The following is a 56,379-nucleotide window of genomic DNA, read 5'->3' on the forward strand; positions in this document are numbered from 1 at the left end:
AACCCCCCTGCCACAATCCCCGACGCCGGCTCGTTCCCACCCGTAGCGTCCCTCCCAACGTTGTCAATCCGGTTCCCCCGAATCTCCGTCCCCTCCTCATACCCTACCACTATCCCCGCTCCCCGCACGTTCGTGATCAAGTTCCCCACAATCCGGTTCCCAACGTTGTAGTACCGCCGCACCTTCGCCGGTCCTGCCTCCTTCAACGGACCTAACCCCAGCGACACAACCCCATACCCAAACCCCTCGATCTCGTTGCCCTCAACCACGTTCCCCGAACACAACACCGTGTCCAATACATCCACCCCCTGAAATGCCGACAACCGCCAGTTCCGGATCACTACCCCAGCCGAGTACGTCACCGGCTGCCCCCCAACAATCCGCACATCCGGCTCCCACTCAAACTGCCCCAACGCCGCATTGTACCTCACCCGCGGCAACGACGTCGCATAACTGGCCGACGTCGTCGGTGCATTCCCTATCAGACAGTTCTTCACCTGCACATTGTGCACCCCTCGCCCTAAGTAGAACACCGCCCGCCGCGGCTGCGTCACCGGCGCCTCTAACTCAAACTTCAACGACTTCTGCGAACCACCGTCAAAAATGATGTACCCAGAAAAGTTGGCGTACCGCGGCTCAGGGAAGTCACGGACTACTGCAAACGGATTGCCTGTCTGCAGGCTCTGCTCCATCATGATCCCCACCCCCATACCGGACTTCAGCCGGATGGTAACACTGCCGCGCTGCAGCGCCCGCTGCCCGTACGCACGGAAGGTCACCGTGTTCTGGGCATTCACCCCTAGGATCGCCGAACGTAGCTCAATTGCAGGTGCACTCACGTTGACATCTCCGACCTCATAGTAGGCATCGGTCAACTCAAAGATTACTGGACCACCAACACCCCGCTGGTAGAGCGCGTTGATAGCATCTTGTATCGTGTTGAAATTCCGTGGACTACCCGCAAAAAGCGTCCCAATCGTGTACGTCCCAGATAGAGGCCCCTGTACACTGAAGATCGCATGCGCCGTGTCGTTCAGCCGCACTGGGTCCTGTGGATGGTAGATGATGATCGTTGCCCGATAATCGCCTGTTGGAAGTGTCACAGCGTTGAAGGTATAGGGTACCTGGTTTGGAAACGTTGCTGGGATATCGGGCACATACGCTGACTGGCTGGCAACAACCTGCCCATCGGAGAGCCGTGTGATGATGAGTTGGACCGGCACGTTGCTCATGTCGGTCAACCCATTGTTCTGGAAGACCCCGATCGGGCGAAACGGACGCCCACCGTAGATGACACTCCCACTCGTCGGATAGGCTACGGCCACTGATGCCAGCTCAATGTCGTACTGAATCCGGAAGATCCACTCCGGAGCTCCTGCCCGCGGTACACAGTCATTGTACGCCTGTTGATCTTGAGCGTTCAGCAAGGTACCACAGAGTCGAAGCTTGTAGTCGCCGACTTCCATTGTGTTGAATGGCTTGAAGCGAATCGTAGCCGTCTGTCCTGTCTGCAGCCCCGGTGTCTGCTGCCAAATGACAGTATCGCGGTAGACTACACTATTATCCGAAGCACGCCGTATCTCAGCGATCGCTCGGAAGGCAGTGATCTCGTCTAAGCCAACGTTCTTGTAAATTCCTTCTACTGGAGTGTTGACTCCTTGCGGGTACTGCGTATACGACGGTGGACGGTACGGAACCGGCATAGTGATAGCCTCTGCTGCCAGGTCATTGTTGTAAGCGACGACGAACTCCTTCTCCCAAATCGGCTCCTGGACATAGCCAGTTGTGAGATTTCGGTACGATGCCTGGAGGCGATAGGTCCCTCCGAGCGCGTTGTTAGAGGCCAACGCTAGAGAACCGTTCGGCCCAGCGTACGGTCCTTTCGCGCTCGTGATGGGCAGCGTCACTAGTCCTGTAGTGCCAGCGGTGACGTCCAAGATCGTATCGTTCGGATTCCCCCCATCGGTAGCGATGTAGACCGGATTGGTGCTCGGGAGTGGACCAATGATCCGATATGTCAATCGCAGCTGATGTCCGGTTGCCTGGCGGAAGGTGAGCGAAGGACGAGGGCGCTCTGGCGCTGAACCATCGTAGTTCCAGGTTGCCCGTAGGATATCCCCCTGGTTCGGGAACGAGGCCTCGATCCCTAACAGCAATGTCATGCGCATATTCGGGCAACCGTAGTAGTCGTAAGGCCAGGCACTGGAGGTCGTGTAGTCGTACTCTGTCCCAGAGTAGCAGTATGAATACCAGTAAAACAAGCCCAGCACCGTGTTGCGAGTGTTCCGCTCCGACGGTGTTGCTTCATAGATATACGTGCTTCGCCACAGCCCATACCCCCTGAGGTAGTCAGGGTACGAGGTAGGACAATTCTGGCTACAAGGATTCACAAACTCTATGATCACCACCAGGTTGCCTCCGGTGTAGACGTAACCAGGGTTGAGCGTGAACCCATCCCACTGTCCTGCAGGGATGGTCTGAGTGAATGCTTTCCCCTCAAAAACGAGCTGGATGTTCTGCAAGCTCGTTGGAGCTGAACCGCTGATGAGCTGCTGGTAGGTTATCGCCGTGTATGGGAAGTTGGGTTGTGGAGAGATCGCCATGTAGACCCTGAACTGCTGGCCCCTATCGGTGAACTGACACAAAGTACCCTGTCCATACCACGGGTCTCCGTGAGCCTGGAATTCTATCCGGCTGATGAGCCCTGGGACCCCACCTGCCTGCTGAATGAACCACCCAGAATAGAGTAACGCCACATACTGTTTGCGCGGGTAGACGTAGTAGTCACCATAGCAATACTGGCTGTAGGGTGTATAGGGAATGTAACTACTGCTATTCGGATTCCCGATGACGACCTGGAGCTGCGCCTGCGTGGACGTGACTGTCACACCGAGGACGGCAAGGGAGGCGAGAAGTAGAGGGAAGCGTGCCATGGTATGACCTCCATGTAAGATGCTATGGAACATGCTAATTGTTCTCTTTGTTCTCTCTCTTTCAAACACCTTATCGCGCCCACAAGTTCTGGGCTTTGCGATAAGGCCACCCTCTGCTGCACAAATATACAAACATACTCCCAAACCACTACGATGCCATAGAGGGGCGATTCCCCCGCTCTGCTCCGCTGTGTAACTTTGTGTTGCCGAGGCTAACCTTAGGCTGCTAGCATGAGCGGAGAGCACTTCCCCACAGCGTATACCCCAAACCAGGCGGAGCGTCGTTGGTATGCAGAATGGCTCCGCTACGACCTCTTCCGAGCAGACCCAAACTCCAGACGCCCCCCGTACAGCATCCTAATGCCACCACCGAACGTGACCGGGATGCTCCACTTCGGGCATGTGCTCAACATCACTCTGCAGGATATCTACATCCGCTGGCATCGGATGTTAGGCTACGAGGTCTGCTGGTTCCCGGGGCTGGACCATGCTGGGATTGCTACTCAGGTCAAGGTCGAGCAGCAATTGGCTGCCGAAGGCTTGACTCGGCAGCAGCTCGGGCGCGAGCGCTTCGTCGAACGTGTCTGGCAGTGGAAGGAACGCTATGGCGGGATCATCCTAGAGCAGATGCGGGCTTTGGGAATTTCGTGCGATTGGAGCCGAACCCTGTTCACGATGGATGAAAGTGCCTCCAACGCCGTCCGCGAGGTCTTCATCCGGCTCTACGATGAGGGCCTCATCTACCGTGGGAAGCGCATCATCAATTGGTCTCCGCGACTGCAATCGGCGCTCTCGGACGAGGAGGTTGTCTACCGCCCCGTGACGGAGGAGCTGTTGGTGCTCCGCTACGAGCTGGAGGACGGGAGTGGCTCCATCCCCGTAGCTACCGTGCGCCCAGAGACCATCTTCGCCGACGTTGCCGTAGCGATTCACCCAGAAGATGAACGGTACAAGGCATACGTCGGACGGCGCGTGCGTGTGCCGCTCACCGATCGCTTGGTACCCGTCATCGAAGACGAAGCCGTGGATCCGACCTTTGGGACTGGCGCCTTGAAGGTCACCCCGGCTCATGACCCACTGGACTTCGAGATTGGACAGCGCCACGGGCTCCCGCTGTTAGTGTGTCTAACCCCAGAGGGTGTGCTCAACGAGCTGGCTGGCCCCTTTGCAGGGCTAGAGCGCTTCGAAGCCCGTCGCCGCGTCACCGAACGCCTGCGAGAGCTGGGTCTACTGGAGCGCAGTGAGCCCTACACACACAACGTTGGCTTCTCCGAGCGGAGCGGCGAACCCGTGGAGCCGTACATCAGCGACCAGTGGTTTGTACGGATGAAGCCCTTGGCAGAGCCAGCTCTACAAGCCGTGCTAGATGGGCACATCCGGTTTCACCCCGAACACTGGGTTAAGACCTACGAGCACTGGATGCGCAATGTGCGGGATTGGTGCATCTCGCGCCAGCTCTGGTGGGGGCACCGAATCCCCGTGTACTACGCTCCAGATGGCCGCTACACGGCCGCCCGGTCACCCGAAGAGGCCCGCCAACGACTGGGACTTCCCCCAGACGTCCCCCTTGAGCAAGACCCAGACGTTCTGGACACCTGGTTCTCCTCGTGGCTCTGGCCGCTGACCACGATGCGCTGGCTTGCCGACGGAAAGACTGAAGAGACCACTGACCTTAAGGTCTTCCTGCCCACCAACCTCCTGGTCACTGCCCCGGAGATCATCTTCTTCTGGGTCGCCCGAATGATCATGGCGACGCTGAAGTTCCGCGGCACTATCCCCTTCCGCGATGTCTACTTCACGAGCGTCATCCGGGACAGCTACGGGCGCAAGCTCTCGAAATCGCTTGGGAACTCCCCTGACCCGCTGCCAATCATCGCCAAGTACGGCGCCGACGCAGTGCGGTTCACCATGATCTACCTTGCCCCACTGGGGCAGGATGTGCGCATGAAGATCGACGAGCGCGCTCAGGACATCCCCTCGATGGAAATTGGGCGGAACTTCGCCAACAAGCTGTGGAACGCTGGCCGCTTCCTATGGCTCAAGCGCCAGCAGTACGGGTTCTCGGACACCGCGCTGCTAGAATCTGAGCTCACCCTCCCAGAGCGCTGGATTCGTTCCCGATTTGCCGCAACGGTCCAAGCAACCGATTCAGCGCTCCGAGAGTACCGCGTCCACGAATACGCCCGCCTGCTGTACGACTTCGTCTGGAGCGACTTCTGCGACTGGTACATAGAGGCCCTCAAGCTGCTACTCCAGCGCTCAACTCCGCAAGAAGCAGCACGTAGGTGCCGTTTTGCGCTAAACCTCTACGAAGGTATCCTCCGGCTGCTGCACCCAGTTATGCCCTTCGTCACGGAGGAGCTCTGGCACCTCCTCTGGGAGCGCAGAGAAGGGGAGTTCCTCTGCACCGCGGCAGCCGCATCGGCACCACTGGAATGGTACTCGGCCGAAACTGAGGAAGCCTTCTCGCTCCTCCAGGCACTCATTGAAGAGGCACGGCGGCTGCGGGCCATCTTGGGTCTGCCACCGCAGGAGCGTCCACCCCTCCTCATTCGTCCCGCCGATGACGGAACTTTGGCGATCGTCCGAGAGCACCTCTGGCTACTAGATGCTTTGGTACCCTGCCAAGCTCGGGTGGGAACTGACCACAGCACCGTAGACAAGGCGATCAGCGGTGTTGTACGCGGGACGGAAGTCGTGCTGCCCATCAGCGCCGATCACGATCTCTCGGCGGAACTGGAGCGTCTCCACCGAGAGATAGCCCGTCTGGAGCGCTTGCTGGAGGAGAACCAGGCTAAGCTCCGCAACGAGGCCTTCCTCCAGCGAGCGCCTCAGCACATTATTGAACGGGAGCGTGAAAAGGAACAGAGCTTTTCGCAGTCGCTCAGTAGGCTGCGGGAGCGGCTGCAGCTTCTTGAGAGCCTGACCTCGGGAGGTGGAGATGCGTGACGCTTTGATTGTCGACTACGTACGCACCCCCATTGGCAAGTACGGTGGGGCACTCAGCAGCGTGCGCCCCGACGACATGGCGGCTTTGGTGATTGCTGAGCTGGTACGCCGCACAGGAGTCCCGCCAGAGGCAATCGATGATGTCATCTTCGGCTGTGCGAACCAGGCGGGCGAAGACAACCGCAACGTAGCCCGCATGGCACTCCTCCTGGCAGGTCTCCCCCACACGGTGCCGGGTGTGACGGTCAACCGGCTTTGTGCTTCCGGGCTGGAGGCAGTTATCCAAGGCCTGCGCGCAATTCGGCTCGGAGAAGCAGAGCTCATCATTGCCGGGGGAGTGGAGTCCATGTCCCGTGCGCCGTACGTGTTGGCCAAGAACGTCTCGGGCAAAGCCCAGTACGGGAACCTCATTGCCTACGACACTGCCCTCGGTTGGCGCTTCCCCAACCCGCGTATGGAACGGATGTTTCCGCTGGAGTCGATGGGCGAAACGGCAGAGAATCTGGCCGAGCGGTACCACATCAGCCGTGAAGAGCAGGACCTCTACGCCTTGCAGTCCCACCGACGCGCCGTCGCTGCTCAAGAGGCCTGCATCTTCGCGGAAGAGATTGTGCCAGTGCCCGTCGAACGGGGCAAAGGGGAGACGGTCCTCGTCGATCGCGACGAGGGCCCGCGGCCTGACACGTCGTTGGAGAAGCTGTCAGCACTCCCGCCCGTCTTCCGCACTGGTGGGACGGTTACGGCTGGCAACTCTTCTTCTCTCAACGACGGCGCTGCCGCTCTCCTCCTAGCAAGCGAAGCGGCGCTCCAGCGCTATGGCCTCCGCCCTCTGGCTCGCTACGTCAGCTCTGGTGCTGCCGGGGTAGACCCGCGGTACATGGGCATTGGGCCCGTGCCGGCGACGAAGAAAGCTTTGCAGCGTGCTGGGCTCTCGCTGGAGGACATAGACCTGGTGGAGCTCAACGAAGCCTTCGCTGCCCAGGTCCTAGCGTGCCTCCGGGAGATGCCGATAGACCCAGAACGGCTCAACATCTACGGCGGAGCTATCGCGTTGGGGCATCCCCTAGGGATGAGCGGTGCCCGGCTGGCTGGGACGCTGGTACGCTCGCTGCACCGACGGAACGCTCGCTACGGATTGGCGACCCTCTGCGTCGGAGTCGGCCAAGGATTGGCCTTGATCGTTGAACGGGTCTGAGCCCGTGATGGTCTCCCAGCGTAGCTCCTCCGCCAGTTCAGTGTTTGGAAAGATGGCGCATGCCTCCTGGAGCAAGGGCTCTGCTGAAGAGTAGCGTCCGCTGATGTGCACCAGGAGCAGTCGACCAACCCCCGCAGCGGCAGCGACAGAAGCTGCCTCAGTAGCCGTGGAGTGGCAGGTCTCCTCTGCCAACTCAGCGTGGGCACCACTGAAGGTAGCCTCGTGAAGCAGGACATCGGCAGCTCGCGCCAGTTCAATGGCCTCTGGACAAGGGCGCGTATCCCCGCAGTAGACTAAGGTCGGCTGCGAACGCGGCCGAGTTACTTGGTCTAACGTCACCCGCTTGCCCGTCGGGAGTTCAATCCACCCCTGGCGCTTGAGCTCGCCGAGGAGGGGACCCGACGCAAGCCCAAATTCAGCCAAACGTTGGGGATCAAAGGCCGGTGGACGCCGCTCCTGAAGCCGGAAGCCGAAGGAAGGGATCGAGTGGCGTAATGGCACACAGTGCAGACTCCACCTAGATGCGACGGCTATCTCCCCTCGGAAGTCCGGCGGGAGTTCTTGCACGTGGAGCTCAAACGGCAGCGTCACGTCCGTCCAACGTAGCGTGCTCTCCACAAGCTCCCGCAGGCCCTGTGGACCGATGAGATGGAGCGGGGCCTCCCGACGGTCAGAAGCCATACTCGCCAACAGCGGGACGAGCCCCAAAACGTGGTCACCATGCAAGTGCGTGATGGCAATGTACTGGATCTTGCCGCGGCTGACCCCCGCACGGATGAGCTGCCGCTGTGTCCCTTCACCACAGTCGAACAGGAAGACCGCCTCTTCAATCCGCGCGACCACAGCCGTGGGCATCCGCCGGAGTGTTGGAGCCCCACCGGCCCCTGTTCCCAAGACGCAGAAGCGTATCATCGAGCAACGGCGGTCTTTCGGACCTCACGAATGACAGTGACCTTGACCTGTCCGGGGTACTGCATCTCCGTCTCGATACGTGCAGCCAGTTGCCGGGCAAGTTCCTCAGCGCTCTGGTCGTCGATGCGCTCCGGCTCCACGATGACCCGAATCTCACGGCCTGCTTGGATGGCGTAGCTCTTCACCACCCCGGCGAAGCTATTTGCAAGCGACTCCAACTGCTCCAAGCGGCGGACGTACTCTTCCAGCGTCTCCCGACGTGCACCCGGACGGGCACCGCTGACGGCATCGGCGGCTTGGACGAGTGCCGCAATTGGGCTCTCCATCGGGATATCCTCGTGATGAGCCCCCACAGCGTTACAGACGACAGGATGTTCATTGTAACGCTTCAGCAGTTCGTAGCCTACCAGGGCGTGGGGAGCATCAGCATTCTCCACGCACTTACCGACGTCGTGGAGCAAACCAGCACGCTTTGCTAGATGCGGATCCAGTCGGAGTTCGGCAGCCATGATACCGGCCAGGCGCGCGACCTCGAGGGAGTGAGCCAACAGGTTCTGCCCATAGCTGGACCGGAAGCGCATCTTACCGATGTAGTAGAGCAGCTTCGGATGCAGATTGTGCAACCCTAGCTCAGCAGCGGCTTCTTGTCCAATCCGGGGCAGACTCTCTTCCAGCTCGCGCCGGACCTTCTCCACGACCTCTTCGATCCGGGCAGGATGGATGCGTCCATCTGCAATGAGTCGCTCCAATGCTATTCGAGCTACCTCGCGCCGGAAGGGATCGAAGCAGGACAGTACCACCGCCTCCGGAGTGTCGTCGATGATAAGATCCACGCCTGTAGCAGCCTCGAAAGCACGGATATTCCGTCCTTCACGGCCGATGATGCGTCCTTTCATCTCCTCGTTTGGCAGCTGCACCACCGTCACGGTCGTCTCCATACTATGGTCAGCAGCCGTGCGCTGGATAGCCTGGACGATGATGCTCTTCGCCTCGCGCTCGGCCGTCAAGCGGGCTTCCTCGCGGATCTGGCGGATATACTGAGCGGCTTCATTCCGGGCCTCGTTGAGGAGGTTCTCCATGAGGAGCTGCTTAGCCTGCTCCCGACTGATGCCGGCAATCTGCTCCAGTCGGGTTATCTGCTCCTGTACGAGCTGATGGGCTTCGTTGAGCTTCTGCTCCAACTGCTGCTGCCGCTGCGCTAGCTCCTGTTCCAACGTCTGGAAATGTCGCTCTTTGCGCTGGATGAGCTCCAGACGCTCTTGGAGTGCCTCTTCACGAGACTTCAGCTGCCGCTCGAGGGCTTGGAGCTTGTTTCGCTTGGCTGTAACTTCAGCCTCAAACTCCTGCCGTTGGCGCTGCCACTCCTCCTTGAGTTCCAGCAACTTCTCCTTCTTGAGAGCCTTCGCTTCCCGCTCAGCTTCCTCCAAGACACGGCGAGCCTGCCGCTCTGCCTCAGCTAATTTCGATGCCGCCAACCGTGAACCAATCAAGTACGCGACGACAAATCCGCCGATGAGTCCCAAGAGACTGGTGGCGAGAATCCAAAGTTCCGTCATCGTTCCGCTGCTGCCTGTACGACATGTCCAAACAAAAGCGCCGCACCCAACTCGTAAGGTCACCGGGAGCTGAAGCGGTCCTGCATCGTACGGTGGGAGATAGCCTACCTACGTTTGGCTTCCTCCGAGCCACCAACGGCTCCTACCGCTAACGGTAGGCGAGGCCTGCCATTCGCAGGCAGAGTCCGTCTCCCTTCTGCTCTTCAGTCTGCCGTTCGCTCACCGGACACGGCTGAGCACGAGCGGGTGCGGCGCCGTCTGCTTGTAAGAGTATGCTGTCAAAGAGCGATATCCGGATGCTCCGGGCTGACTCCAAGGGACGCCAAAACGTTGTCGGCGTAAGCAATCATACGTTCGACATTCTCCAGCGTATAGCGGAGGTCAGCCTCATGGCGAGAACGGACCTCATGGTACCGTTCCGCCAAGTTGAGCGCCACGAGTATCGCCATTGTCGTCGTTGATTGCTCCGGCACCTGTGCTTGGAGTTGCTGCCACTGCCCGTCAACTTCGCGGGCAGACTGTAGCAGCTTTCGCTCGTCCTCCCCACGGAGGACATACTCGCGCCCGGCAATGGTGACGCGAACGGTGTGTTCCATACTGCTCCCGGTCTCGCTCTCACCGAACAAAATTATGCCTTTTCCGGTGGCTGAGGGGAGGGTTCCTTCAGGAGACGCTCCAGGAGCTCAACGAGCTGTCGGAGCCGGGTAAGGAGCTCCTGCCGGTCCGGCTCTGGGAAGGGGAGAATGCTCTGGAGTTGTTCAGCCAGTTGTTGGAGCTCTGAGCGCAGAAGGGTTTGGAGCTGCTCTACCTGCACACTGAGCCGCTCTAAACGATCCACTGGGGCTGAGTACGACTCCAACAGCCGTAGCAGGTGGCGTTGGAGTAACTCCAACTCTTGCTCACTCTGGCGAGCTCGCTCCTGCGCCTTGGCCAGCTCCTGCCGAAGCTGCTCCCATTCCTCTGGAGAGGCCCCCAGCTCTAGCCGACGCTTCAGCTCCGCGTTCTCCTCCTGAAGGGCCAGAAGCTGCTCCGAATAGGAAGCAAGCCGCTGCTCACGCTCCTGGAGCTGAATCCGCAACGCTGCAAGCTCCGCCACCACGTCCGAGGAGCGTGCCTGCTGGAGCTGATCGCGGCACTCCTCCAGCTCCTTCTGCCGTGCATAGAGCTCGTGGTTGCGGCGGACAAGCTCCTGCTGGGCTAATCGCAACTCCTCCTGAACTCGTCGCAGCTCAGCCTGGCAGCTCTCCAACTGAGGCTGCAGGGAGGAGAGCTCCTCGCGGAGTTGCTTGCACGTCTCCTCGGCCTCTCGAAGCTGCTGCCGTAAAAGCTCGCGTTCTTGCTCTAACTGCTCAACCGTAGCTTGCCGCTCGTGAAGTTGGGCCACTTCGCGGCGAAGTTGCTGGAGCTGGTTACGCAGACGGAGATTCTCCGCCGCCACCTCCTGATAGCGCCCACCGAAGAGACGTAGCCGCTCCCAGAGCCGCAACAGAGCAGCCTGGACCTCCGGACTGGGCTGTGGAGGATGAAGGTCCATCAGCGGCGCAGCTGCGCTCCGAGTTGCTGCTCCACCTCAGAGATGATCCGCTCCAGAACTGGAGTGATCTCCTCTTCTCGCAGTGTTCTCTCGCGGGAGCGGAAGCGGAGAGCAAATGCAACGCTCCGCTTCCCCTCTCCAAGAGCTGGAGAGGTGTAGACGTCGAAGAGCACCACTTCTTCCAACCACTCCCCGGCCACCTGCCGGATGAGCTCTATGAAGCGTGTAACGGGGAGAGTGGCATCGGCTACGAAGGCTAAGTCGCGTCGTAGGGCAGGATACTCGGCTACCGGTGCATACTGCGGAGGTGGCCCAACCCACCGCTGTAGTGCCACAAGGTCCAAAACCCCTACAAAAGCCGCCTGCCCCACTTCCATGCTCTTCAAGACCCTTGGGCGCAGTTGTCCAATCCATCCTACCGGATCTCCCCCGCAGTAGAGGCGCAGTGCCGTAGCTGGAAGAATCCAGGCTGGCGTCTCCTCCCGCCAGGGTCGCCACTCCACATCCGCGATTCTAAGACGCTGCAGTAGCTGTTCGGCCACGCCCCGGAGATCGTAGAAATCCGTCTCGCGCTGGTGGATTCCCCACTGCAACGGAGCAGCCATGCCGCTCAGGAGTAGCCCAAGCTGGAGCCGCTCTTCGTAGTCACTGAGCTGCTGCCCGTCACCTCCACGCCGCCGGAAGCTCTTGCCCACTTCAAAGATCCGCACCGTCCTCTCTCCTACTCGCACGTTGTGTGCCAGCACCCGAACGAGCGAAGGGACCAACGACGGACGCAGCACTGAGGCCTCAATACCCAGAGCATTGACTAACTGAACTGGCTGCTGATCCCACTGTTGCGCCGTTGCGGGATCGATCAGGACCGGCGTAAAGACCTGCTGGAACCCCCACTCCACGAGTGCAGCCACCACTGCCTGCTCTATGGCTAGGGGACAGAGCTCCTCCGGTAGCGGCTGTAGCTGGAGCGGTAAATAGGCACTCTCAGCCGCAGGGATACGGTCGTAGCCATACAGTCGTGCGACCTCTTCAACGATGTCGATCTCCTCGGAGATATCAGCCCGGAAGAGTGGTACACGAAGCAGGCATCCATCTCCCGTCTGAGCCTCTACGCGGAATCCTAAGCGCTCTGCAAGCTCCACGACGTGGGAGGGCTGAAGCTCCACTCCCAGGACCTGATTGACACGGCTATACCGCACCAGCACACGCCGGCTGTTACTGGGGGGCTGACCTACCAGCAGTGGCGCCGTCATCGTCCCGCCACCAAGCTCTACCAACAGTTGTGCTGCACGAACGAGTGCTGGCACAACACCCTGCGGGTCCACACCGCGCTGAAAGCGGTACGCAGCCTCCGTCTCTAAAGCATGGCGCCGAGCCGTGCGTCGGATGACTGTGGGGCGGAATAGAGCCGATTCTATCAGAACATGCCGCGTCGTGCTCGTCACCTGCGACTCCTGTCCTCCTATCACTCCAGCCAGTGCCAGAGGCTTCTGAGGGTCAGCGATGAGGAGGTCCTCAGAAGTGAGTCTGTACAGCCGTCCGTCCAGCCCACAGAAGTGCTCCCCGGGTTCTGCCCATCGGACTCGAAGCCGGTACTCGGCAATCGTGGCGTAGTCAAAGGCATGCAGCGGCTGCCCGAGCTCTAACATGACGTAGTTCATCACGTCCACTGGCAGCGTATGCGGGCGAATGCCAGAGCGCCACAAGCGGACCTGCATCCACAGGGGGGCTTCCTGTGGCGATATCTCAGTCACCACGCAACACGCGTACAGTGAACACCCCTCCTGTGCCCCTATCTCTACGTCTACCTCTGCCTGAGGCAAGTCTGGTAGTGCCCCTACCTCTGGGAATTGCAAGGGCAGCCGACCGTAGGCAGCCAACTCACGAGCAATTCCAAGGTGGCTCGCACAGTCGCCTCGATTCGGAGTCAATGCGACCTCGTAGATGATGTCCTCCAAGAACGGCGCAGCCTGCACCAACGGGGTCCCTGGTGGGACATCAAATGGTGGCTCCCAAACCTCCTCCGCTTCCTCCCCAAGCATCAGCTCCCAGCGACTACAAAGCATCGCCCTAGACTCAACGCCAGCAATCTCTCGAGGCTGGATTCTCACCCCAGTCTGTGGCACTATAGCCCCCGGCAACGCTACAACTGCTCGTTGCCCCTGACGAGGAGCCACACCGGCAACGATTTGGAGTTGCTCCGTTCCAATCCCTACACGGCAGACCCAGAGCCCATCACGGTATGGGTGCGGAGCAATCTCTTCCACCACCCCGACCACAAACCCAGCGTATCGGCCGCGCCAGTCTTCCACAGCCTCCACTTCCAGGCCTAGGTTCGTCAAGATATCAGCAACCTCTGCCGGTGTCCACGGCAGCGCACAGAAGTCTTGCAACCACCGATAGGAGACCCGCATCGCCGATTGCAGGCGTATAACCACGAGCGAATTTAACAACTCATCCCCCGGAATCCTCCTGCACGATCGCTGTTGACGTCGCCCTTAGCAGTGCGCTGAAAAAGTTTGCTATTTTTGTGTGGCAAGTTTTGTGGATTGCCACCGTAGCTCAGTGGTAGAGCGGCTGATTTGTAATCAGCGGGTCGGGGGTTCGAATCCCTCCGGTGGCTCGGCGGTCTAAGCAGAGGGGACACGACGGGTGCGAGGACCACAGAAGTGCAGTACCGTAGCAGAAAGGAGAGTGCCATGCCGAGGCGAGGTCGTCCGAAAGGTTCTCGGCGTCCTATCCTGTTCCAGAGGAGCAAGCGGCTGCTTTCGGTGATGCTCGACTCCAGCGACTACGAAGCATTGCAGCAGATTGCTCTCAACCTGGGACTAGCTGCTTCCACATTCGTGCGAATGCTCATCAAGCAGCAGATTCACGAGCACGCAGCAAAGCAGCAGCTAACGCAGTAATCGCTCAGCCGAGCGAGGCACCGCAGCCTCCTGATGCAAGAAGTCCGACTCCGTGCAGGTCACGAGCAGCGCGTCCGGAGCGGACATCTGTGGGTCTTCAGCAACGAGCTCCAGGAACTCCCACGCCTTTCCCCAGGCAGCATTGTGCGCGTCCTCTCGGCAAAAGGTGAGAGCTTCGGCGTTGGGCTCTACAATCCCCATAGTCTCATTGCTGTCCGGCTCCTTCGTACGGAGCTTGAGGACCTCAGCGTAGATTTCTTTGCAGAGCGCATCACCCAGGCTCTCGCCCTCCGACAGCGCCTCTGTCCTGGAGAAGAAGCATACCGGCTCGTCCACGGAGAAGCGGACCTCCTACCTGGACTTGTCGTTGACCGGTACGGTGACTACCTCGCCGTACAAACTCTCTCCGTTGGCATGGACCTCCGACTACCAACGATTGTGGAGGCATTGCGACACGTACTGCCCGAAATTCAAGGAATCGTGGAGAAGAACCATTCCCGGCTACGCACATACGAACAGCTCCCCTTTCGACAAGGGGTCCTGTACGGCACCATACCAGAACGGCTCCCGCTGCAGGAGTTTGGAGTCCGGATGGAGCTCCGACTGCTAGAAAGTCAGAAGACCGGGGCTTACTTAGACCAGCGCTACCACCGGGCATTGACGGGACGGTTGGCATATGGCCTACGAGTCCTTGACTGCTTTACCTACCACGGCGGCTTCGCCCTCCATGCCGGCCTCCATGGAGCCCGAGAGGTTCTCGGGGTAGATAGCTCCGCCACCGCCGTAGAGTGTGCTCGCCGAAACGCCGAACTGAATAGCCTGACACAAGTCCTCTTCTGCGAGGCTGACGTATTTGACTTCCTGCGGCAGCAAGTCGCCGACGGTGCCCAGTGGGACATGGTCATCCTGGACCCACCCGCTTTCGCCAAGAGCCGACGCCATGTGCCCGCTGCCAAACAGGGCTACGCAGAGCTGCAACGGCTAGCCCTCCTGTTGCTGCCAAGCGGCGGTTATCTGGTGACAAGCAGCTGTTCACATCACGTCTTTGAAGCTGTCTTCCTGGAAGTCGTTTTCACAGAAGCTGCACGCTTAGGACGCCAGCTCCGGCTGCTCTACCGAGGCACTCAACCCCCTGACCACCCGATCCTACTTAGCATGCCGGAGACGCAATACCTGAAGTTCTTCATCTTCCAGGTACTGTGAGCCCTCAGAACTGGCACGAATTTTTCACGAGCTCTTGGTGTGACCCTGCCTCTGTGCGCTGTGCGGATGCGCATCCGAACCTACATTGGCACCACTCCACAAGAAGCACTCCAGGCAATGCGCCGAGAGCTCGGCGAGGATGCTCTCATCCTCAGCAGCCGCACGACTCATACCGATGGCAGAGAAGTAGTGGAGATCATCGCCACTTCTGAGCAGGAGGCCCGTTCTGCGGCTACTCCAGTACCGCACCATTCCTCCTACCAGGATGCTTTGCTCTTCGTACAGCTTCGGCAAGAGGTCAATCAACTACGGCAGCAAGTTGCTGAATTAGCTACTTTCCTACGTTACTCTACCGCTGCCGATCCTCGGTGGCGCCAGCTCTACCAACAGCTCGTCTCGGAAGGGTTCACCGAAGAGTTCCTGGCACACCGGCTCTCTCCGACAAGGCCTTTCCCCTCGTGGAAAGAGGCGTTAGAGCAGGCGCGGGAACTGCTCACCGCCCACCTACAGTGTCAGGACCTGCCTCAACCCAAAGGAGCTTCGCTGCGACTCTGCGTCGTTGGGATGCCGGGGGCTGGCACTACAACGACCCTGCTGAAGTTGTTGCTCGTCTACAAGCTCTCCTTCAGACTTCCTGTCTGGCTCATTGCAACTGACGCCTATAAGCTAGGCGCGCTGGAACAATTGCAGCTCTTCGCTTCTGTCGCGGATATCCCACTGCAAGAGGCATATACACCTTCCGAACTCCAACAGGCGCTCTCCCGCCTCCCAACAGTTGCTGGCGTCGTTGGTGTGGAACTTCCAACGAACGGCTCCGCCCCTGAACTCCAGGAGTTGTGGAGCCGGTTCTACGCAGTCTTGCGCCCGGCTGCGCTCTACGCTGTCGTCAGTGCAACGGACTCACTGCCAGTACTACGCCGTTGCTTCTCCCTATGGCAGATGGTGAGAGTCTCCGGCATCATCGTCACGAAGCTAGACCAGACCCCGGGTATAGGTGCTCTAATACAGGCGCTGGAGGAGTACCCGTTACCGATCGTCTGCCTCTGTGCCGGGGCAAGCATCCCCGATGATATTGCACCAGCAACGCGTGGGGCATTAGCATGTCGGATTGGGACCACAGAGAGCACATGAACGACGGGATGCCTTCCTTCCCTCTCATTGTTGCTGCCTGTAGCGGGCGTACAGGCGTTGGGAAGAGTACGACACTGCTGAACATGGCATTTGCAGCACGTGAGAGCGGCTTCCGCTGCCTTCTGTGGGATGCCGATTTGCGGCGCCCCAACCTCCATTCCTTTCTCGGGCTCTCTCCCCTTGCCACTGCAGCAGACAGCTACTTAGGCCATATTCGAATTGAAGACGTACCCATCCCTCTCCAATCCGGAATGTGGCTCGTCCCAGAGCGCCCTGCGAGCCATACCGAAACAGAAATCCGTTTCAGCATCGCCTTCCTGAATCTCCTCCGCATGCTCTGCGAACGGCTCCAACCCCACATCGTCCTCGTAGACACGGCTGCTGGCTGGTCAGAGAGCGTTGCTGCCATCTGTCGCACGGCTAACATATGTTGCCTCTTCATGGGGGATGATATCGGCTCTATCCTGGACGCCTATGGACTACTAAAGGCCTTCACAGCACAGCAAAGCGACCGACTCCTACGATCAGCGGGCTTTGTCATCACGAACGTAGTGGAAGAAGAAGACGCCGACTTAATTGCCCAGAAGCTCTCCACCGCCACGCAGCACTTCCTCGGCCTTTCACTCCCCCTCTTCGGCTCTGTCCCCTACGACGCTCGCCATCGGGAAGCCCTCCTTCTGCAGACACCCTTCATTGTTAGCTTCCCCTGTACGCCCGCAGCCCAAGCGCATCGCAGCTTAGTCTACCATCTTGCTCATCATCTTGCTACTGAGTCTGCAGCGGTCCTGAGCCATGACGCCTCGACACCGCCTGCATAGTCCGAGTGCCACTGTTCGCTTCGTGCCCAATGTCGGCTTGTTCACCGGTTGTGTAGCACTCGTTATTTTTTTGCAATCGGAGCTGTCAGCTGTTGCCCTCGTTCTGCGGGCATTCGTGGTCTTTGTTGTTGCCGTTGGGCTAACGACGCTCGCTATCCTCCTGCTGCGGCGCAGTGGCAATTCCTCACGAAAGGAGAACCCTCTGGAGGACAGCACGGAAGTGTAAAGAGGTGTTGATGGGAACTCGCCGTCAACAGTTGTCCCCCCAGGAGCTCCAGCAGGTGTGGCAGCGTTACTGGGAAGGGCGGTCTGATGCCGATCGCCAGCGACTCATTCTCCACTACCGCTGGCTTGTCCGGTATGCTGTCCACTCCCTGCGGCTGCCGGAGCAGAGCCTCTTGAGCGAAGAAGACCTGGAACACACCGGCATCCTCGGCCTCAACGAAGCCATCGAGCGATTTGACCCCAAGCGTGGAACCAAGTTCGAGACGTACGCCCTAACCAGGATCCGCGGTGCAATCCTAGACGAGCTCCGCAAGTTGGACTGGCTCAGCCGGACTGCACGGCGCAAACTCCAAGCCTATCAGCAGGCTGCTGACCTACTCCAGCAGGAGAGAGGGGGTGAGGTCTCTACTGAGGATGTCCGGCAGCGCTTGGGCCTTTCTCCGGAGGCCTACCGCTCGTACCTCCATGCCGTTGAGGCCGCCTATGCTTCACTCTCGCTGCACGACTCCCAGTGCTCTATCCCCACCGAGGATGAAGACGAACCCGCCGATCCTGCGGAGGAACTCCCCGACTCAACTGCCGTCCCTCCTGCTGAACAACTCTGCCGGCAACAGTTGGTCAATGCTATTACCGCCTACCTAGAGCGCCTCCCAGAGCGTAAGCGACTCGTCATAGTGCTGTTACGAAGGGCTCACCTTCCGAGAGATCGGGGAGCTGCTCCAATTGACGGAGAGCCGTGTGTGCCAAATCCATGCGAAGGTCATCGAGGAGCTACGGCACTACCTGCAAGTACACCAACATGCTTAAAACTCCGTTTCACCACCTGGCTCGTGTTGAGCACCTCCCTAGTGTTCCACCCATCGTCACGGAGGCTCTGCAGCTCCTAACCCAAGCAGATGTCAACGCTGCTACAGTTGCCTATGTCATCGAACGCGACCAGGCCCTTACGGCGCGTCTCTTGCGGATGGCCAACTCGCCACTCTACGGCTTTCCACGCAGGATTACAACTGTCCGGCTTGCCATCTCGCTACTTGGGAACGATGCCGTCCGCGAGCTCCTAGTGGCTGCAACACTGTATGAGCTCCTCCATACGGGCCCTTCCTCTCCGCTAGAACCGGAGCCATTCTGGCGATACTGTCTCTACTGCGCTGCTGCCGCCCGCTGCCTTGCTCGCTACTTGGGATACCGCCTCGCCGGAGAAGCCTTTACAGCAGGGCTACTCCACGATATCGGAGTGCTGCTCATCGCCACCTACTTTCCAGCAGAGTTCCTTGCAATCAAGCGTCACCAGCAATCCACAGCTATCCCATACATCGAAGCAGAGTACGCCGTATTAGGAACGACTCACGCCGAGCTGGGCTCATGGCTAGCAGAGCGATGGCAGTTGCCGACCCCACTGACAGCCGCAATTGCTTATCACCATACAGAAGAGCCTCCAGCAACAGAGCTCCCTCCTGCTCCGCTCCTCCCCTCCTCCCCACTGAACGGCATCGCCCAGCCATTGACTGCTCTGACAGCCCTCGGAGAATCCCTTGCTCATAGTGCTGGGCTACGCCAGTGGTACGCTACGGAGTCGATTTCCTGCCCTCTCTACATCCCTCCATCCCTCCGCGACTACCTTTTGGCACGTGGCCTGATAGAGGCTTCTGGAGCCCCCACCCCTCCGTTGAAGGAGGAGGTGGAGCGAGTATACCAGTCTCTATCAACAGTGATGGCTCGTGGCTGAGCAGGATGCTACACAACCAGCATGAGCAGTACATTCACTTGCTGGAACTCCACTGCGATTTGCTCCAGCGGGAGATCGAACACCTCCGACAACGTATCACTCAGGATGCCGTCATCCGTACGGGTGTATCCCCGGAAGCCATTGGCGAGCTTCTCCATTCTACCTCCGTTCCAGAAATTTTCCACCACTCCTGCCAGCTCATCCAGACTTGGACAGGGGCTTCAGACGTATATGCACTCCGCCTCCGCCCAGATGGTGCCCTGGAAGTGTACCCACCTGAGCACACTGAGCATGCTCGTGCGCTCGTAGAAGAGGGCATCGTTGACTGGGCTGTCAAGCATGGGACCTCAGCGCTCTTGCCGGAACTGTTCGGTGCAGGAAGCTCTTTTCTCTTCTTGATCCCCCTCGAACGAGACCGACTCGGAGCTCTCGTCGCTCTCGGAGTCCCCGCCACCCTATCCGTGGACTCCCTTCCTGCAGACCCCTCCTCTTTTGGCCTTCTCGTTCAGGTCCTAGTGGACAATGCCGAAAGCGCGCAGACTGTTGCATTGTTACAAGCCGAACTGCGGCGCCTCCGGCAAGAGTGTCGTGGGACTGAAGCCCTGGCAACATCAGACCGAATCACCAGCATCGTGCTCCATGAAATCAGCAACCCGCTACAAGCTCTCCTCTCGCATGCTGAGCTCATAGAGGGCTCCACAGAAGAGGCTGCTGAACATGCACGCTGTATCCGAAAGGAGCTCCTTCGCTTGCAAACCCTCATCGGCGAACTCCGAAGTCTGCTTCAAAGATCGGCTCCTGCTCCTCTAGCCCCTGTGGACGTAGTCCCAATCCTGCAGCGGACCCTCCAGTTCCTATACCCGCAATTCCAGCGTGACCGCATCCGAATCCACCTGGAAGTTGCTGCTGAAACAACGACCATCCTTGGCAATCCAGAACGGTTGGAACAGGCATTCCTGAACCTCTTCCTCAACGCACGTAATGCCATGCCGCAAGGAGGAACCTTGCTGGTCTCACTCCGGTTGGAGGGTACAACGCTAGTCATCGAGTGCTCTAACACCGGGGTCGGCATTCCCTCAGAGGCGTTGGCCCACGTCTTCGATCCCCCCACACAACTAAGTCCCACAGCTCAGGGCTCGGACTCTACATTGTACGCGAGGTTGTTCGGCAACATGGGGGAAGCATCCGTATTACTTCCCAGAGCGGGCTAGGGACAGTAGTCTCTGTTTGCTTCCCGCTTGCAGCACACGTCCAATATCCCAGGGATGCGGAATGCATACCCTCTACATCCTAGGCATTGCTTGTTTGCTCGTTCTTGAGACCTCAGGGAGGGTGCTTGAGCGAGTTGAGCGCGATAGCCTGGGACGCGTCCTACTCTTCTTCTCCGAAGCCCCAGAGGGATGGTATTCGGATCTGTCGGCTGATAAGCGCCGTATCCTTCTATCCTTCCCTCACTGCACGCTAGCCCCTACAGTCCGCTCGCGTTCGTGGGTGGAAGGGACAGTACGGGAAGCATACCTCAAACAGGATAGCACTGATCTCCGCATCTTCCTGTCGCTGGCAGCTCCTCAGGGATACAGCGCCGTCTGGCTGCCTCTGAGTTACTGCCTCCTCGTTACACCGATCCGTTGGGACACGCTCCCCCCAAGCGAGGACCTCTACCACAGCGCCCTCTTAGCCTTGGAGCTCAGAGCCGACACCGTTGCCGACAGCCTGCTAACAGAGGCAGCGCTCCGTGGTTCTTCGAATGCTGCTGCGCTACTTGCAATCCGGGCGCTTAGCCGAGGACATGCTAGCACTGCGCTCCACTGGTTGCGACAGGCATTTGGACGGAGCTCGCTGCCAGACTACTACGCTGTCATTGCTTACACTGCGGAATTCACCGGGGATGCCCGGCTGTGGGCATGGGCACAAACCCGCTTTCAAGCATTGACTCAGCGAAAACTGCCTCCCCCGCCGCCACTGAGCCCCGACAGCTTAGCAGTCTTAATCGACGCAGCCCTCTCTTGGCCACTTGCAGACACTCTCCCGTTGGCTCCCTCGCCTCCAGCGGCAACTGTTGCTGCTGCGGTGGACTCCAGCGCCGTTTCCCCGTCATCCCCACTGCAGCAGAGAGCCCCAGAATGGCTGCTGACGGCAGCACCCGCACTCTTCGGCCTCTTCGGAGCCGCAATTCTCCTCCTCATCCTCCGCCACCTCTCCCAAGCCGCCCGTCGAAGAGCCGCTGACTCCCCGAAGAACGAGACACAGTCCTCTGCACCCCCTTTTCGGACTACATCCGCGTAGCTCTCCAGCACTACGCTGCTGCGGAATCCCAACGGCAGTTCCAAGTGGATACTGCTGCCGCCAGTACGCACCGACTTGACATGCCCCACGAGGAACAATCCCTCGATACGGGCATCGCTATGACCGACCCCTCAGAACCACCACCAGTCGATGAGCACCGAACCTCTCATAGATTACCATCGCCACTGGTGGAACTATGGCGGCAGCGCCTCCGCTATCGCTCCCAGTATCTCCGGGACGTCCTGCAGCAGCTCCAGCCTGAATCCATTCCAGAGAGCACAGTAGGTCGTGCCCGTCTCGCCCGTCGCCTGCAGATTCCGCAGGAGGGCTTGGAGCTCCATCTACGACTCACCGCTGCCTCCCCGGCTCCCGCAGCACAGCGCACCCAGGATTCACCGTCGTTCGTCTCTACGGCCGTCTCACGAGCTCCAGATGGAAGGGTGGAATGAAGCATGCAGCGACTGTATTGCTTCTGCTCATAGCCACAACCCTCCTCCACGCCCGTTGGACTTCTCCCCAGCGAGTGGAGGGCACGCCTGCACCCCCGGCAGCAGCGCCGCAATACGTAGAGCGACGCGCCATCGCCGATTCCTTGCCGCGTGAGAATCGTATTCAATCCATTCGCGAAGCTGAGGGAGGGTTCATCGTCGTCGTAGAGCTTGCTTCTGACCAGCGGCGCCTGGACATTGGCATCTACAACCTGCTCGGCAAGCGAGTAGCAACGGTCTACCTTGGGAGAGCTTCAGCAGGCATTCGGGAGTACCCTATCCCAACTGCAGGCCTACCGAATGGCATATACATCTGCGTCGCCCAAGGCGATGGATTCCGTGTGGCCCATAAGTTCATACTCTCCCGTTAAGCCACTCTTTGGCCTGCTCATCGCATCCGCGGGCTGGGCCCAACCTCTAACAGAGGGGGTGGCGCTAAGCTCACTCCAGCGTCCTGCTGGAGCCCGGGCCCTCGGGCTGGCCGGAGTATATACGGCAATCGCCAACGAACCCAGTGGCTGCTTTGCCAACCCAGCCGCCTCCGCATGGCTCTCGGAACGTCCCCAAGCCGCTATTTCGGTATCGTTACTGGGAATCGGGCGAGTCTACTCCAGTCTGGCCTATGCTCAGTCCATTAGCCAAATCGTCGGCGTGAGCGCAGGACTCCGTAGCTTTTCTGGCGGTAGCTTCACCGCCCGAACCTCTCGCGGTGAGCCACTTGGGAGCTACGTTCCACAGGACTATGCCCTTGCCCTTGGCGGAGCCTTCCGTTGGGATTTCTTCAGTGTTGGGGTGCTGGGAAAGTACCTCTGGAGCGGGCTGCTCGGCGGGGGGATTGCTGGCAACGGCTTTGCTGCTGACCTTGGTGCCCTGTTCCAGGTCTCCAATGCGGTCTCGATAGGAGCAGCTCTGTCGAACCTTGGCGGGTTCATAGCATGGCAAGGCCATCGAGAGTCCCTCCCGCTCAGTATCGCTGTCGGCGTTGCCACAGAACTCCAACTGGCCCCGTCTACGCGTCGAGAGCGTCACCCCATCACTGGGGAGGAGACCGTCGTATGGATTCCATCACCACAGTACCTGCTCATTTCCACTGAGGCCCGCTACACCCAAGGGATAGCGCGCCCCTCTCTATTGGTAGCAGTCGAAGTAGCCCCTCTCTCTGGCTTCTCACTCCGGACCGGCCTAACCATCGTAGGAGACGATGCTGGGCGCGTCCGGTGGTTCGCTCTCTCCCAGCTTGGGGGAGGCATCGGCATCCAGATGCCACCACTAACACGGCCTACCCTTCCACCTCCAGCTGGACTACGCCCTGTCGTACGATTACAGCAGTCCCTTGCGCTTGATGCACAGCATTAGCTTGATAGCTGAATGGGCCCCATAAAATACCGAGGCTTCTCCACACGTGCCATCCATGTCGGACAAGAGCCAGACCCGACAACAGGCGCAGTCATTCCTCCCCTTCACCTGAGCTCTACGTACGCGCAGGAAGCTCCTGGCCAACATCGAGGATTTGAGTACTCCCGGACGAACAACCCTACGCGGCAGGCCTGGGAACGCAACATTGCGGCCCTGGAGGAAGGCAGTGAAGCCATTGCCTTCGCAAGCGGCATGGCCGCTATCGACGCCGTCATCCGGCTCTTGCGTCCGGGAGACCACATCGTGGCCTCCGACGACCTCTACGGCGGGACTTTCCGGCTCTTCGAGCGCATCTGGTCTCACTTCCACATCTCGGTCACGTACGTGGATACGCGCACGCCAGAAGTCGTCGAAGCCGCCTTTCGCCCAACAACGCGGATGCTCTACGTCGAAACCCCATCCAATCCACTACTCCGACTGGCTGATATCGAGGCTCTTGCTGAAGTAGCCCATCGCCACGATGCGTGGCTGGTCGTTGACAACACCTTCGCAACACCATATGCTCAGCAGCCACTCACACTCGGTGCAGATGTAGTCGTCCACTCCACCACGAAGTACCTCGGGGGGCACTCAGATATCATCGGCGGGGTCATAGTGACCCGGAATCCAGAGATTGCGGCATCTCTCCGCTTCCTGCAGAATGCCGCAGGTGCGGTTCCTAGTCCTTTTGAGTGCTGGCTCTGCCTCCGCTCGGTAAAGACCTTAGCAGTGCGGATGGAACAGCATGCACGCTCTGCTCAAGCCTTGGCAGAACTCTGTGCCCGCCATCCTGCCGTACGTGCAGTGTACTACCCTGGACTTCCAGACTATCCTCAATACGAGCTCGCACGCCGCCAGATGCGCAACTTCACTGGCATGCTCTCGATTGACCTCGGCTCTGCCGAGCGGGCAATTCGGTTCCTCCAAGCCCTCCGTATTTTCACGCTCGCGGAGTCGCTGGGAGGCGTGGAGTCTTTGGCTTCTCATCCTGCAACGATGACCCACGCCAGCATCCCCACGGAACGCCGCCATGCTCTCGGGATCACAGAAGGACTTGTGCGTCTCTCGTGTGGGCTCGAAGACACAGAGGACCTTTTAGAAGACGTCGCCAATGCCCTTGAGCTCGCTTCAGCTTAGCGCCGTTTCTTCTGCCGCTTCGGAGGCTTTGGCGGCTCTACCTTGAGCCAGCGAGCTAGGCTAGGGGGCAGGCGTTCTGCTTGTTCTTCCGCTAACGCTTGGGCTTCGCGGAGGCGCCGCATCAGCCATCCTTCCCGCTTCGGCTGCCGCTTAAGGTCTTCCAGGGTCAGCTTCTTCCTGCTGAAGCGCGTCAAGTAGAGCTGGTGGCCAATGCTGAGCAGGTTGAAGGTGAAGTAGTACAGGTTTAGCCCCGCTGGGAAGGCCGAGAAGAGCAGCGTCAGAAGGATGGGGAAGAAGTACACCATCCACCGCTGACGTGGGTCTGTGATGCTGAGGCGCTGCTGGATCAAGAGCGCTGCTCCCATCAGGAGGGCCACACCCGAAATGTAGTCGAAACCGAACAGCGGTATTCGGAAGGGCAGTTGTACGAGCCGGTCTGGCACAGAGAGGTCGGTGATCCAGAGCACAAACGGCGTCTGCCGCAGCTCGATCGAGTAGTTCAGCACCGCCCAGAGTGCGTAGAGTATCGGGAGCTGTAGCAGCATTGGCAGACAGCCGCTCATTGGATTGACACCGTACTCTTGGTAGAGCCGGAAGAGCTCCCGCTGCTGGGCCTGCAGATCATCCTTGTACTTCTCGCGAATCTTCTGCAGTTCTGGCGCCAACAGCTGCATCCGCTGGGCCGAACGGAGCTGCGGCAGAATCAGCGGGTGCATCAGAATCTTCATGAGGACGGCAAACAGAATGATGGCAACCCCGTAGTTGGGGATGAGCCAGTGAAGTGCCTTGAAGACTGGTAGCATGAAGAACTCCCCGATCGGGCGCACCAGCCAGCGCAGCCCGAAATCCACCATCGCCTCCAACCCGTATCCCTTGACGATGTCGTAAGCCAAAGGTCCGCCGTAGACCTGGAAGACCATACTCTCATCTCCCTCCCGATACGGCAGGCGAATGGAAAGCTCATACCGCTCTACAACGCCGTCATTCGGCGCATGGAAGCGCTGTCCTCGAGCAAACACTGTCAACTCCTTGGGACGCGGAACGGGAAGGAGAGCCACCGCGAAGTACTTCGTCTTCAATCCTGCCCAGTCTACCTGCCCGGTAGCCTGAGTCTCCACTGGCTGAGCAAAGTCGTGGGCATCCAACTCCTCGATGCTCCCTGCCAGGGAGATCATTGCCTTTGCGCTGTGGGACTCATCCACGCTGTTGTATTCCTGGTACTTCAGTCCCCCAGGCCAGAGGAGGTCATAGCGCCGCTGCGCAATGACATCCTGCATGTTGACTAGCCGAATCCCGGCCTGGATATGGTACCGGTTGCCGTAGATCACGTACCACCGCTCTAAGAAGCGGAGCGAATCCACCATGTATCGGGCCCGGACGACGAGCGAATCCTGGCCTGAGATCCGGTAGAGGCTATCGGTTGGCAAAAGGAAGGTAAACGGGAAGCGTCGGGTATCTACTCGCTGCCCCTGTTGGTCGTAGTAACTCACCGCCAGTACACGGTTCTCCCAGGGAATGAGCCGAACTGGCTCCTTGCGCCAATCCCTATATGTCCGCAATTCCCACTGAGCAACCGTTGCCCCATAGCTACTCAGTCGCAGCCGGAGGAGGTCCGTTTCCACCTCTATCCAACGCTCCGGCGGCATATGGGTCGTATCTGCTGCTCCTATGGCAGCCCTTGTCGGCACTCCCCGAATCTCTCCCCGCCGCACTTGTGTGGTGGTATCCGCAGGAGGTACCCTCGGCGCAAAGTAGATGGAGGTGTAGACCATCCAGATGGTGGTTAGGAGGGCTATCAAAAAAATGCCAAGGAGGGTTCTCTTGTCCATCGGATCACCCTCACGGTACTGGGTCTATCCCGCCAGGATGCCACGGATGGCATCGCAGGAGACGGCGGAGCGCCAGCCAGCCCCCTCGCAGGAGGCCGTAGCGCTGTAGCGCTTCCGCCGCATACTCAGAACAGCTCGGGTAGAAACGACACGCTGACGGCAGCCACGAGGATAGGAAGCGATGGTACCAGCGTAGGAGTCCGACGAGCAGTAACCGCATTACGGATGCAGATTTGACGCTTGCACTTGCTGGAAGAGCTCACGCAGAGCCAGCATGAGATGCGATAGCCGAAGCCGCCGAAGCTCCTCTTCCGTAAGGCTACCACGCCATACTACGCCAATCTCTCGCACAGGCAGCTTTAGTCCCTTTTCCGAGGCCTCCTGACAGAGCCTTCGTACCCCCTCCCGCAAGAGGCGACGGAGCCGATTCCGCAGCACAGCCTTTCGAACCCGCCGGCGGGGGACACTAACAACGTATCCGATGGCATTCGATCCTTCGGATGTGGGAAGCACCACCAGGGTGAGCATCGGATGGGCGTACCGCTGCCCCTTCTCCCACAGTCCTTCAATGTCCTTACGGCGCTTTAGCGGGTGTAGGCTTACCACTTCTTGCGCTCGTCGCTCACCGTAAGCTTGTGCCGCCCTTTTGCCCGACGGCGTGCAAGGACCTTACGCCCATTCCGAGTCTTCATCCGTGCTCGGAAACCGTGTTTCCGCAACCGTTTAACTCGGCTCGGTTGGTACGTCAGACGCATTGCCGGTTGGTTCTATGCACGCTAACCGGACTCCACAAGTGTGCCGCAAAATTACGCTTCCCCTAGCGGAGCGTGCAGCCGAAGACAGCTCCTATACCGCCTCCAGCACTCGCGAACGCTGTGATGGCCTACGGATCACGGATGTGCGCTGACGCCGCCTCCACCGCCAAACCACAGCGCCAACACAGAGACCCAACAAGTAAGGCATAACCAGCAACAGTAGAATCCCCGAGCGCAGCGCCTCAGCAAATGCAGGGTCCCCACTCTCAACAGCCGAACGGCATAGCGAGCACTGTGCTACTGCCAGAGCGCTCCCTGCAAAGAAGGATGACACTGCAAGCGTAAACCTCCACATCTTACCGCCGCAAGAATACCGAGATACCGTCGGGCAATAGTCCCACCAGCATCACCACAAGGAAAATGATCGGAGCAACGATAGCATAAACGAGACTCAGGCGCTCAAAGCGCAGATGCATGAAGAACGCCATGATGAGTCCTGCTTTCATGAGCGCCAAGAGGGAGAGCAGGATAACCTTCAGCCAACCGACAAGGTGTACGACATCAACGAAGTAGGCAATCGCGCTGAGCACAAAGAGCCAACCCCACACCGTCAAGTAGGTCCGAATCGGAGCGTGGACCGCCCCGGGCTGCTCTCCATGGTGGACTTGCATCTGCTCTACCATCGTCACCCCTTAGAACAGGTAGAACATCGTGAAGATGAACACCCAGATGAGGTCTACGAAGTGCCAGTACAGCCCAGCTATCTCCACGTTCGCGTACGATCCACGCCGGTCGTATACCCCTTTAGCAACTTGACGGGCGATGATCCCCAAGTAGATCACCCCGCTGAGCACATGCAGCCCATGGAAGCCTGTCAAGGTGAAGAAGTACGCCCCAAACTGTGGCGGTCCGAAGGGATTCCACCAAGGTCGGACGCCGTAGTCAACGATCAGATGCGTCCACTCGTACGCCTGGCAGCCCACGAAGGTTAGCCCTAAAGCCATCGTCAGGAGTAGGTAGCGGATCGTCTCCTTCTTCCGCCGCTCGTAAGCATTCGCCACGGCTAGCGCCATCGTTCCGCTACTGCTGACCAGAATGAAGGTCATGACAGCAATTAACAGCAGCGGAACTTCCGACCCTCCGACGTGAAGGGCGAAGACCTTTCCCGCATTGACCCAGCTACCAATGCTGGCTCGACTCGTAGCGTAACTGACAAGGAAGCTACCGAAGATGAAAGCGTCCGACAGGATAAAGATCCACATCATCAGTTTCTGCCAGCTCACCCCGAAGGGCGAAACTCCACCTGCCCATACGGAGGGGCGCTCAACCTGTTGTGCCATAACTTCAGCCGCCATCGCTCCCTTTACACTCATCCTACCGTGCTTGCAACACTGCTAGCAAGCCAATCCAGACCAGCGCCATGAAGTGCCAGTAGGTAGCCACTGGTCCAAGGCGATGCCGGAAGAGGAGTGTACGCTTCCGGACGGCAAAGAGCAGCAAGAGGGCAACAATACCGCCAACCACATGAAGCCCATGGGCCGCCGATAGTACGTAGAAGAAGCTAGCTGCTGGAAAACTAGGCAATCCAATCCCGGCACGCACCAGCTCCATCCATGCGACAGCTTGTCCGACGAGAAACAGGAGACCTAGTCCCACACCAATCCACAGCAGGCGCAGGGCTAAGGTATCCACTGTCCGGTGGGCTCTGACGTGCCACTGTACGGCTCCCAGTGCAGCGCTGCTAATCAAAAGCACAACAGTGTTCAACCACACGATGCTTGGCAATCGGAGCATACGCCCGTCAATGCCAATGCGGACTATCGCAGCACTGCTCAGGGCAGCAAAGAGCATCGTTACCCCGACGATGAGCAGCCATACGAAGAGCTGCCCCGTCGGCATCAAAGGGCCACCACCCCATGGACTACCGTCTCCCCCTGGGGCTTTACCCTGTCCTGCAATATCCCAGGTTCTCTGTATGCTCGCCTTCACAAACGGCATCACAGAGCACCACCGTTTGTGGAACCATCCACCTTACCAGGCGAACCCCCACCGTTGGTACCGTTGGTTCCACCATTCACGGCTGCCGACGGTATATTGACTGCCGCTGGAACGTACCTATGGTACCGCTCTCCTGTCGGTTCCTGGTCTAACGGTACTGTCTGCGGGACGAAATCTTGGGAAGCCCCTGGGACACTATAGTCGTACGCCCAACGGTAGACAACTGGAAGCTGCTCCCCCCAATTCCCATGAGGTGGAGGAGACGGAGCTTGCCACTCCAGCGTCGTGGCTTGCCAGGGATTAGCCTCTGCCCGCTTACCCCGCAGCAGGCTGTAGACGACGTTGAAGAGGAAGATGAACTGCGCCGCTCCAGTAATGAACGCCGCTATGCTAATGAAGACCTGAATCGCCTGGGCATCTACTGGGAGGTACTGGAGCGCGTTGAAACTGTAGTACCGTCGCGGGACTCCAAAGAAACCAAGGTAGTGCATGGGGAAGAAGATGGCGTACATTCCCACAAAGGTGAGCCAGAAGTGCAGCTTCCCCAACCCTTCGTGCATCATCCGCCCAAACATCTTCGGGAACCAGTGGTATATCCCTGCAAAGACCCCAAACACAGAGCTGGTCGCCATGACGATATGGAAGTGCGCCACCACAAAGTAGGTATCGTGGAGCTGAATGTCGATCGTCGGATTCCCCAAGAAGATTCCTGTCAGCCCCCCGGTCACGAAGGTTGACACAAAGCCGATAGCGAACAGCATAGGCGTCGTGAACCGGAGCTTACCACGCCAGAGCGTTCCTAACCAGTTGAAGGTCTTTACCGCCGAGGGCACGGCAATGATCAGCGTCGTCAGCGTAAAGGCGGCACTGAGCCAGATGTTCATCCCGCTGACGAACATGTGATGCCCCCAGACGATAAAACTGAGGAAGCCGATCGCGATGATGGAGTAGACCATCACCCGATATCCAAAGATCGGCTTCCGGGAGTTGTTGGAGATGATTTCGGAGGCAATCCCCATAGCCGGCAGGATGAGGATGTACACCTCCGGATGTCCCAAGAACCAGAACAAATGCTGCCACAGCAGGGGATTGCCTCCCTCACGAGCAAGATGGTGTCCTGCTACCACCACGTGGTCCAAGTAGAAGCTGGTCCCAAGATGCCGATCCAGCAACAACAGTACGACGCCTGCAAAGAGTGCCGGAAAGGCCAGCAATCCTATGATTGCTGCTACGAAGAGGGCCCAAACTGTCAGTGGCAGGCGCATCATCGAGAGGCCCTGCGTCCGAAGATTGAGCACCGTCGTGATGTAGTTTAACCCGCCCATAACTGAGGACACAATGAAGACAGCCATGGAGATCAGCCACAGTGTCTGCCCAAGTCCAGAGCCAGCCGCTGCCTGTTCTACAGCGCTCAGAGGCGGATAGGCCGTCCACCCTGATCCTGCTGCCCCGCCGGTGACGAAGAGCGACGCCAACATGACGAGGCACGACAGCAGAAAGACCCAGTAACTCAGCATGTTGACAAACGGGAATGCCATGTCCCGAGCGCCACATTGGAGGGGGATCAGCAGGTTCCCAAACCCACCGAGGAAGATAGCCGTCAGGAAGAAGAAGATCATCAGCGTCCCGTGCATCGTCATCATCGCCAAATACGCATCGGGACGCAAGACTCCGCCCTCAAACAATCCCGGAAAGAGCTTTGCGGCAATCGGCACAGACTCACCCGGCCACGCCAGCGGGATCCGCATCAGCCAGGACATCACCAGCCCGATGATCCCCATGATGCCGGCGGTGATGATGTACTGGATGGCGATGACTTTGTGGTCTGTGCTAAAGATGTATCGCCGCCAGAAGCTCTTCGGCTCATGGTGGGTAGCAACCGTTTCTATCGCATGAGTCGTTGCCATGGGGAGCCAAGCATCCTATTGAGACAGACCAAGGGTCTTCGCCAACGTCGGCTGTTGAGCTAACCAGGTTTCAAAGGCAGTATCCGACTCTACCACCATCTGCCCCCGCATAATGTAATGCCCCTGCCCGCAAAGCTCTGCACACGGGATGTCGTAGGTGCCGGTCTTCGTAGGGATGAACCAGAACCGTGTCGTCATCCCTGGCACAGCATCCTGCTTGACTCGCAGCACAGGGACAAAGAAGCTATGGAGTACATCCTTGGAGTTCAAGTAAGTGACGACTGGCCTGTTGACAGGGAGATGCAGCTCCGTTGCAATGATGTCGTCCTTCGCCGCTGGATCGTTAGGATCGATCCCGAACGGGTTCGTATCACTGACGTACCGAGGATGGAACCGTCCCAGCTGTCCATCCAGCCCCGGGTACTGGAAGCGCCAGGCGAACTGCTCTCCAATTACCCGCACTGGAAGCGCATCCTCAGGTGGTGGCCCTTGGATCCAGAACCACGCCCACGTTCCCGCCGCCACCAGTCCAGTCATCGTCACCGCAGGAATAACGGTATAGACAACCTCCAGCGGACGGTTCTCCAGGTAGAAATATGCCCGCTGCTCCGGTGAACGCGCCCGATAGCGCCAGACGAAGTAGGCTAACAACAGATGCACCAGCACGAAGACTATCCCCGTCACCACCAGCGTGACAATGAAGAGTTGGTCCATGACCGCACCATGGACTGATGCCAGAGGTGGCAGCCACCACCACTGGTCCCCAATCGTGATGACGCCAATTCCCACTAGTAGCAAGACAGCCAGGGCAAATAGCACTCCGTGGTATGAATCTCGGGGTGCCATCGCTTCCTCTCTTCTGTAACGGCTCAGAGTCAACTGGCGCCACAAAAATAGTGTTTGGCGAACAACGTGCTGATGATTGTCACTCACACCTCTGAGCTATCGCAGGCCTTCCGACAAACGATAGCTCGGTCACTTGCTACTGCGTAGCGGGTAGCGGAGCATTGCTAAAAGAATGCCTCCAATCCCAAAGAGTGCCGCAATAACCGCCACGGAGAGCCGATAGCTTCCGCTCCACTGCAACACCATTCCAAAGAGCAGCGGCCCCATCCAGCTACTCCCACGGTCACTGAGCTCGTAGAGGCTGAAGTACTGCGCCTCCCGCCGCTCGGGAATGTACAGCGAAAACAACGAGCGGCTCAGAGCCTGCGTACCCCCTAAGACCAGCCCAACCAGCATCGCCATGACGACAAACTCCTCTGCGCTCCGGAGTCCTAGAGCAACGTAGCTCAGAACGCCAATCCAAACTCCCAAGCTCCACAGAAGGACCCGCTTGGCACCGAACCGTTGTGCGAGCATCCCGAAAGCGAGAGAGCCAACCAAAGCAACGAACTGAACAGCCAGTAGCGTTCCCGTAATCGTCTGGATCGGCAGCCCCAACTCGCGACTGGCGAACTGTCCCGAGAGAGCAATCACGGTCTGCACGCCGTCGTTGTAGAAGAAGTATGCCGCTAAGAAGAGCACAGCCGGTCCCTGGAGATGTCGTAGTGTCTCCCAAAACCCGATGCCACTGCTAGAGACATGTTGGTATCCTCTGCTGCCTTCCCACTGCTGCCGAACGTTAGGTAGCCCTATGGCAGGGATGAGTGTGAAGATGCCCCACCATACTCCCGCAGAAGCCAGGCAGAGACGTACCGCATGCTCTGTTGCTATACCAAGGTGCTCGGCAGCGCTCAGGAACAGCAGATTCAACCCCAACAATGTTCCCCCGCCGGCATACCCCACCGCCCAGCCTCGCGAGGAGACGGCATCACGCTCGTGCGGAGCAGCAATGTCAGGCAGAAAGGCGTTGTACATGACGATGGAGGCTCCGAAGCAGAGATTGGCCACTACAAACAGAACCCCACCGAGGATGTACCGATCTCCCTCCACCCAATACAACCCCACCGTAGCAGCAGCACCGACGTAAGCGAAGAGAAGAAGCAGCAGCTTCCTCCGGCCCCAAGCGTCTGCTATCGCACCCGCGAGAGGCAAGATCAATAGTTGGAGCACCACTGATACCGACACCAGGAAGGGGTAATAGGCATCGGCTGCAATTTCAAGCCCCAGTACAGAAAGCCTGCCAGAAGCATCCGCTGCTCGAAGGGCAACGTGGGTCAAGTAAGGTCCCAGCAGCACCGTCAGAACAGTCGTGGGAAAAGCAGAATTGGCCCAGTCGTACATGTACCACGACCAGCGTACCCGCCGAGCCGACATTTGAGCTATGCGCGGTTCACTCGTACCGAAGAGCATCCACGGGGTTCAGCGTCGCTGCCTTCCAGGCTGGATACGTCCCCCACAGCAGCCCTAACGCCACGCAGAGGAAGAAGCTTAGCCCCATCCACTGCCACGGCAGACTCGGGGGTATTCCTACTAGAGCACTGATCCCCCAGCCGGCACCAATACCGGCAACGATACCGACAACGCCGCCACAGAGGCTGAGCACAACAGCTTCCGTCAGAAACTGGACAAGGATCCAGCTCCGCCGAGCTCCGACCGCTTTCCGAATCCCAATCTCACGGGTACGCTCACGGACAGCGACCAGCATGATGTTCATAATCCCGATCCCCGCCGCTACCAATGCGATCACTCCTGTCCCCGTCCCGAATAGCCCAACGAACTGTGTCAGACCTGAAAGCTGGGCCTGCAATCCTTCGTTGGTCGTTACCTCAAAGTTTTCCGGCTGCCATGGTTTCAAGCCACGGAGACGCCGCAGTATCCCTACAGCTTCGCTGAGTGTTGCCTGGAATTCTCTCCTACTGCGCGGCTGAACAATCAGCGTCAGGGAGCCCCACTCTTCGGAGGCGAAGAAGCGCATGAAGTAACCGACCGGAATGAACACGAAGTTGTCCTGGCTCTGCCCAAAGATGCTCCCGCGCGGCCGAGCAACCCCGATGACTTCAAACAGATGTCCACGAATCCGCACCTGCTGTCCAACTGGGGAAGCCGAGCCGAAGAGCTCCCTTGCTACATCAGCTCCCAGAATCGCCAAAGGCCGCATGAAGGCAACGTCGGCTTCTGCAAACGGCCGTCCTTCCGCTACCTGAACATTCAGAAGGCGGAAGGCCATCTCATCAGTCCCCATGACCGATACGTCGGGATCGGTCGCTCGATTCCCCCACTGGACCTGCTCGTCAGAAGGCTGAACAGCATACAAGCAGACGAACGGCGTCCAGAGTGCCATCTGGCGCTTGAATTCCTGTCCCTGCTGATAGGTGATGGGTGGACGTCGCAGATACTCTCGCCATTCACGGCCCGACACTCCAATCGGCGGCATGCGAGAGATGAAGAAACTGCTCTCCCCGAGCTGGAGCAGCTCCTGCGAGATGGCGCCCTCCAACGAATCCGTTGCCGTCCCCGCTACCATGATTGCGAAGACCCCGAGAGCAACGCCGAGGACCGTAAGGCCGGAGCGCAACCGATAAGCTCGTAAGCTCTCCAACGCCCCTCGTGCTATCTCTGCCCATACCATGGAGATGGAGACTCCGGACTCAGCTCGTCCCGCCGTAGGACGTTGCCCAACGGCTAGCAGTGTGTTCAGGTGAGCATTGAGGAGGGTTGCTATAGCCCTGCAAACACGTATTTTGCTTGGAGACTGTTCCGTACAATGTTGCGGCGAGGACATAATGAAGCATGTCGTGACATTAGCAGCCCTTGGAGCAGCTCTCCTCTGCCTGCTACTGGGAGGCATCGGTCGCCTATTGGCAACCCACTTTTGGCTTACCAATCCCACGTGGCATGAACTAGCTCAGACCTTCCTACTCTTCGCGATTGCCTGGGGCATTTACCAGATCCAGCTTCAGTCACCCCAGCGATAGCCTCTGCCATGCTAGCGCAAGCATTCTCGCTATTTTTGCAGTGTAGCTCATGAGGCCCGGTAAACGATGTTCACAGTCATTGTCATCTTGATGATCTTCATCTCCGTTCTCCTCATTGCAGCGGTGCTGATCCAGCCTGGCCGTGGCGAGCTCACACCCAGTTTTGGGGGCTTAGGTGGGCAATTCGGAAGCCTCTTCGGCATGCGCCGGACGATGGACTTCTTGACGAAGCTAACGATAGGGCTCGGTGCAGCCCTGTTGATCCTTTCGGTCATTGCTAACAAGTTCTTCCTCAGCACCGCTACAGAGGAACGACAACCGGTCACCGTAGGGGCACCGGCCAGTATGCCCCAACCAGCTCCGCCAATAACCCCAACGCAGCCTATAGCGCCTCCGGGACAACCTCCACAGGGCAGCCCGTAGCGGTATGCACCCTTTGTGTTCATGGTCCACTTCCTTAGCTTCACAGGGCTGCTCTCCGTCTCCGTAGGAGTTTTGTCTGCCCTCTTGACGGCACCACTCCCCGCATCTCCGACACCAGCAGCTACCACAACCATCTACTTAGTACGAGAGCGCTGGCATACTGGCATCGTCATACCCCGCCATGTAGCTATCCGCTGCATCCCAGAGGTAGCCCACCTCCCGCCGACCCCCTGGGTAGACTTGGGCTGGGGAGAGGCAGAGTTCTACCAAACCCCAGGATTCGACCTCCGGCTAGCATTGGAGGCGATCTTCCTTTGGAACGAGAGTGTGCTCCGCATCGCCGCGGTACCACAGGAGCTACGGCGGTACTATGGTCCAGAAAGCTGGCTTCTGCCTCTCTGCCTGGATAGTGCTGCTATTGCCCGACTCTGCTCCTTCTTGCAGCACACTCTGGTACGGGATAGCCAAGGTCAGGCCATCCTCACCAGCTCCCAAGCCGACGGATGGGTCCGCTTCTACAAGGCCCACGGGACTTACTGGGGACTACAAACCTGCAACACCTGGGTAGCAAAGGCCCTTGCTGCAGCCGGTCTGCGGATTGGGTGGCAGGGGATCGTCGTCGCCGAGCAGCTCTTTGCCGCCGTCCAATTCTACCGATGTCCGCAGGCACCTTCGTGACATAGGCCCTGTGTGGCGCACACATCACACTGTGACATTATTCGAGGCCGCAATCTCTACCGTGAGAAACTAGGCTTGGAAAGATCACCTGCTCCGAGTTGGTCGGCAGTTGCGAGGTAGTGCGGTGGGACCTTCTTCATTGGTGGAGAGGTAATGTGGCAGGTTCTTGAATTGAAGTAGAAAGCTTCTTAGCAGGAGGAACGCACGATGTTGCAGATTGCCAAAGAGCTCGATAGAGGGATCATGGAGGCCGTTATGCAGATCAAGTCGTTGCTGTCCTCGGAGGAAATCGCCAAGCAGTTCAGGTCATTGCCGTCCTCAAGCCTCGATAAAGGAACTTAGGAGGCCCCTATGAGGATCTGGGCGTTGCTGTCCTTAGAGGAGACTGTCAAACAGATTGAGTCATTGCTATCCTCAAACCTTGGAACTCGCTCAGCAGATCAAGTCAATCCTGTCCCCGAAAGAGCGGGGTTAAGGAGATTGCTAAACAGATTGGGGGGGGTCGTTGATGTTCTCAAAACAAGCTGATTAATTGCTGTCCTAATCCATGTGCGAAGCTTCAGAGGGGCACTGTGCTTTATCCTTGCTGTCGCATTAGCCTTCGATGCCGGTGCAGCAACGGTAACGGTGTAGTCTAAGGAGTTCCGGGCTTATCGAACAGATGTTGGCAGAGGCTTTGGCATCTCTACTAAAGCCTCGCGATGAGCGCCTGGCTTTCGGACCAACCAACACAATCTCAGACAGCCCTACTGCATAGGAGTCGTTATCCACGTCCCCATACGAGCTTCCCAGGTGTAGGTATCTGCCTACATCCCGGGTTTTTGCTTCCGTCAACCAGAACTTCTGTAGCGTGCCTGTGCTATTATGCGCACACTTGTAACGGGAGCATGCGTCACAATCGGTCGTAGGTGCGCTACAGTGCGCAACGTCGAAGAATCTCACGTGCGCGGCCGGCGGCATCACGGCGGCTGAAGGGGCCATAACTGTGTAGAGCAGCAGGTACCCCGTAGTTCTTCACTTCTGCCCCGAAGTACCGATAATTCCCATCGGTGCGAGAAGGACTCCTGGGATATGGGCATCAGTGTATGCATTATCGCTCGAGATGAGGAAGCATCGCTGCCTGAATGCGTAAAGTCGGTACAGAGCATCGCTGACGAGGTCATCGTTGTTGATACTGGCTCCACGGATGCGACTGTAGCAATTGCTCGGCGTATGGGATGCCAAGTCTTCTCATTCCCCTGGAACGATGACTTTGCTGCTGCCCGGAACTATGCTCTCGAGCAAGCGCACGAAGAATGGATCCTCAGCATTGACTGCGACGAACGTCTCCGAAATCCGGAGGTAGTACGGCGAACCTTACAGGCAGTCTCCCCGAAGGTGGATGCACTGTTGGTCCGCTGCATCTCTCCGGCCGAGCACGGAAGCACTTCCATAGCTCTCGTCGCCCGTCTATTTCGGCGGCACCAGGAGATTCGCTTCCGCGGGCGCATCCACGAGCAGGTGGCGAGACTTAACGGCGAGCTCCGAATTGCCCAGTCAGAGATTGAACTTTGGCACGAAGGGTATGCCCGAGGGGAGGGTATACTGCGAGCAGAGCATGAACGGAACCTTCGGCTCCTCCAGCAGGCACTGTCGGAGGAACCAGGGAATGCATACCTATGGCTCCAATATGCTCGGTCGGCCCTGGTCTTACAGCGCTTGACAGAAGCTTCCCAAGCGCTCCAGCAAGCGCTGCAGATGAGTTCTCCCGAATCCCTCCTCTACTGGCAGATTCGGTGCTGGCAGGCTCAAGTGGCGCTGTCACTCCGTGCCCCCAGAGAGGCTCTACGCTACAGCCACGAAGTACTCCAACGCTACCCCGGGCAGACATTTGCTGCCAGCATTGCTGCAGAAGCATACGTGATGCTTCAAGAGTGGTACCACGCCGCTACCTTCTACGAGCAATGGCCAGTCTGGCAAGAGCAGCCAACGACGGAGAGCCTGCTCATCGGACATCTACGGCTATCGCCTGCAGAGTTAGCCTTTCGGCTGGGACGTTGCTACGTCGGGTTGGGACGGTGGGAAGAAGCAGAGCGTCTCCTCCGAGAAGGCCTGGAGAGCGAGACAGACCATCTCCCCTGTCGACTGCTGCTCACGGAGTTGCTCATCACCCGAGGGCGGCTCGCTGAAGCCGACTCATTCCTCCAAGACCTCCGCCACAGGCAAGTCCCATCTCATCTCTTGGAGGAATTGCTCCGCCACCGACATCGGCGAGAGCGCACTACGCTGACCCTCTCGCGCCCCCTCCTTTCATTGAGCAATCGTCCAGAACGAAGCCGAACGACTTGCCCACTGCTTGGAATCTCTCTCCGCGGAGTTGTGGACGAGATCGTCGTCGTTGACACGGGCTCCAGCGACACAACTATTGAAGTTGCCCAATCCTACGGGGCCCGTGTATACTCATTTCCGTGGAACGATAGCTTCGCCGCAGCCAGGAACGAGTCCCTACGCCACTGCACTGGCGAATGGATCCTCTACCTGGATGCCGACGAACAGCTACACCCGGCGTCCCTCAACATCTTGCTGGAGTTCCTCTGTGACCTACCGGACGACGTCGGCGGCGTGGCCTGCACGATTGAGAGCCCACACCGACGTGCAGATGGAACCATAGAGCTCCACTGGAGTGCCTATCCCCGCATCTTCCGTAACTACGGTTACCCGCCGATTCACTTCCACGGCCGCGTGCACGAACAGATCAGCCCATCCATTCTGGCGCTGGGCAAGCAAATCATCCGCTCTCCGCTGCGAATCCTGCATAGTGGCTACGATCAATCCCCAGAGGTCCTCCAGGCGAAGGCATATCGGAACTACCGTCTCCTCATGCTCCAGGTTTAGGAGGAGCCGCTGGACGCCTATGCGTGGTATCAGTTAGGCCAGACTCTAGCCCGCCTGAAATTCTTCCGTGAGGCTGAAGAAGCACTGCAGTTCGCGCTCCACCTGGGAACCCTCCCCTTGGGCCTAACGGCATCGGCTGCGATGAACTTAGCCCAGCTCTGTCTGCAGAGTCAACGGTACACCGAAGCACTCAGTTGGGCCGAGCATGCGCTCCACTACGCTCCTGACCATGCTCTCGCCCGCTTCCTCAAAGCACAGTCGCTGCGTCTCCTCGGACGCCGAAGTGCAGCTGCAGAGATCCTCTATGAGCTCCTCTCGGAGCCGACGGCAACCCCTAACTGCAGTCCTACGTCTGCCGCCTTCCACATCGCCCTCCCCTTAGAAGCGATTCAGCGAGAATTGAAGCTGCTCAATGATTCGATGAGTGCAACGAGTGCCGCCGCCAGCCCTTTGTCCGGATAGTGCCAGGCCGCTCCTCGGCAGTGCCGAACGATATAGAGCTGCTCAATCTGCTCCGGAGTCTGCAGGAGCCTCAGCCTCCCTTGTTGAAGTAGCCACCGGTCAACAGCTCCGATGCGTCCAGCGAAGACTGAATATGTCAGGGTCCCCAGGAGTGCAGCCTCTCGGTTCATCGTACCACCTCCGGAGATCACTGCGTCCGCCCAGTACAGCAGCTGCAGCCCCGGAAGGGCCTGCTGCGCGATTCGGACATTCTCAATCCCATACCGACGGCACACTTCTACGACCCACCTCCGGTCCTCCTCAACACGTGGGAGCACGAGCCCCACTACAGAAGGCTCACGCCCGAGGCGACGGAGCACTGCCTCAAAGAGGCGGAGGCTAGCCGACGTTCGGTAGTTCGCTGTGACACTGGGGGGACGCAGAACGACTAGACACTCTCCTTCAGCAACCCCCAATCGCTCTCGGAACCCAGCCTGAGGAACGAAGTCGGGAAGGTAGACCTCCTCTTTGAGCCCGGGATATGACCGCACTCGGTGGGATGGCAATCCCGCCTCCAAAGCCGCGGCCAGAGCTACCTCCGGCACAACGATGCACTGCGCCCCCCAGCGGAAGATCCAGCGCTCCGTCCACTCGTAGTCCATGCAGACGAAGGCTGGAATGCCAAGACTACGAGCAGCCAAGACCTGCGAGCGTGATCCATGGCTGAGTGCAAGTGTCGGACGATGTCTACCGACGGAACGATGCAGCTCCAGAGCACGCCGCACTAAAGCAGATAGCTTTCCAGCTAGAGAAGCACCCCCGTACTTCCCAACAGGAATGACTGGCAGCCCGTAGTGGGACGCGAGCTCCAGCGTCTGCGCATAGTCTCGGGCCGTGATGACGATGTCGTGTCCTCGACGACGGAACTCCCGCACCAAGGGGGCAAAGAAGGGGATGTGTGGGGAGTTGTCCAAGTCAATCCAAATCCGCATGCCGTTGAACAAGGTGGTGAGCCCGTACCAGCTCTGCTAATGCTGCGAACATCCATGCGACTGACCAGCGCATGAAGACGACAGACTGCCGCCAGAGGCGATAGCGCCGATAGGCGAATGAGCCATCCGGATGCTGCAGCCATTGGATCGCCCACCGTGCAACCCTCTCTGCGGTTGCAAAGTCCCCAAAGCGGCTCAGAGTCCGGATCGCCTGCGCACAGACAGAGGCGTCGATCGGATACGTTTGGCGGGAGGTATACCGCGGCAGTCCGTCGGGCGTGAACAGATGGCCTCGGTAGTAGAGCCAACCTCGGTGGAGCGCCGGGCGTACGCTCTCATCGCCTACGGAGTGGATATAGTCATGGAGGCACTCAAGGACATAGCCCGTGTGGAGATGATCAACCCAACGCCGTGGATCGCCGCCAACAGCATAGGGAAAGGCGCCGTTCGGAAGCTGGTGCTGTAGTACGAACGCTACGCTCCGGCGGGCATGCGAGAGGAACTCTGGGTCTGCTTGTAGGACATATGCATGGGCGCAGATTGTAGGACATATGCATGGGCGCAGAGCCGAGCCCCCATGAGCGTCGCGTTCAACACCTGTTGGTGGTCGTACGGGGAATATGCCCAACAGAGCTGCGTCGGTCCATCATAACTCTTGGGGAATCGCTGGATGAGCTCCTCAGCAGCTCGGAGGCAGAGAGCTCGGGCCTGGAGATGGCCTGTCACTTGGGCTGCCCGAAACAGGGCAGCGGTGATAATGCCCGTTGCCACGATCGTCGGCGCATACGCCGGCAAGGACATCCGCCGAGCTTCCCAAGGGAAGTCGTAGCCCCAGGCGACATCCCACCCTGGGCTGCGCAGCCGAAGGAGCTCCGTGATGCACCGTTGGATCCGCTCTTCCCATAACTTACGCTGTTCTGGCAGGCTCTCCCAAGCAGCTACATAGCCTTCCAAGGCTAGCCCAAAGGTTACTGGGTTCTGGCCTGGCCGAATTCGTAGAAGTGGTCGTAGGTTAAGGGGGCACCGTAGGATGAGCTGCTGCCCTACACGGCGCAGCAGACGCCACGAGCGCAAAAGAGGGAGCCTCCACATCGGCGCGCAGAGTCCATCATAAGGATCGTAGCCACGGTACTCCACGGCCTCCATGTACTCACGGCACCGTTCCCAAGCCCCCACAATACTCTCCACCATGGCCCTGCAAACTTAGCAAATGGCCCTTGCTGCTCTCGAACTTAGGCCGCCCTGTAACGCGAAACTACCTCACGGGTTACTGGCAGTAGGAGCGTCGCTCCTCACCTTGCATGTGTAGTACGTCTCACAACTCCGTGGTCGTACAATGTGGTACTCCAGGGTGAACTGGGCAAAGCTGGCGGCAGGAGCTATCATTGGCGTGTGGTTCCTAAACATTGGTGCCTGTCAGTCAAGAGACCAGATCGCGGCGCCAGACCAAAACCTCGTTCCAGAGCTTCCCCAACCAGCGGCTTTCCCGAGCTCCGTCAGCGGCAGGAATATTACTGAAGACTTCGCTCTCCATCCACCGCGGGAAGACGGCCGGCGAGGGCCGCTACACATCTGGAGATGCCTGGGTTTGGACTCCGCTCAACGGGTTGCTGTCCAAGTCTGTTTCCGCATCTACCGTGACAGTGTTCACGCCGTTCTCAAGGCTCTTCGAGAATCGGAGCGTCAGTACTGGCAACAGGCACGTGAGATGCGGAGGGCCGTCTTAGACTCGTTACGTCAGGGCCTTTTGGACCGACGGACAGCAGCTCAACGGCTCCGAGAGATTGCCCAGTGGTTGCGGCAGCAGCTCGCTAACAATCCAATGCGCGAGTGGGCAGCCCAGGAGTTGGTCCGCCTTCGGCAAGTGCTCTGCGAGTGCGTTGCCCCTATCCTAACCCCTGAGCAGCTGCAGATTTGGGAGTGCTGGTGCAGCGGTAGAACGGACTGCTGCCCTCCAAACGGCGGTGACAAGGAAGGTGGCCGGCGTGACCGTGACACTTTGCCGCCGGTTCGGCCGCGGTAGTCCCTATCTATCACTGGAGAGCCTGCCTAGGCGAGCCCTCGCGGGGAACCCTGCGGGGGCTCGTCGTTTGCCTATAGGCGGGTAATTCTATGACAAACGTGCTCCCCTGGCCAAGGACGCTCTCCTTCAGATAGAGCGATCCGCCATGGTAGTCCTGAATGATGCGCCGTGCCAACGTCAATCCGAGTCCCCAACTACGCCGCTTCGTAGTGAAGCCTGCCTCGAAGATACGGTGCCGCAGACTGGGAGGAATTCCTCGGCCAGTATCAGAAAGTTCTAAGACGACGTTGTGCTCATTAGCGGTCAACCGCAACCGGAGCTGTCCTGGCGGGCGTTCGATAGCCTCAGCACCGTTTTTGAGGATATTCTCCACCGCCCAAGCGAAGAGCTCAGGATTGAGTGCAGCGATGGCATTCGGGTCCAGCTCCGACTCTATTTGAATCTGCTTGCTGCGTGGTAGCCGAGGCTGGAGGTATTGTACGACCTCCTCTACAATTGGAGCAACAGGCTGGGGCGTCAGTAGTGGCCGTGCCCCAATGTGGGAGAAACGGACAGCAACGCTCTGAAGACGGGCAACGTCACGCTCCAGCTCCTGTAGGATACTCCTGAGGTCACTCTCGTGAAGCTGCTGCCGTAGTAGCTCTAACCACCCAAGGACACTGGAGAGCGGGGTCCCAAGCTGATGGGCTGCTTCCTTGGCCATCACCACCCAGAGCCGACTTTCTTCTGCCTGTCTCAGGAGGCGTAGTGACCACCAACCGGCCGCAAGCAGCGCTACTATGAGCACGGCCTGAGCATACGGGATCCACCGCACCCAGCGCACCAGCTCGGAAGTGGAGTAGTAAATCCGCGCCAGTTCTACTCCATTGCGGTCTGTCACAATGATCGGGGGAAACTCTTCCCGCATCTGCGCTAGCAGACGCTTTAAGTACCGGCGTTGCACCTCTGCCGACCACGCAGTATCCAGCCCCACATTGAGCGTGTTCTGCAGGTACGGGTAGAGGGGCTCGCCTTGGGGATCGGTGACGATCACAGGGAAGGAGATCGTCGGAACAACGTGGTCCAGGAGGACAAACAGGAAGGGGTCTGCCACCAGGAAAGGGTCAGAGAAGATTCGAAGCATCTCGGCGTAGAAACCGACGCTCTGACGTTCCCGTAGCACAATCTCCCGAACAATGGCCTGAGTTGTCACGAAGCTCAGGGCTACGATGAGTAAGCCCATAGCTCCAACCAAAGCGTAGACGTGCCAGCGTCGGAACGGCAGCACACGCCTCATGGCAGCAGCTCTGCAATCGGTGCACCGACGACACTCTGCTGGAGTAATACCGCCAAGGGTGGTAAGAGGCGCAGTAGGAAGCGCTGAGAACGCCGCCCCAACTCAAGCGTGCAGTAGCACCTCTCTACCCCCTTCGGAAGGCAGTCCGAGTAGTGGGCAACGGCAGGAGCATCGCCTTTCGTTCCAGCAGTAAGGAGCCGTATCCCCTGGAGCTGGATGTAGAGCTCTGGAATTCCTCCGTCTGTCAGACGGGTCTGCCCAGAAACCTCCAGAGCGTAAGCAAAGCGGAAGGCGCTACGAGTCTCTAGCCGCAGAAGGACGCACACACCCTCGTCTACGCTCCCCCGACAGGTCACGAACAGCCGATACGGAGGGACATCACCGAGAAAGGGCTTGGCGCACATTCTTGGGTAGCTCCTCAAGGGAGCACTCCCACTGGGTACTGTCGCTGAGGAGTCGTACGATAACGCTGCGGCGCTGCCATTCGCTCTCGCCGACGATGACAGCTACCCGAGCGCCCAGACGGTCAGCCTCCCGCATCTGAGCCTTGAGCGAACGTCGCTGTAGATCTCCTACAGCACGGTAGCCAGCAGCACGCAACGAGGAGACTACTGCCCGAGCCGCTTCCATCATGCCCACAGTGGCTACGTACACGTCCACTGCCGACTCTGCAGCCACGTCCGGCATCAGCAACAGCAGGCGCTCAACCCCGAAAGCAAACCCTACTCCAGGGACCGGTGGCCCACCGAAGCTCTCTACCAGCCTATCGTACCGGCCTCCGCCGCCAAAAGCATTCTGCGCCCCCAGGCGTGGGCTCACGAACTCAAAGACCGTATGCGTGTAGTAGTCCAGTCCTCGAACGAGGCGTGGGTTGAGCGCCACCGGCACTCCCTCTGCCTGCAATGCCTTGTAGACAGTCTCGAAGTGCTGACGGCTCTCCGCATCTAGGAAGTCCAAGATGCTGGGTGCCTGCTCGATGAAGGGCTGATCGCTCGGGTGCTTGGAATCCAAGATGCGCAGTGGGTTCCGTACCAAGCGTTGCTGGCTCTCAGGGGAGAGATGGTCCCGAACGGCAGCAAAGTGAGCAACAAGCGCTCCTCGATATCGGCTCCGCACGTCCGGTGTCCCCAGTGTGTTGAGCTGCAGGGAATACTCCCGAATTCCCAGCTCTCGTAGGATTGCCGCTGCCAGGAGGATGACCTCTATGTCGCTTTCGGGATACGGCGAACCGAAGCACTCTGCGCCGTATTGATGGAAGAGACGGTAACGTCCCTTCTGCGGTCGTTCGTAGCGAAAGGCGGGGCCGTAGTACCAGAGCCGCCAGAGAGACCGGCGTTGGAAAAGGCGATGCTGTAGGAATGCCCGAACAACTCCAGCCGTTAGCTCCGGCCGCAGTGCCAGTAGGTCGCCCCCGCGGTCTGTGAAGGTGTACATCTCTTTGACGACGATGTCGCTGCTGTCGCCGACGCTACGGCTGTAGAGAGCGGCGTACTCAACGATCGGCGTGCGGATCTCTTCGTACCCGAAGCGAGCCGAAACCGTGCGGCAGACTTCCTCCACACGCCGCCACCGCGGCAACTCCTCGGGCAGCACATCGTGCATGCCCCGCACGGCCTGGAGCTCACTCATAGGTTACTCTCGTGGAGTGCCTCTGCTTGCTCAAAGAGCTCCACGACTTCTTGAGGTACTTGGGCCTGTAGGAGATGGGCTCGAAAGCTTGCGTTCATCATCAAGCGCGACAACCGGCTCAGCAGCCGCAAGTGGGTACCGACATTGTCTCCCTGACCGACGAGCAGGACGACAACCTCCACAGGGCGCCCATCCGGAGCATCCATCAGCATGGGCGGTTCTAAGGTTGCCAGGGCTGCCACCGGAGCCGTAACGGCAGACGTCCTACCGTGAGGTAGTGCCACTCCATGGCCCACACATGTCGTCATCCGGTGCTCCCGCTCAAAGATCGCGCGGCGCACCTCCTCTAAGTTCCGCACTAGTCCGGTTGTCGGCAGGGTTGCCAACAGGCGCTCCAGCACCTCCTCCTTTGAGTGAGCATGCAGGCGGAGAAGGATGGTCTCTTCATGGAGCAATGCCGAAAACCGCATGTGATGTTCTCTGCGCCGAACTCCGGCGCCATAGACGGCTGAGAGGCGTCACTGTTGCCACTGCTGTACGAGACGGGCGTACTCTTGCGCTAGCCCCTCTGCTCCCTCCGCTGTCTCCGCTTCTGCGATGACCACCATCGCTGCCGATTGGCGGTCAGGGAAGATCAGCACCGAACCAGCGTCGAAGAGGAGCTTGACACCATCTATCACGAGCCGATCCCTTGCCGTAGAACACTCCATCGCACGGCGAAGCACACCCCCCTTACGCTCCCACGGGCACGGGACGAGCACCTCCCGTTGATACCGACGCGGCAATTCGGCATCCAGCTCGGAGAGCTCCCAGCCCGTCAGCGCTATCATCTCCAGGAGCTTGGCTGCCGAGAACATGCCATCTGCAGCAAAGAGGTACTCCGGGAAGATGAAGTCCCCGCGCGTTCCGCCAACGAAGCGGACCGTAGGGTCACGTGTGGCCTCCATCATCGCTGAATGGGAGTTCCGCACCCTCACGACGCGGACGTTGTAGTCTGCCGTGACAAACTCCACTTCCGCGCTAGCAGCAACCGGGACGGCTACAGTGTACGGCTCCTCCGCCCGATGCGTAGAGAGGAAGAGCTTCAGCATCAGTGTCAGGAGCCGAGCAGGGTTGATCCATACCCCATGCCGATTCATGACGCTGATACGCTCAGCGCCAACATCGATGCGGATTCCCAGCTCGCAGCCGAAGGCTCGGATTGCTTCTGCCAAGACTACATCGTCTGTCGGGGGCGTCCGGCCGAGCGGATCTACGTAGTTGTTCACAGCAAACGCCTGGCAGCCGAGTGTGCCGAGAATCTGCGGGAAGAGGGTTGCCGCCAGCCCACAGGAGTAGTCCACCAGTAGCCGGAACGAATGCTGCCGAATGGCCTCAACATTGAGTGCGCTCAGGAACTGCTGCAGATAGCCCTCAGCCGACCGCTCTGCAAAGCTCAGCCCGCCGACCTGCTGCGCTGGGGCACGGCGGAAGTCCTCGCTGTAGAAGATCCGCTCTACCGTCTTCGCGAACCCGGAAGGAATGTCCCGCCCGTCAGCGCCTAAGACGATGATTTCCGTCTTCCTGGGCTCTCGTGGGGAGCTCCTCACGTGGACACCGCCTGCGTAGCGGCGGGTACGGAGCTCTTGCCGCGTCTGCGGAATGGAGGCAACCTGCAGGTCAACCACATTGACCCCCGAAGACATCAGCCCCGCCATCACCGCGCGGGCAACCATGCGGGAGGCATTGCTTGCATCCCGGCTCGTTACCACGGCCGTGCCCATACCCATAGCACTACCCAAAGCAACACCAAAGCGAGTGGCAAATTCCGGGGTGATCTCCACGTTGGAATCACCAGCAACCTTAGCGTTCAGGAAGAGCCCATGCGTCCAGCGCTCCTCATGCACAAGGCTATAGGTTACTGCTGCCCTGGGCTCCACCACCTTACCGGGCCATAGCTTCACCCCTGCCACAACCAGCACTTCCTCACCCAGTCGGCACTCTTCGGCCACAATTGCCCCTTCCTCCACGCTGCAGCGCTCTCCCAACGCCACGCCACTAGCGATGATCGCCCCGTCAAGAACCGTCCCCGCACCAACGCTGACCCGGTCCCACAGTATGCTCCTCACAACCCGGCTTCCAGGGCCAATCACGCATTCGCTACCAATGAAGCAGTCCGACAACTCTGCGTGAGGGCCTACCATGGTCCCATCCCCTAAGAGCACACATCCGCGCAGCGTAGCTGTAGGGTCTATGCGGACTCCCTCACCGTACCAAACATTCCCATCCCGGTGCAGCATCGGTAGCTCAAGTCGTAGCGTGCCTGTGGTGAAGTCACGGTGCGTCTCCCAGTACTCGCGCACGTTCCCGATATCTCGCCAGTAGCCGTCAGCCACGTAACCGTAGAGCGGTAGCCCTTTCTGCAGCATCTGCGGGAAGAGCTCTTTGCCAAAGTCCATCTCCTGCCTGTACGGGATGAGCTCCAGCACTTCGGGCTGCAGGATGTAGATGCCCGTGTTGACCGTGTCGGAGAAGAGCTCACCCCAACTGGGCTTCTCTAGGAAGCGCACAATTCGGCCATCGCTTTCTGTCAGCACAATCCCGTAGGGCAACGGATTCACCACTTGCGTCAGCACTAGCGTCGCCTGAGCCCTCCGCTGGTGGTGGAACGCGATCGCCGCACTCAGGTCCACGGTCGTTAACACATCTGCGCTGATGACCACGAACGGCTCCGGAGCCAATAGTTCAGCAGCGTTGCGAACGCTGCCAGCGGTGCCGTAGTCGGCCTCTGCCTGGACATACCGGAGGTGGACTCCCCAGGCTGAGCCATCTCCAAAATGGCGACGGATGATCTCCCCCTGGTGGTACAGTAGGCAGACACACTCCCGAATCCCGTGGCGTGAAAGCAGCCGGAGCACATGCTCCATGATCGGGTAGCCCAAGACGGGGACCATCGGCTTCGGACGGCGAATCGTCAGAGGTCGGAGGCGAGTCCCGAAGCCTCCCGCCATGATGACGGCCTGCCGCATCGGTACTCCCTGCATGGTGCTCGGACCAGCGAAAATTAGCCGATTTTCAGCACTCCCCGTGCTCCGGCTCAGTACTCCCTCAGCACCTGGCGGGCATATGCGCCGTAAGCCCTCGGCACAAAGAGCTTCACAATAGCCAAGGCACCGACGGTGAACATACGGGTGCTGTCACGCTGCGATAGTACCTGTGCAGGAATTCCTACGCTTCGGAGCTTCCCACAGAGGAGTTCTGCCTCCCATTCGGTTGGAAGCTCTACCAGGACTTCCCAAGGCTCCAGCTCTACTCGACTGCCACAGAGGTGGCACTCTGTCGGGAGCTCCTCCAACCAGGCCTCGCAGTACGGACACACTACTGGCTCCTCCATGGCCAAAGGCGGCGGTACCACGCACCGTACTGGATTCGGCTGACCAATCCCAATCCAAGCAGCAGGACGACCACATTCCCCCACCACATGCCGAGCACAGGCGAGATGTAGCCTCGATCTGCCAGCTTCTCACCGCTGATGAGTGCTGCCCAGTAGAAGATGTAGAACCCCAAGCTGACGAGGGCACTCGTTCCGAAGTTACCACCGCGGGTCATGATCCCTATCGGTGCCCCAGCGAGCGCAAAGAGCAGGCACGCGGCAGCGATGGCGTACTTCTTGTGGATCTCCACTTGGTACTGCCGTTCCCGCTGCACTGCAGCAGCATACTCAGCAGCTAAGTTCTCCAATGTACTGCGGACCGCCAGCAATCGCTGCTGGATACGGGCTGCCGAGGGCTCTTCCCAGCTCGGCCCCAGCGAGAGGAGCTCCTGCCAGTGCCGCGAGAGGACCTCTTCCGCCTGTCGGCGTAGCCGCTCCTGCTGCTGCTGCGCTTCCTGCACGACGGACTGCATCTGTTCGATGCTCATCTCGCGCTCGCCACGGGCAAACAGCCGAGCATCGGAACGGACGAAGGCATAGTCCTGCGCAGGGATGCGCACCAGAAGGCGCTCAAACCGCACCCACCGAGGGTCTCCCCGTTGTTGAGGGAGTTGGTGCAGCTCGCCGGATCTCAGCTCCAGAACGAACTCCGTCAGCCCTGTGCTGAGCCGGAGCCGCGCTGTATCGGCTGAGATGATCTGCACCCACCCTAGTCGTGTAGCGTCGTAAATCGTCACCCCAAGGAGCCAACGCCCGCTTGTATCGCGCGACCGAGCTAGCAGCGTGTAGCCCTCTAACTGGCGCGTGAAGTGCCCCGGCTCTATGAGCAGGCTCGGACGCTTTCGTTGGATATCGGCCAGCATCACCTTCGCTTGATGATTGGCCTCGGGGAGGACTCGGTCGCTGAACCAGACTAGCCCCATACTCGCCAACAGCGCTGCTCCCAGCACAGCCCGCATCATCTGCCAGGCACTCATGCCGCTAGACTGCTGGATTGTCGTCTCATGCTCCGCCGCTAGCGAGCCGAACGTATACACCGTGGCAAAGAGCACCCCCATTGGAACTGCCAGCACGAACATCCACGGCAGATTCAGTGCCAAGAGCTGAGCAATGACGATGAGCTCCAGCCCCTTGCTGAGGAGCTGCTCCCCGTAGCGCATCAGGAACTGCATGAGGAAGAGGAACATCACCACCGACGCCCCGAAGGCGAAGGGGGCCGCGTGGAGCCGCAGGACGTACCAGTCAAGAATCCGCATTCCGCAGGCGTTCTTCCAATCGCGCCACGGCAGCCTCGTAGGAAGCTCGCTTCTCTGGGTACCGTGCCACTAGCTCACGGTAGATACGGAGCGCTTGCTCGTAGGCACCTTGCTGCTCGTAGATACGGGCCATTGTCTCAGTTGCTACCATTGGCAGCACTTCCGATCGCTCTTCTGGAGGAGTCGAAGCAGCTTCCTCTTCTGCCAGCTCCTCTTCGGGTGGACGGATGCGGGCACGCTCCAAGCGCTGCGCCAATTCCTCTAGGGGCGAAAGCGATTGCTGCAGTTCCTCTGTCGGCCGCTGCGCCTCTCGGAGCGCCTCTTCAACGAAGGCCGGGAATGGGGGCGGCGGAGGAAGGGCTGCCCATCCGCTCGCTACTGGAACCGGCTCGTACCGCAGGGGCGCGAATTCCAAGCCCGGAATGAGGCGCACGATGTTACTACGAAGCTGGACTGTGGACTCGCCGATACCCTCAACCAATCGCAGAATGGGCTCAGTCTTTGGAGCAGAGGGATGAGCGCCTGCTGCTGAAAGGTCCTCAACAACCTCCTCAGTCTCTGGCTCTGAGCTCTCCAGCAACTCTGAGTGGGATCGGGCACTCTCTGTTGCCAGCATAGGTAGCTGCTGCTGGAGCTGCTCGAGTGCCTTGCGGATACCGGCATGGCGGGGGAAGCGCTGCTTTGCGCGTTGGAGGAGACTTACAGCCTCTTCCCATCGGTGCTGCAGCATTGCAACGCGTGCTGCTAGTAAATACGCCGTCGGATACTCCGGGAAGCCCTGTAGTAGTTCTTGCACCAAGCCCCAGGTCTGTTCTCCTTGCTCTGCGTCTATGGCACGTTCTATGGCTCGGACGAGCTCCTGCGGTGCCGTTACCATGTACGCTCAACGGCGAAGTGAGCAAACCCTTCTAATGCTCGGCTTGCTTCTGAGGGAGGTAGGTGCTGGAGCCATTCCAGTGCTCGTTGCACGTAGTCCCGTGCTATTGCTGCCGTGTAGTCTATCCCACCGTAGTGAAGGACGGCCTGTGCGAGCGGCTTCATTGCTGCCCGGGCCTTCGCTGCTGCTTTCCAAGAACGGACGAACTCCCGACGCTCAGCCGCCGGCATTCGTTGGAGCGCAACCAGGACGGGGAGTGTTAGCTTCCGCTCCTGGAGATCCTGCCACGCTGGCTTTCCCAACACTCCCGCTCGCCCGACGTAGTCCAGCATGTCGTCCTGGAGCTGAAATGCAATCCCGATGGCCTCCCCGAACTCCCGCAGAGCCCGCCGCGCTTCAGGCCCACTACCAGCGCTGACGGCACCGATTTCACAGCAAGCAGCAAACAAGGCCGCTGTCTTCCCACGAACGACCTCCAAGTAGGCCGCCTCGTCCAGGATCAGCTTTCGATTGAGCTGAAGGTGGCGCAGCTCTGCAGCACTCATCCGGCGGACCGCATCCGAGGTGATACGCAAGAACTCGTGCTCCTCGTGCTCCATCGCCAACAATAGTCCCCGAGCGAGCAGGTAATCCCCAACAAGGACCGCCACGGAATTCCCCCATAGGGCGTTGACTGAAGACACGCCACGCCGCCGAGGAGCTTCATCGACAACGTCATCATGCAGCAGCGTCGCCGTATGGAGCAGCTCTACCAGCGCCGCTCCAACGAAGGCCCGCTCTGTGAGCCGGCCACAGGCTGCCGCACTGAGGAACACCAGCGCTGGCCGCAACCGCTTGCCTCGACGACGGAAGATGTACCATAGGACCAGGTCCAGCAGTGGCACGTTCGTTCGGACAACTCGGCGCACGTATGCTTCGAACTCTCGTAGCTGCTGCGATACCGGCTCCAAAACCTCCTGGAGAGAGCCAACAGTCACGATCGACGTGCTTCGATGAGACGGACCGCGAAGATGCCGACCTCGTAGAGTAGCCACAGTGGAAAGGCAAAGATAAGCTGGTTGATCGGGTCTGGCGTTGGGGTCAGCACGGCTGCCAGTACTAAGATGGCGACGACAGCATGCCGGCGATACCGGCGGAGCGTCTCTGCCCGAAGAATCCCTGCCCATGCCAGTATACCCAGGACAACCGGCACCTCAAAGACAACCCCCATCACTAGTGCCGTGGTTGTGACGAAGCCGTAGTACTCCGTCACGTCAACGACCGTTCGGATCTGTTCTGAAGAGAAGCCTGCTGCAAACCGCAGCATCGCTGGGATCAAGACCCCGTAAGCGAACGCCACTCCTGCGAGGAAACATACCGAGGTCCACAAGGTCAACTGCCGAACCAGCCGGCGCTCGTGCAGATAGAGACCCGGAGCGACGAACTTCCAGAGCTGGTAGAGCACGACGGGTGCCCCCAGAATGAAGCCAGCCACCACAATCACCTTCACGTACAGCATCACCATTCCAAACGGCCGAAGGTTCTGCAGCGGCAATCCAGCTTGTCGGGCTGGGTACAAGAGTGCCTCCTCTACCAACCACCTTACTTGCCATGCAGCCAGAAGACAACCGAAGAGAACTCCCACCAGCCCTCGGAGGAGTCGCTGTCGCAGCTCCCCAAGGTGGTCCCAGAAGCTCATTTCGCGCTCCTCTGCTGGCTCCAGCGGTTCTGTCTCAGCGGCCTTCTGAACGGGCTCTTGCTCCATGCTTACCGATGGCTTGCTTACGTGCAAAATTCGCGCTTTCGCTCGCCGAGGCTGACCCCAGCGATCTTAGCCCTGAGGCATGAGGCATAAAGCTAGTGCATACAAAATGTGCTGCAATCTTGGCCGCAGCTGAAGGTAGCGCATCTGAGCCCGTTGTTGCATTTTTGCGTCGTTCACTTCCAAGCGCAAGCGGTTGGTCAAACAGCACAGAGGGGCTGCGATTGCCGAAGTCACGACGCACATTGGAGCTGTTTCCGGAGCTCTCCGCTGCATCACCAGCACCAAGCCAACCGGCAGAGAAGGACTCCTCCGAAGAGCTCTGGCACCGCTTCCTCCAGCTGATTCGCGACAACGTGCCACCGCAGGCCTTCAAGACCTGGTTTGAACCATTACGCTTCCTGCGGTGGGAGAACAATGTCCTAACAGTCCAGGTCCCCAGCCAATTCTTCTGCGAGTGGCTGGAAGAGCACTACTACGGCCTCCTGCAGCGGGCGCTCGTGAAGGTCTTCGGAGCCAAGGCACGGCTGGAGTACGACATCATGCTGGAGAAAGGAGACGATATCCAACAACGCACAGTCCGCATTCCAGCATTCCGAACACCACCACTACAGCAACCGTTGCCGCTCCAGACGCCACCCCCAACCATTCCCGTCTCACCGATCAACCCCCGCTATACCTTCGAGCGCTTCCTCTGCGGAACCAGTAACCGGCTGGCGTACACGGCTGCACGTGCTGTTGCAGAGCAGCCTGGGCAGACCCGCTACAATCCGCTCCTCATCTATGGTGGTATCGGCCTGGGCAAGACGCACCTCATCCAGGCCATCCACAACTACCTGCTGCAGCGGCGACTGCCTCTACGGCTCATCTACGTCAGTAGCGAGTACTTCACAACAGGCTACATCAGCGCCCTACAGCACAACCGGGCCCACGAGTTCACGGCTTTCTACACCAATGCGGACGTCCTCCTCATTGATGACATCCAATTCCTCGCGGGTAAGGAGAAGACGCAGCAGCACTTCTTCCACATCTTCAACACCCTCTACCAGGCCGGCAAGCAGTTGGTCTTCACCAGCGACAAACCTCCGCGAGAGCTCGACGAGCTGGACGAACGGCTGGCCTCCCGGCTCCAATGGGGCTTGGTTGCCGAAATTCAACCTCCGGAGTACGAACTCCGGCTGGCCATCCTCCGACGCAAGAGCGCTGATGAAGGATTGGAGCTCCCCGAGGAGGTGCTCCAGTACTTAGCCCGGACCATTACTAGCAGCGTCCGCGAGCTTGAAGGCTGCCTCATCCACCTACTGGCTCGAGCAACGCTGGACCGGTGCGAAATCACCGTGGAGCTCGCCCAGGAAGCCGTAGCAAAGCTTGGACATCGCACAGCCTCGGATGCCTTCAAGGTCGCCCATGGGTCAGCGCCAACTCCTGACACCATCCTCTCCGCCGTCGCTCAGTACTACGGTCTAGCAACCTCTGTACTGACCGGAAAGACCCGCAAACGCGAGGCAACGGAAGCCCGGCACGTGGCTATGTACCTCCTCCGCAAGCACCTCAAGCTTCCTTTGAAGATGATTGGGCAACTCTTCGGAGGACGGGACCATACGACAGTGATGTACGCTTGTGAGAGCATAGAACGAGAGCTCTCTACTTCCAGCACCCTCCAGCTGGCCATTAGCCAGATAGAACACAGCCTCCGGCTCATCTCTCGTCTATAAGCCCTAGTACCACTGCGATAGAGGGTTATGCCATGAGCTACGATGTGCAGGACTTCCAGCGTGAAGTCATCGAGCGGAGCTACTCTGTCCCCGTGTTGGTAGACTTCTGGGCAGAATGGTGCATGCCTTGCCGGATGCTCTCCCCTGTGCTAGAACGCCTGGCACAGCAAGCCAACGGACGCTGGGTGTTAGCGAAGGTCAATACCGAGGAGCATCCAGAGTTAGCCTACCGCTATGGTGTTCGCAGCATCCCGAATGTCAAGCTATTCGTCGATGGTAGAGTCGTGGACGAGTTTGTCGGTGCCCTGCCAGAGTACGTCATTCAGCAGTGGCTACAGCGCGTACTACCCAGCCCCCAGCGGAAGCTCCTTCAGCAGGCAGTAGAGCTGCTCCAACAGCAGCGAACTTCTGAGGCCCAGGCGCTCTTGGAAGAAGTCCTTGCGGCTGAACCAACCAACGAACAGGCACGCGTCCTCTTGGCTCGCCTTCTGCTCTTTGCCGACCCACAGCGTGCCACAGAGCTGGTTACCCCAATCGAAGAGAGCTCTGAGCACGAAGAGCTGGCTACCGCCATCCGAACCCTGGCTCCGATCCTGCAACTACGCTCCGAAGAAGAGCTCCCCGAATCTACTGTCCGCCCGCTCTTCTGGCAAGGTGTCCAGGCACTACAACAAGGCAACTTCGACGCAGCGCTGGAGCGGTTCATCGAGGTCATCCGGCAGGAACGGTACTACCACGATGATGCCGCCCGCCGCATTTGCATTGCGATCTTCAAGTTCCTCGGTGAAGACCACCCCATCACGCTCGGCCGCCGTCGGGAGTTCAGCAGTGCACTATACATCTAAGCCCTGCCAGCTCTGGCCCATCTTATCGGGCCAAGAGGGTAAGGCTATGGTCGAATACGGCCCCCCAGAGGTATGCAGACCTCTCCACGCCACGCAGTAGCACAAGGTAGTGGGAAACTTTTGAGCAAGGACGAGCGTTTATCTCCCCGTGCTTGTATCCCTGGGAACCCATAGGATGAGCCTCCTCTGGGGAGGGATGTGGATTGCGGCGCTGGGCCTCTGTCAACCTGTGGCAGCAATTCCGACCTTTACGCTGCTGACAAGCAACCGATGCATCGCTTGCCACGTTAGCCCAACTGGCGGGGGCCTTCGGAGCGAGCTGGGATGGTACACAATGCACGACGTTGGGCTCTTCCAGTGGCGTCAACTCGGACTCGGCTGGCTAGAAGAGCGGTGGCGACAGCAGGGAAACGGCTTCTGGGGAGGGCGCCTGCTACTCGGGGTTGATGCCCGTCTACAGGGCTTCCAATCTCACAATCCAACCCTCCAGCCCCGATGGCGCCTCTTCCCGATGCAGGGTGCGCTCCACATCGGAGTCCAGCCAATCAAGGCGGTATCGGTCGAAGCGACCCTTAACGGCGGCCGCCTCGTCTTCCCTGGCCAGCAGCGATGGAGCGGCTCCGCCACCCTCCAGCCACTACCAGTACTACCACAGCTCCGGGTAGGATTCTTCCAACCAGCGGTGGGTCTGCGCTACGACGACCATACGATGCTTACCCGGCGCCTGCCGGGAGCGCGTTACGACTCGCCGCAGGAGACTTACCTCCTGGCACCGAACTTCGCGCAGTGGGGCACACACCTACAGTGGTTCTCGCTCCCTTGGCTCTCGCTGACGGCCGGTGTCTTTCGAGCAGGAGCCCTAGCAGACGTTAGACTGCGTAGCCCTACGGGACAGAGTCCTCTCACAGCTGCTTCCCAACTGGTATGGAACGGACACCTTTGGCTGACACCAAGTGCTACCCTATGGAACTTTTCGCTGGGAGCCTCGTGGCTGGGTAACCGCGATTTCGATCTCTGGAATGCCTTTGCTGGAACTGGCTGGATTGACCGCTTCGCCATCTGGGCAGAAGCTAGCATACTGCGGGCTCCTGTACTGTGCCGCTGGACGATTTCGGCAGAGGCCAGCCTCTGGCTCTGGAATGCTGTCCTGCCTTACTTCCGTGCTGAACATGGAGCCGTCACGGAACCAGCCTTCGCAGCAACCCCGTATACGACGCAACTCGTGCTTGGAGCCCAGCTCTTCGTACTCCCGTTCGTGGAGGTACGTCCAGAGTACCGATGGGCGGATACTGAAGCTTACCGCAGTGGGAGAGTTGCCGTCCAGCTCCATGTGTTCTATTGAGGCAGCGCAACGATGCGAGGGTGGAAACTTCTACAGTGTCTTGGTGTGCTCGTCGCTATATCCACCATCTCCCTTTGGCTGCTCCATGGCAGGCACATCTTCACGAAGGACC

The 56,379-nt window shown here is 59.2% G+C and carries 54 protein-coding genes, 1 tRNA gene and 1 pseudogene (1 of these 56 only partly in view); 27 read left to right on the top strand and 29 right to left on the bottom strand.

Annotation, left to right across the window (positions count from 1 at the left end; genetic code table 11):
* Window positions 1-2,933 (bottom strand): right-handed parallel beta-helix repeat-containing protein (locus NZ960_07565; protein ID MCS7177448.1); only part of this gene is annotated, 2,933 nt, incomplete at its 3' end.
* 231 nt (window positions 2,934-3,164) lie between these two features.
* Here NZ960_07565 and NZ960_07570 point away from each other — a divergent pair.
* Together NZ960_07570 and NZ960_07575 are read left to right on the top strand one after the other, a co-directional pair.
* Window positions 3,165-5,882 (top strand): valine--tRNA ligase, encoded by a 2,718-nt coding sequence (locus tag NZ960_07570; protein MCS7177449.1) that lies wholly within the window; start codon window positions 3,165-3,167, stop codon window positions 5,880-5,882.
* The gene (locus NZ960_07575; protein MCS7177450.1) at window positions 5,875-7,077 is read left to right on the top strand and encodes an acetyl-CoA C-acyltransferase; all 1,203 of its coding nucleotides are present in this window, start codon (window positions 5,875-5,877) and stop codon (window positions 7,075-7,077) included. The genes NZ960_07570 and NZ960_07575 overlap by 8 nt, the downstream gene beginning before the upstream one ends.
* A gap of 33 nt (window positions 7,078-7,110) precedes the next feature.
* Here the strand turns inward: NZ960_07575 and rnz are convergent.
* The 5 genes and pseudogenes from rnz to pheT all read right to left on the bottom strand — a co-directional run bounded on the left by rnz (window position 7,111) and on the right by pheT (window position 13,490).
* A pseudogene (gene rnz / locus NZ960_07580) lies at window positions 7,111-7,989 on the bottom strand (ribonuclease Z).
* Window positions 7,986-9,545 carry a ribonuclease Y gene (gene rny, locus NZ960_07585; protein ID MCS7177451.1) on the bottom strand — a complete coding sequence of 520 codons (1,560 nt, stop codon included), beginning with the start codon at window positions 9,543-9,545 and terminating at the stop codon, window positions 7,986-7,988. The pseudogene rnz and the gene rny overlap by 4 nt, the downstream one beginning before the upstream one ends.
* 278 nt (window positions 9,546-9,823) lie before the next feature.
* The gene (locus NZ960_07590) at window positions 9,824-10,141 is read right to left on the bottom strand and encodes a cell division protein ZapA (GenBank protein ID MCS7177452.1); all 318 of its coding nucleotides are present in this window, start codon (window positions 10,139-10,141) and stop codon (window positions 9,824-9,826) included.
* Window positions 10,142-10,173: 32 nt separating this feature from the next.
* Window positions 10,174-11,079 carry a hypothetical protein gene (locus tag NZ960_07595; GenBank protein MCS7177453.1) on the bottom strand — a complete coding sequence of 302 codons (906 nt, stop codon included), beginning with the start codon at window positions 11,077-11,079 and terminating at the stop codon, window positions 10,174-10,176.
* Window positions 11,079-13,490, bottom strand: coding sequence for a phenylalanine--tRNA ligase subunit beta (gene pheT, locus NZ960_07600; GenBank protein ID MCS7177454.1), 2,412 nt, complete (start codon window positions 13,488-13,490; stop codon window positions 11,079-11,081). Before pheT ends, NZ960_07595 begins: the two co-directional genes overlap by 1 nt.
* A gap of 137 nt (window positions 13,491-13,627) precedes the next feature.
* Here pheT and NZ960_07605 point away from each other — a divergent pair.
* From NZ960_07605 to NZ960_07670, 14 genes are all read left to right on the top strand, one after another.
* Window positions 13,628-13,699: transfer RNA gene (locus NZ960_07605), tRNA-Thr, on the top strand.
* Between the two features lie 76 nt (window positions 13,700-13,775).
* The gene (locus NZ960_07610; protein MCS7177455.1) at window positions 13,776-13,985 is read left to right on the top strand and encodes a hypothetical protein; all 210 of its coding nucleotides are present in this window, start codon (window positions 13,776-13,778) and stop codon (window positions 13,983-13,985) included.
* A gap of 33 nt (window positions 13,986-14,018) precedes the next feature.
* The gene (locus NZ960_07615; protein MCS7177456.1) at window positions 14,019-15,188 is read left to right on the top strand and encodes a class I SAM-dependent rRNA methyltransferase; all 1,170 of its coding nucleotides are present in this window, start codon (window positions 14,019-14,021) and stop codon (window positions 15,186-15,188) included.
* A gap of 66 nt (window positions 15,189-15,254) precedes the next feature.
* Window positions 15,255-16,319, top strand: coding sequence for a hypothetical protein (locus NZ960_07620; GenBank protein ID MCS7177457.1), 1,065 nt, complete (start codon window positions 15,255-15,257; stop codon window positions 16,317-16,319).
* Window positions 16,316-17,137: a P-loop NTPase gene (locus NZ960_07625; GenBank protein ID MCS7177458.1), complete on the top strand. Its 822-nt coding sequence runs from the start codon at window positions 16,316-16,318 to the stop codon at window positions 17,135-17,137. Before NZ960_07620 ends, NZ960_07625 begins: the two co-directional genes overlap by 4 nt.
* Window positions 17,112-17,363, top strand: a complete 252-nt coding sequence (locus NZ960_07630; GenBank protein MCS7177459.1) for a hypothetical protein — start codon at window positions 17,112-17,114, stop codon at window positions 17,361-17,363. Before NZ960_07625 ends, NZ960_07630 begins: the two co-directional genes overlap by 26 nt.
* A 10-nt stretch (window positions 17,364-17,373) precedes the next feature.
* On the top strand, window positions 17,374-18,249 hold the full coding sequence (locus NZ960_07635; GenBank protein MCS7177460.1) for a sigma-70 family RNA polymerase sigma factor: 876 nt from the start codon (window positions 17,374-17,376) through the stop codon (window positions 18,247-18,249).
* Window positions 18,162-19,088, top strand: coding sequence for an HDOD domain-containing protein (locus NZ960_07640; GenBank protein MCS7177461.1), 927 nt, complete (start codon window positions 18,162-18,164; stop codon window positions 19,086-19,088). The genes NZ960_07635 and NZ960_07640 overlap by 88 nt, the downstream gene beginning before the upstream one ends.
* A gap of 5 nt (window positions 19,089-19,093) precedes the next feature.
* Entirely contained in the window at window positions 19,094-20,299 is a 1,206-nt protein-coding gene (locus tag NZ960_07645) for an ATP-binding protein (GenBank protein MCS7177462.1), read from the top strand.
* Window positions 20,300-20,420: 121 nt separating this feature from the next.
* On the top strand, window positions 20,421-21,374 hold the full coding sequence (locus NZ960_07650) for a hypothetical protein (GenBank protein MCS7177463.1): 954 nt from the start codon (window positions 20,421-20,423) through the stop codon (window positions 21,372-21,374).
* An 80-nt stretch (window positions 21,375-21,454) separates the two neighbouring features.
* Window positions 21,455-21,823, top strand: a complete 369-nt coding sequence (locus NZ960_07655; GenBank protein ID MCS7177464.1) for a hypothetical protein — start codon at window positions 21,455-21,457, stop codon at window positions 21,821-21,823.
* Window positions 21,820-22,233, top strand: coding sequence for a T9SS type A sorting domain-containing protein (locus NZ960_07660; protein MCS7177465.1), 414 nt, complete (start codon window positions 21,820-21,822; stop codon window positions 22,231-22,233). The genes NZ960_07655 and NZ960_07660 overlap by 4 nt, the downstream gene beginning before the upstream one ends.
* On the top strand, window positions 22,193-23,218 hold the full coding sequence (locus tag NZ960_07665; GenBank protein MCS7177466.1) for a PorV/PorQ family protein: 1,026 nt from the start codon (window positions 22,193-22,195) through the stop codon (window positions 23,216-23,218). The genes NZ960_07660 and NZ960_07665 overlap by 41 nt, the downstream gene beginning before the upstream one ends.
* 12 nt (window positions 23,219-23,230) lie before the next feature.
* The gene (locus NZ960_07670; GenBank protein ID MCS7177467.1) at window positions 23,231-24,394 is read left to right on the top strand and encodes a cystathionine gamma-synthase; all 1,164 of its coding nucleotides are present in this window, start codon (window positions 23,231-23,233) and stop codon (window positions 24,392-24,394) included.
* On the opposite strand, the gene yidC is transcribed toward NZ960_07670, so the two are convergent.
* From yidC to NZ960_07725, 11 genes are all read right to left on the bottom strand, one after another.
* On the bottom strand, window positions 24,391-26,223 hold the full coding sequence (gene yidC, locus NZ960_07675) for a membrane protein insertase YidC (protein MCS7177468.1): 1,833 nt from the start codon (window positions 26,221-26,223) through the stop codon (window positions 24,391-24,393). The genes NZ960_07670 and yidC overlap by 4 nt on opposite strands.
* Window positions 26,224-26,233: 10 nt before the next feature.
* On the bottom strand, window positions 26,234-26,443 hold the full coding sequence (gene yidD / locus NZ960_07680) for a membrane protein insertion efficiency factor YidD (protein MCS7177469.1): 210 nt from the start codon (window positions 26,441-26,443) through the stop codon (window positions 26,234-26,236).
* Window positions 26,443-26,829, bottom strand: coding sequence for a ribonuclease P protein component (locus tag NZ960_07685; protein ID MCS7177470.1), 387 nt, complete (start codon window positions 26,827-26,829; stop codon window positions 26,443-26,445). The genes yidD and NZ960_07685 overlap by 1 nt, the downstream gene beginning before the upstream one ends.
* A complete protein-coding gene (gene rpmH / locus NZ960_07690; protein ID MCS7177471.1) occupies window positions 26,823-26,978 on the bottom strand; it encodes a 50S ribosomal protein L34 in 156 nt (51 codons plus the stop codon). Before rpmH ends, NZ960_07685 begins: the two co-directional genes overlap by 7 nt.
* A 356-nt stretch (window positions 26,979-27,334) precedes the next feature.
* Entirely contained in the window at window positions 27,335-27,661 is a 327-nt protein-coding gene (locus NZ960_07695) for a cytochrome C oxidase subunit IV family protein (protein ID MCS7177472.1), read from the bottom strand.
* Between the two features lie 9 nt (window positions 27,662-27,670).
* Complete coding sequence (locus tag NZ960_07700) at window positions 27,671-28,318, bottom strand: cytochrome c oxidase subunit 3 (GenBank protein MCS7177473.1); 648 nt, start codon at window positions 28,316-28,318, stop codon at window positions 27,671-27,673.
* Between the two features lie 34 nt (window positions 28,319-28,352).
* Entirely contained in the window at window positions 28,353-28,877 is a 525-nt protein-coding gene (locus tag NZ960_07705; protein MCS7177474.1) for a cytochrome c oxidase subunit 3, read from the bottom strand.
* 98 nt (window positions 28,878-28,975) lie between these two features.
* Window positions 28,976-30,883: a cbb3-type cytochrome c oxidase subunit I gene (locus NZ960_07710; GenBank protein MCS7177475.1), complete on the bottom strand. Its 1,908-nt coding sequence runs from the start codon at window positions 30,881-30,883 to the stop codon at window positions 28,976-28,978.
* 15 nt (window positions 30,884-30,898) lie between these two features.
* On the bottom strand, window positions 30,899-31,729 hold the full coding sequence (coxB, locus tag NZ960_07715) for a cytochrome c oxidase subunit II (protein ID MCS7177476.1): 831 nt from the start codon (window positions 31,727-31,729) through the stop codon (window positions 30,899-30,901).
* 129 nt (window positions 31,730-31,858) lie between these two features.
* Window positions 31,859-33,142: an MFS transporter gene (locus NZ960_07720; GenBank protein MCS7177477.1), complete on the bottom strand. Its 1,284-nt coding sequence runs from the start codon at window positions 33,140-33,142 to the stop codon at window positions 31,859-31,861.
* Between the two features lie 16 nt (window positions 33,143-33,158).
* Window positions 33,159-34,397, bottom strand: coding sequence for an ABC transporter permease (locus NZ960_07725; GenBank protein MCS7177478.1), 1,239 nt, complete (start codon window positions 34,395-34,397; stop codon window positions 33,159-33,161).
* A gap of 154 nt (window positions 34,398-34,551) precedes the next feature.
* Between NZ960_07725 and NZ960_07730 the strand changes: the two genes are divergently transcribed.
* The 5 genes from NZ960_07730 (at window position 34,552) to NZ960_07750 (ending at window position 39,180) form a co-directional block, all read left to right on the top strand.
* Window positions 34,552-34,743 carry a hypothetical protein gene (locus tag NZ960_07730; protein ID MCS7177479.1) on the top strand — a complete coding sequence of 64 codons (192 nt, stop codon included), beginning with the start codon at window positions 34,552-34,554 and terminating at the stop codon, window positions 34,741-34,743.
* 66 nt (window positions 34,744-34,809) lie between these two features.
* Window positions 34,810-35,166, top strand: coding sequence for a preprotein translocase subunit SecG (secG, locus tag NZ960_07735; protein ID MCS7177480.1), 357 nt, complete (start codon window positions 34,810-34,812; stop codon window positions 35,164-35,166).
* Between the two features lie 21 nt (window positions 35,167-35,187).
* Window positions 35,188-35,844, top strand: coding sequence for a DUF2459 domain-containing protein (locus NZ960_07740; protein ID MCS7177481.1), 657 nt, complete (start codon window positions 35,188-35,190; stop codon window positions 35,842-35,844).
* A gap of 1,071 nt (window positions 35,845-36,915) precedes the next feature.
* Window positions 36,916-38,718 carry a glycosyltransferase gene (locus tag NZ960_07745; protein MCS7177482.1) on the top strand — a complete coding sequence of 601 codons (1,803 nt, stop codon included), beginning with the start codon at window positions 36,916-36,918 and terminating at the stop codon, window positions 38,716-38,718.
* A 9-nt stretch (window positions 38,719-38,727) separates the two neighbouring features.
* Complete coding sequence (locus tag NZ960_07750; GenBank protein MCS7177483.1) at window positions 38,728-39,180, top strand: tetratricopeptide repeat protein; 453 nt, start codon at window positions 38,728-38,730, stop codon at window positions 39,178-39,180.
* Here NZ960_07750 and NZ960_07755 read toward each other — a convergent pair.
* Window positions 39,108-40,151, bottom strand: coding sequence for a DUF354 domain-containing protein (locus tag NZ960_07755; protein MCS7177484.1), 1,044 nt, complete (start codon window positions 40,149-40,151; stop codon window positions 39,108-39,110). The two genes, NZ960_07750 and NZ960_07755, sit on opposite strands and share 73 nt — an antisense overlap.
* Window positions 40,152-40,437: 286 nt before the next feature.
* Between NZ960_07755 and NZ960_07760 the strand changes: the two genes are divergently transcribed.
* On the top strand, window positions 40,438-40,617 hold the full coding sequence (locus NZ960_07760; GenBank protein ID MCS7177485.1) for a hypothetical protein: 180 nt from the start codon (window positions 40,438-40,440) through the stop codon (window positions 40,615-40,617).
* An 8-nt stretch (window positions 40,618-40,625) separates the two neighbouring features.
* On the opposite strand, the gene NZ960_07765 is transcribed toward NZ960_07760, so the two are convergent.
* Window positions 40,626-41,342: a hypothetical protein gene (locus tag NZ960_07765; protein ID MCS7177486.1), complete on the bottom strand. Its 717-nt coding sequence runs from the start codon at window positions 41,340-41,342 to the stop codon at window positions 40,626-40,628.
* A 145-nt stretch (window positions 41,343-41,487) separates the two neighbouring features.
* Between NZ960_07765 and NZ960_07770 the strand changes: the two genes are divergently transcribed.
* Window positions 41,488-42,174 carry a hypothetical protein gene (locus NZ960_07770; protein ID MCS7177487.1) on the top strand — a complete coding sequence of 229 codons (687 nt, stop codon included), beginning with the start codon at window positions 41,488-41,490 and terminating at the stop codon, window positions 42,172-42,174.
* Between the two features lie 10 nt (window positions 42,175-42,184).
* On the opposite strand, the gene NZ960_07775 is transcribed toward NZ960_07770, so the two are convergent.
* Genes NZ960_07775 through tatC form a run of 10 tightly spaced genes read right to left on the bottom strand, consistent with a single transcriptional unit; the run spans window position 42,185 to window position 52,368 of the window.
* The gene (locus NZ960_07775) at window positions 42,185-43,450 is read right to left on the bottom strand and encodes a HAMP domain-containing histidine kinase (GenBank protein ID MCS7177488.1); all 1,266 of its coding nucleotides are present in this window, start codon (window positions 43,448-43,450) and stop codon (window positions 42,185-42,187) included.
* Complete coding sequence (locus tag NZ960_07780; protein ID MCS7177489.1) at window positions 43,447-43,854, bottom strand: hypothetical protein; 408 nt, start codon at window positions 43,852-43,854, stop codon at window positions 43,447-43,449. Before NZ960_07780 ends, NZ960_07775 begins: the two co-directional genes overlap by 4 nt.
* Window positions 43,829-45,079 carry a histidine--tRNA ligase gene (hisS, locus tag NZ960_07785; protein MCS7177490.1) on the bottom strand — a complete coding sequence of 417 codons (1,251 nt, stop codon included), beginning with the start codon at window positions 45,077-45,079 and terminating at the stop codon, window positions 43,829-43,831. The genes NZ960_07780 and hisS overlap by 26 nt, the downstream gene beginning before the upstream one ends.
* Window positions 45,076-45,549, bottom strand: a complete 474-nt coding sequence (locus NZ960_07790; GenBank protein ID MCS7177491.1) for a PTS sugar transporter subunit IIA — start codon at window positions 45,547-45,549, stop codon at window positions 45,076-45,078. The genes hisS and NZ960_07790 overlap by 4 nt, the downstream gene beginning before the upstream one ends.
* Before the next feature lie 48 nt (window positions 45,550-45,597).
* Window positions 45,598-48,102 carry a sugar phosphate nucleotidyltransferase gene (locus NZ960_07795; protein ID MCS7177492.1) on the bottom strand — a complete coding sequence of 835 codons (2,505 nt, stop codon included), beginning with the start codon at window positions 48,100-48,102 and terminating at the stop codon, window positions 45,598-45,600.
* A gap of 53 nt (window positions 48,103-48,155) precedes the next feature.
* Complete coding sequence (locus NZ960_07800) at window positions 48,156-48,452, bottom strand: hypothetical protein (protein MCS7177493.1); 297 nt, start codon at window positions 48,450-48,452, stop codon at window positions 48,156-48,158.
* Window positions 48,437-49,747, bottom strand: a complete 1,311-nt coding sequence (locus NZ960_07805; GenBank protein ID MCS7177494.1) for an LptF/LptG family permease — start codon at window positions 49,745-49,747, stop codon at window positions 48,437-48,439. The genes NZ960_07800 and NZ960_07805 overlap by 16 nt, the downstream gene beginning before the upstream one ends.
* Window positions 49,734-50,624, bottom strand: coding sequence for a tetratricopeptide repeat protein (locus NZ960_07810; protein MCS7177495.1), 891 nt, complete (start codon window positions 50,622-50,624; stop codon window positions 49,734-49,736). The genes NZ960_07805 and NZ960_07810 overlap by 14 nt, the downstream gene beginning before the upstream one ends.
* The gene (locus tag NZ960_07815) at window positions 50,618-51,601 is read right to left on the bottom strand and encodes a polyprenyl synthetase family protein (protein ID MCS7177496.1); all 984 of its coding nucleotides are present in this window, start codon (window positions 51,599-51,601) and stop codon (window positions 50,618-50,620) included. Before NZ960_07815 ends, NZ960_07810 begins: the two co-directional genes overlap by 7 nt.
* Window positions 51,598-52,368 carry a twin-arginine translocase subunit TatC gene (tatC, locus tag NZ960_07820; protein MCS7177497.1) on the bottom strand — a complete coding sequence of 257 codons (771 nt, stop codon included), beginning with the start codon at window positions 52,366-52,368 and terminating at the stop codon, window positions 51,598-51,600. The genes NZ960_07815 and tatC overlap by 4 nt, the downstream gene beginning before the upstream one ends.
* A gap of 221 nt (window positions 52,369-52,589) precedes the next feature.
* Between tatC and dnaA the strand changes: the two genes are divergently transcribed.
* From dnaA to NZ960_07840, 4 genes are all read left to right on the top strand, one after another.
* Entirely contained in the window at window positions 52,590-54,080 is a 1,491-nt protein-coding gene (gene dnaA / locus NZ960_07825) for a chromosomal replication initiator protein DnaA (protein MCS7177498.1), read from the top strand.
* Between the two features lie 32 nt (window positions 54,081-54,112).
* Window positions 54,113-54,925 (top strand): thioredoxin, encoded by an 813-nt coding sequence (gene trxA / locus NZ960_07830; protein ID MCS7177499.1) that lies wholly within the window; start codon window positions 54,113-54,115, stop codon window positions 54,923-54,925.
* A 175-nt stretch (window positions 54,926-55,100) separates the two neighbouring features.
* On the top strand, window positions 55,101-56,267 hold the full coding sequence (locus tag NZ960_07835) for a hypothetical protein (protein MCS7177500.1): 1,167 nt from the start codon (window positions 55,101-55,103) through the stop codon (window positions 56,265-56,267).
* A gap of 12 nt (window positions 56,268-56,279) precedes the next feature.
* Window positions 56,280-56,379 carry the beginning of a hypothetical protein gene (locus NZ960_07840; protein MCS7177501.1) on the top strand. 200 nt of this gene lie beyond the right edge of the window, so the window shows 100 of its 300 coding nt (coding positions 1-100); the start codon lies at window positions 56,280-56,282; its stop codon lies beyond the right edge, outside the window.

The sequence above is a fragment of the Candidatus Kapaibacterium sp. genome (genome assembly GCA_025059875.1).
Taxonomy (GTDB): Bacteria; Bacteroidota; Ignavibacteria; order Kapaibacteriales; family HRBIN21; genus HRBIN21.

What these genes read in the sequence shown, in the direction of transcription:
- NZ960_07625 (MCS7177458.1), top strand. Translation starts at nt 16,316, where the DNA reads ATGAACGACGGGATGCCTTCCTTCCCTCTCATTGTTGCTGCCTGTAGC.
- NZ960_07575 (MCS7177450.1), top strand. Translation starts at nt 5,875, where the DNA reads ATGCGTGACGCTTTGATTGTCGACTACGTACGCACCCCCATTGGCAAG.
- NZ960_07805 (MCS7177494.1), bottom strand. Translation starts at nt 49,747, where the DNA reads ATGCGGATTCTTGACTGGTACGTCCTGCGGCTCCACGCGGCCCCCTTC.
- NZ960_07795 (MCS7177492.1), bottom strand. Translation starts at nt 48,102, where the DNA reads ATGCAGGGAGTACCGATGCGGCAGGCCGTCATCATGGCGGGAGGCTTC.
- yidC (MCS7177468.1), bottom strand. Translation starts at nt 26,223, where the DNA reads ATGGACAAGAGAACCCTCCTTGGCATTTTTTTGATAGCCCTCCTAACC.
- NZ960_07760 (MCS7177485.1), top strand. Translation starts at nt 40,438, where the DNA reads ATGGCCTCGGTAGTAGAGCCAACCTCGGTGGAGCGCCGGGCGTACGCT.
- trxA (MCS7177499.1), top strand. Translation starts at nt 54,113, where the DNA reads ATGAGCTACGATGTGCAGGACTTCCAGCGTGAAGTCATCGAGCGGAGC.
- pheT (MCS7177454.1), bottom strand. Translation starts at nt 13,490, where the DNA reads ATGCGGGTCTCCTATCGGTGGTTGCAAGACTTCTGTGCGCTGCCGTGG.
- NZ960_07755 (MCS7177484.1), bottom strand. Translation starts at nt 40,151, where the DNA reads ATGCGGATTTGGATTGACTTGGACAACTCCCCACACATCCCCTTCTTT.
- NZ960_07640 (MCS7177461.1), top strand. Translation starts at nt 18,162, where the DNA reads ATGCTTAAAACTCCGTTTCACCACCTGGCTCGTGTTGAGCACCTCCCT.
- hisS (MCS7177490.1), bottom strand. Translation starts at nt 45,079, where the DNA reads ATGAGTGAGCTCCAGGCCGTGCGGGGCATGCACGATGTGCTGCCCGAG.
- NZ960_07570 (MCS7177449.1), top strand. Translation starts at nt 3,165, where the DNA reads ATGAGCGGAGAGCACTTCCCCACAGCGTATACCCCAAACCAGGCGGAG.
- NZ960_07765 (MCS7177486.1), bottom strand. Translation starts at nt 41,342, where the DNA reads ATGGTGGAGAGTATTGTGGGGGCTTGGGAACGGTGCCGTGAGTACATG.
- NZ960_07745 (MCS7177482.1), top strand. Translation starts at nt 36,916, where the DNA reads ATGGGCATCAGTGTATGCATTATCGCTCGAGATGAGGAAGCATCGCTG.
- NZ960_07645 (MCS7177462.1), top strand. Translation starts at nt 19,094, where the DNA reads ATGCTACACAACCAGCATGAGCAGTACATTCACTTGCTGGAACTCCAC.
- NZ960_07660 (MCS7177465.1), top strand. Translation starts at nt 21,820, where the DNA reads ATGAAGCATGCAGCGACTGTATTGCTTCTGCTCATAGCCACAACCCTC.
- NZ960_07710 (MCS7177475.1), bottom strand. Translation starts at nt 30,883, where the DNA reads ATGGCAACGACTCATGCGATAGAAACGGTTGCTACCCACCATGAGCCG.
- NZ960_07590 (MCS7177452.1), bottom strand. Translation starts at nt 10,141, where the DNA reads ATGGAACACACCGTTCGCGTCACCATTGCCGGGCGCGAGTATGTCCTC.
- NZ960_07720 (MCS7177477.1), bottom strand. Translation starts at nt 33,142, where the DNA reads ATGTCGGCTCGGCGGGTACGCTGGTCGTGGTACATGTACGACTGGGCC.
- NZ960_07800 (MCS7177493.1), bottom strand. Translation starts at nt 48,452, where the DNA reads ATGGAGGAGCCAGTAGTGTGTCCGTACTGCGAGGCCTGGTTGGAGGAG.
- NZ960_07665 (MCS7177466.1), top strand. Translation starts at nt 22,193, where the DNA reads ATGGATTCCGTGTGGCCCATAAGTTCATACTCTCCCGTTAAGCCACTC.
- NZ960_07725 (MCS7177478.1), bottom strand. Translation starts at nt 34,397, where the DNA reads ATGGTATGGGCAGAGATAGCACGAGGGGCGTTGGAGAGCTTACGAGCT.
- rny (MCS7177451.1), bottom strand. Translation starts at nt 9,545, where the DNA reads ATGACGGAACTTTGGATTCTCGCCACCAGTCTCTTGGGACTCATCGGC.
- NZ960_07670 (MCS7177467.1), top strand. Translation starts at nt 23,231, where the DNA reads ATGGGCCCCATAAAATACCGAGGCTTCTCCACACGTGCCATCCATGTC.
- NZ960_07610 (MCS7177455.1), top strand. Translation starts at nt 13,776, where the DNA reads ATGCCGAGGCGAGGTCGTCCGAAAGGTTCTCGGCGTCCTATCCTGTTC.
- NZ960_07635 (MCS7177460.1), top strand. Translation starts at nt 17,374, where the DNA reads ATGGGAACTCGCCGTCAACAGTTGTCCCCCCAGGAGCTCCAGCAGGTG.
- secG (MCS7177480.1), top strand. Translation starts at nt 34,810, where the DNA reads ATGTTCACAGTCATTGTCATCTTGATGATCTTCATCTCCGTTCTCCTC.
- tatC (MCS7177497.1), bottom strand. Translation starts at nt 52,368, where the DNA reads ATGGAGCAAGAGCCCGTTCAGAAGGCCGCTGAGACAGAACCGCTGGAG.
- NZ960_07810 (MCS7177495.1), bottom strand. Translation starts at nt 50,624, where the DNA reads ATGGTAACGGCACCGCAGGAGCTCGTCCGAGCCATAGAACGTGCCATA.
- NZ960_07770 (MCS7177487.1), top strand. Translation starts at nt 41,488, where the DNA reads ATGTGGTACTCCAGGGTGAACTGGGCAAAGCTGGCGGCAGGAGCTATC.
- NZ960_07730 (MCS7177479.1), top strand. Translation starts at nt 34,552, where the DNA reads ATGAAGCATGTCGTGACATTAGCAGCCCTTGGAGCAGCTCTCCTCTGC.
- NZ960_07595 (MCS7177453.1), bottom strand. Translation starts at nt 11,079, where the DNA reads ATGGACCTTCATCCTCCACAGCCCAGTCCGGAGGTCCAGGCTGCTCTG.
- NZ960_07630 (MCS7177459.1), top strand. Translation starts at nt 17,112, where the DNA reads ATGACGCCTCGACACCGCCTGCATAGTCCGAGTGCCACTGTTCGCTTC.
- NZ960_07835 (MCS7177500.1), top strand. Translation starts at nt 55,101, where the DNA reads ATGAGCCTCCTCTGGGGAGGGATGTGGATTGCGGCGCTGGGCCTCTGT.
- yidD (MCS7177469.1), bottom strand. Translation starts at nt 26,443, where the DNA reads ATGCGGTTACTGCTCGTCGGACTCCTACGCTGGTACCATCGCTTCCTA.
- NZ960_07655 (MCS7177464.1), top strand. Translation starts at nt 21,455, where the DNA reads ATGCCCCACGAGGAACAATCCCTCGATACGGGCATCGCTATGACCGAC.
- NZ960_07740 (MCS7177481.1), top strand. Translation starts at nt 35,188, where the DNA reads ATGGTCCACTTCCTTAGCTTCACAGGGCTGCTCTCCGTCTCCGTAGGA.
- NZ960_07775 (MCS7177488.1), bottom strand. Translation starts at nt 43,450, where the DNA reads ATGAGGCGTGTGCTGCCGTTCCGACGCTGGCACGTCTACGCTTTGGTT.
- coxB (MCS7177476.1), bottom strand. Translation starts at nt 31,729, where the DNA reads ATGGCACCCCGAGATTCATACCACGGAGTGCTATTTGCCCTGGCTGTC.
- NZ960_07780 (MCS7177489.1), bottom strand. Translation starts at nt 43,854, where the DNA reads ATGTGCGCCAAGCCCTTTCTCGGTGATGTCCCTCCGTATCGGCTGTTC.
- rpmH (MCS7177471.1), bottom strand. Translation starts at nt 26,978, where the DNA reads ATGCGTCTGACGTACCAACCGAGCCGAGTTAAACGGTTGCGGAAACAC.
- NZ960_07615 (MCS7177456.1), top strand. Translation starts at nt 14,019, where the DNA reads ATGCAAGAAGTCCGACTCCGTGCAGGTCACGAGCAGCGCGTCCGGAGC.
- NZ960_07705 (MCS7177474.1), bottom strand. Translation starts at nt 28,877, where the DNA reads ATGCCGACGGGGCAGCTCTTCGTATGGCTGCTCATCGTCGGGGTAACG.
- NZ960_07700 (MCS7177473.1), bottom strand. Translation starts at nt 28,318, where the DNA reads ATGGCACAACAGGTTGAGCGCCCCTCCGTATGGGCAGGTGGAGTTTCG.
- NZ960_07790 (MCS7177491.1), bottom strand. Translation starts at nt 45,549, where the DNA reads ATGCGGTTTTCGGCATTGCTCCATGAAGAGACCATCCTTCTCCGCCTG.
- NZ960_07695 (MCS7177472.1), bottom strand. Translation starts at nt 27,661, where the DNA reads ATGGTAGAGCAGATGCAAGTCCACCATGGAGAGCAGCCCGGGGCGGTC.
- NZ960_07620 (MCS7177457.1), top strand. Translation starts at nt 15,255, where the DNA reads ATGCGCATCCGAACCTACATTGGCACCACTCCACAAGAAGCACTCCAG.